Raw genomic sequence first — 57,671 nt, 5'->3', positions numbered from 1 at the left:
AGACGCTGGAACGGATTGCTAAATCCGGCGATGGATATCCGCCATATAATATCGAGCGTCTGCGCGGCGAAACTGGTTCTGAACGCCTGCGTATCACGCTGGCTGTTGCAGGCTTTGCCAGCGACGATCTTGAGGTCATGACGGAGGACAATCAGCTTGTCATCCGTGGACGCCAGACAGACGATACCGAACGTGAGTTTCTGCACCGTGGCATTGCTGCCCGCCAGTTTCAGCGCGTCTTCGTTCTGGCCGATGGCATGCGGGTTGTCGGCTGTGATCTGAAAAATGGCCTTCTCGCCATTGATCTTGATCGACCTGAACCAGAACGGCTAATCAAACGTATAAATATAGCAGTCAAGGACTGATCCCGGTTCAGACTGGGTTCAGGTAAAAGCCGCTATAGGAATTTATTAAGCTCTTAAGCGCCATGATCGCAAATGATATGCCGCGAAAACGGAGGCTACGATGATGAACAGACACATTCTCACTGATCATGAATTCGCTCATCTGGGTGAAGGTGAACTGGCTTATGTGCGCAAGATTCGTTCCGACGACCTGACACGCACCTTCCCGGCCCTCCCCCCGATTGCACCTGGCCTTGAGCTTTGGGCGCTGTTTGGCGCAAGCGGCGAGCCGATTGTGCTTTCCGACGTCCGCGCCACCGCACTGCAAGGCGCAAATGAACATGAACTGCGCACCGTGATGCTGCACTGAATTCTCTATGCACAATGCCGGTCCATCACATGAGCCGGCATTGCTGCGTTGCTGCAAATGGCGTCGGCATTAGTCGTAATGCAATAACACTTTGGACACCATATGGCTTTCCGCTGTCCTTGATCGTTTTACTTTTTACCTAGAGACAATACGCCTGAATACATCGTTCAGGTAGGCTTGGTCTTGAATGCGGAAATTCGTAGTTCCGACTTTTTCAAAGCCGTGCTTAACGTAGAAGGCTATGGCGGGACTATTCTCTGAATTCGTCGTCAGCCAGACCGATGGGCTGCCAGCAGCTCGCGCGTACTTCAGCCCTTGCTCCAACAACAATCTTCCGATCCCTCTGCCGCGGTGGCGGGGCTGAACGTACAGAGTGGAAATCTCCATAGCGGAACAATCTGCAACAGGCGCCGCTTTCCCATCACTGATGCGAATGAATCCATCGATGCCATCTTCATTCTCTGACACGATAATATGTTCATGAGGATCTTCAAGCAGTCTGGCAAACTTGTCCGATGTAAACTCATTCAGTGCATATTCAGCAAAAAACGCGCTCACCCCTCGCCTGATATAGGTCCCCAACCAGACCTCGATTGAGATGGCTGCTAATATTGGAGCGTCGGACGGATGGGCAATACGAAACTTCATGCACAGGTTCCAGTATTCAAGTTGAACACGTTTCTGAGACGTCTAAGGAAGTTGAAAAATTGCATTTGACCTTAAGCTTTGGGCGCTGTTTGGCGCAAGCGGCGAGCCGATTGTGCTTTCCGACGTCCGTGCCACCGCACTGCAAGGCGCAAATGAACATGAACTGCGCACCGTGATGCTGCACTGAATTCTATGCGCAATGCCGGTCCATCAAATGAGCCGGCATTGCTGCCCGTCGTCAAATGATCATTTTGACGGATTCTGGTGCATGCAATTGGCATATTGCTCACGCAGGCACCATTCGTGCCATTTTTTACCCTTTTTCTTGTAATTCCGGCAAAGCGTCTCGGCTACTTTCCTGCATTGATCAGAAGCAGCTGAATTCGCCGCACCTGACATGTTTGGTACTAAGCGGTCCGCTCGTGCCGAACCGGAAATCACGAGCAGTGAAATTGTCGCGACTGCAATTGTTTTATACAAAGTCACAAAATACCTCTCACCAAATTCACAATCATCAATGTCTGAGGCTTAGCGGTATCGGACGGCCTCGAAAATCGTGAGATATAGCGACAGAAATAGTGCACCTTAAAAATGACAAAGCCGCCGTTCTTTCGTGAACGGCGGCTTTGTCAGCTTAATAAGTCAAAATCAGGCAGCGTTAGACGCTGGCTGTGATGTCAGGAATGAATAAAGCGCCTGCGCGTCATGTGTTCCGCGCAGCTTTGCCACTGTGTCGGCATCGCGCAACATGCGCGCAATGCGTGACAGGGCTTTCAAGTGATCCGCGCCAGCGTTTTCCGGTGCCAGAAGCAGAAAGACGAGATCGACGGGCTGATCGTCCAGTGCTTCAAAATCCACTGGAGTTTCAAGGCGCGCAAAAATTCCTGCAATCTTGTCGATGCTTGCCAACTTGCCATGCGGAATGGCAACGCCGTTGCCAACCCCGGTGGAACCGAGGCGTTCACGCTGGAGAATTGTTTCGAAAACTTCACGCTCAGGGAGACCGGTCAGTTCCGCAGCCTTTTCAGACAATATCTGCAAAAGCTGCTTTTTGGAGCTGGCTTTCAGCGCAGGGATAATCGCCCCTGGCTGAATCAGATCACTAAGATCCATTCTCTCCGTTCCTTCTTCAATCAGGCCATCGTTGGCCCGGTTTAGGGAAGCGCACGACAGCGGAAAACTGCGTGCGCTTCAGGTTTGCCGTCAAGCGCGGGGAGCGGCCTGGCGGGTAACCGTCGATGGATCAACCCAGCCAATATTGCCGTCCGCACGACGGTAGACGATATTTACTTCATCATTGCCCGCATTGCGGAAGACCAGGACCGGGTTTTCGATCAGGTCAAGTTCCACAACCGCCGACGCAACCGAAAGGGTGCGAAGGGCGACAGACGATTCCGCAACGATAGTCGGTGCGTAATCAACCGGAAGGTCCTCCTCTTCTTCCGGCAGCGGTGCCATAACACGATATGCCACATCATCATAGATCGCATTTGGTGCAGTCGCTGGACGCGATTTCAAACGGCGCTTATAACGACGCAACCGTGTTTCAATCTTGTCCGCAGCCGCATCGAACGCCAATTGCGGGTCCTGTGCATCCCCGGTGCTCTGCAAGGTAGCACCACTATCGAGATGCAAAGTGCAATCTGCGCTATAGCGCGATCCGGACTTGGTGACCGTTACCTGCCCGGAAAAGCCATGATCAAAATATTTGCCGACAGCTTCATTAACCCGATCGATAATCCGGGCCGTGAAAGCTTCACCGACGTCCATATGCTTTCCAGATACACGCAGAGTCATTTGGTACACCTCATTTGCGTTACACAACAGGACGTAGTCTAACCATAAGGCGAGCGAAGCGCAAAGCGAACCAGCATCAAATATGCTTTTCGTCCTGTGCTTATTTTAGCCCCGCTGCACACATTCAGACTAAGTGTCGAAACACTGTTCAGAATGCGCTCTTTATCGCGACTATTCGAGTAATTTCCCCATCATATGTTTTCACAACACATGCCTGGAATGCTCGCTGCACATCGTTCTTTTATGTAACGCTGGAAACGCAGAAGCGTTTCCCGAAATATTACCTTACCTTTCGTTTAGAACACATCTCAATCCGATTGGATCCAGTCAGCGCTCTAGTTATTCGTTTCTAAGCATCTCTTATCCGAAAATTACTTCACACCTTTCACGATGCGCTCAATAATCAGACACCGGTATTCCGGTCTATGCGGATGCATATCTTAATGCGAGCGGGGCTTCTATTGACTGAAACGTCAATTGTCAATTGCACCTTCTTCCAGCAACAAGGAATGCAATACGCCCAATTTCCTCTATAAGATTGAATTTCACGCGTTCAGGGTAATACTGTTTCAAAAACCGGTATCGATCCGGTCGTTTCCGAATGTGTATATTAGCGCGCACGCAACTTCATGCTGCGGAAACATCATTCAACGGGCCAATAATCTGGCTTTTTTCTCGCGTCTGCGCTGTACTGAAGAAGCAATATTCATCGATTCCCGATATTTTGCGACAGTTCTGCGCGCAATATCCACACCGTCCTTCTTCAAGGCTTCGACGATTGCATCATCTGATAATACATCATCCGGCTTTTCCGCGTCGATCATCTGACGGATACGATGGCGCACACTTTCGGATGAATGGGCATCACCACCTTCGGAAGAGGCAATGGATGCGTTGAAGAAATAGCGCAATTCAAACACGCCACGCGGCGTTGCCATGAATTTGTTGGCTGTTACGCGGCTGATGGTTGATTCATGCATACCAACGGCATCGGCAACGGTGCGCAGATTCAACGGCTTGAGGTGGGTGACGCCGTGTCTGAGGAACCCGTCCTGCTGACGCACGATTTCCTGCGTCACTTTCAGGATCGTACGCGCCCGCTGATCGAGGCTGCGCACCAGCCAGTTGGCCGATTGCATGCAATCAGACAGAAATGTCTTTTCCTCGCCTTTAATCGAAGTGTTCACTTCTGCATAATATTCGTTGTTCACGATAAGACGCGGCTGGGCTGCCGGGTTAAGCTCGATCCCCCAGGTTCCATCGCGCGCTGCGGCAACCAGCACATCGGGAATGATCACATCAGCAACCGAAACCTCGAACTGGGTTCCAGGCTTGGGATCAAGCATTCTGATCTCGGTCAGCATGTCGAGAATGTCGGACTGATCGACACCGCAAAGCTTTTTAAGCGTTGCGAAATCACGGCGCGCAAGCAGATCAAGATTATCGATGAGCGCTTCCATGGCCGGATCAAACCGGTCCTTGAGACGGAGCTGAATTGCCAGGCACTCACGCAGATCGCGCGCGAAAAGCCCCGCCGGATCAAAGCTTTGCATTTCACGCAGAATGCGTTCGACATGTACGGTTTCAACGCCGAGATTCTGCGCAAGCAAAGAGACATCAGCGCGCAGATAACCGCTTTCATCCAGCGCATCTGCCAAGGCCGTTGCGATAAAGCGATCAGCCGGTGTGGAAAACGTCAGCGCTATTTGCTCGGCGACATGTTCGCTCAGCGATACACGGCTTGCCGTTACCTGATCTATGTCGTAGCTGCCGCCCGCACTATATGTCTCGCCAGCGGAGGTGTTCCACTGTGCAGCCAGGTCGACATGTGCATCGTCGCTGCGACCGGGATCATCGGGAAAGATATTTTCAAGCGAACTATCGAATGTCGAAGAGAGATTTTGTGCATCATCGACAGCCCCGGTTTTGAACCAGTCTTCATCCGCAGATGCGTCTGATGTGCCTGCATCGTCGCTCTCGCGCTCACTCTGACTCTGGGGCTCAGCGTCTGCAAAATCATCATTCGCTGCCTCTATTCTGTCCAGCAGCGGATTCTTTTCAATCTCGAGATCAATAAACTGGTCCAGCTCGATATGCGTCATCTGCAGCAGCTTGATCGACTGCATCAGTTGAGGCGTCATCACCAGCGATTGCGACTGGCGAAAATCAAGCTTCGGCGAAAGGGCCATGCGTTATTTTATTCCCCCACTTCCCTGACAGCATATTTTAAGCTGGCAAACCGCTTGTTCCTGAATTGTTTTCAATTAAAGCGTGCAAGACATCAAAACTGGTATGAACCTTGCTTGTCAATTCTGAATGTGCATTTTTTCATGAAAAGGGGAAAATAGTCGCAAGAATGTGGCGACTGTTGAGGCAGTCGTCGCGGCTTATATGGGAAAAAGGAAAGCGGTTTCCGCAAATCTGCGGAAATCCGAAAAATCAGAGCGTAAACTGATCGCCGAGGTAAAGTCTGCGAACGTCTGGGTTGGCGACGATTTCAGCAGGACGACCATGCGTCAGAACCTGACCAGCATGAATAATGTAAGCGCGGTCGATCAGACCGAGCGTTTCACGAACATTATGGTCAGTGATAAGAACGCCAATACCACGGCTGGTCAGATGACGCACAAGTTGCTGGATGTCAGAAACGGCAATCGGGTCAACACCGGCGAAGGGTTCGTCGAGCAGCATGAAATTCGGGCGCGATGCCAGCGCACGCGCGATTTCCAGACGACGACGTTCACCACCCGAAAGGGAGATGGCCGGGGCCTTGCGCAGATGCGCGATATGAAATTCTTCAAGGAGCGCGTCGAGTTCGGTAGCCCGCTTCTTGCGGTCTTTTTCGACGACTTCCAGCACGGCCTTGATGTTATTCTCAACCGAAAGACCGCGAAAAATCGATGCTTCCTGCGGCAGATAGCCAATACCAAGACGTGAGCGGCGGTACATCGGCATCGATGTTACGTCGTAACCATCGATTTCAATGGCACCCGCATCAGCGGGAACAAGGCCTGTCACCATGTAGAAACAGGTTGTCTTACCGGCACCGTTTGGACCAAGAATACCCACAGCTTCGCCAGCGCGCACTCCAAACGACACACCGTTGACGACCTGTCGTCCGCGATAACTTTTGCAAAGGCCACGAGCAACCAGCGTCCCTTTGAGACGGGTCGCTTTGCCGGGCTGCGATGGCATCATACCATCCGCACCCTCAAGAACGGCTGCATTGTCAGACATGCCTTGCTGCTCGTCGGCTTTCTTGTTCCAGAACAATCCCACGCGCGCTCCGGTTAATTCGATTTGGGCGCAGCACCGCCCTGCTTCTGTTGATCCTGCGGCGCCATAATAATGGATACACGGCCCTTGCTCTGACCCTTGCAGCTTTCAAGGAAAGCCTTGCCGGTGCTCATATTGGCCGTGAGCTTGCAGCCGGTCGCAACATTATCACCGTCGGTCAGCACAACCTTCTGGCCCTGCAAGACCATGACCTGGCTCTTGCCATCATAGTTTCCAGTGTCACCGGTTGCGACCTGAGTGCCAGACTTGAGGTAAACCTTGCCGCTGATTTCGAGACGATCAATACCGGACCCACTCAGACCAGCAGTACCACCAGCAGCCTGACCGCCTTCACCCTGCGAATCCTTGTTGTAATAAACGATCATCTTGCCGGACTTCAAAAGCGCGTCGCCCTGCACCACGGAGACATTGCCGGTGAAGATGGCCTTGCCTTCCTTGTCGAGCATTTCGAGCTTGTCAGCGTCGATCTTGATCGGATCCTTGCCACCAGAAAGCTTGAGGCTGCCAAATGGCACCTGCTGGCTGTCCTGGGCCAGAGCGGAGAGCGGCGCAACAACGAGGCCAAGCGCCAAAGCTGCAAATCCCATCCGCAAAGTGCGGGTCTTCATGCTCTTGTTCATCTTGCCCGTCTCGCGTTCCATTACTCTCCAGCTCCCCTACACTTCCTGTTTCAGGAATCAGGTCGAGCACATCAAATCCCTGCCCGACGCATAAATCTGCCCGAAAAGTCTATCAACCTTTCAGACCTACACCTCAAGCCATAATCATTCGACCCCGATCTTAAACTTAACGCAGCCAGATAGAAATATCTGACTGCGCAGAAAAGAAAACGAAGCCCGCAGAACCTGCGTCAGACAATAGCTGTCAAAGCGCATGCGCTTTACAGCTTTAATTCAGGGCGTGTTGTTGCCCGAAACTGCGCCGCCGTCAATCACAACGCGCACCTTGTTTTCAAAGATCACGATCTTGCCGTTCTCCTTGATCTGCATGCTGTCAGCACTGATCTGCGTGCTGCCGTTACGAATATCGACAGGCTTGTCCGTCGTAATCTGACCGCTCTTCAGATTGACATCCGCAGAGCGCATGACGGCATGCAAGCCTTCATTCGTCGTAACAGTAAAATCCTTATCAAGTTGCAAACGGCCGTTCGCATTATCATAAACGCCGGAAGCAGCCTCTACCTTGGCGCTACCATTGTCACCAACCGGCAACTCGGCAGAAATGCCTTCAAGCGCAATTGCGCCACTGTTTTTGGCGTCCTGCACGGCCTTTGCCGCAACCATCGAGTAAGGACGATTGTCTTTGGTATAACCGTTGAGCTGTGGATTGCTCATCACAAGCTTGCCACTCTCGCCGCCGTTATTCACTTCGACCTTCACAGGAGCGGCCGGTGTGGCCAGAAACGTGTACCAGGAAAAGACAGCAGCAAGTGCAATTGCAGCAACAGGCAAAGCAGTTTTAAGAACACGCACGCGGATCGAATGACGCTGTGCAGCTTTAAAAAGCGAAGCTGCCTTTTCAGACGCTCCAAAATGCATGCCACCGCCGTTGGACGCCGCGGAAGCGGAACCCTGCGAAGCATGGATATGTGGTGTGTCAGCGCTCATTTTGTCTTTCGATTACTCAATCTATTGTCGGCTATTGTCGGCTATTATCCGGCAGTTTTTAATGTCGCTTTATTGCTCAACTGTTTACAGAAGCATCAAGCAAGAAACTTTTTCATGCAGTGCTATCTTGGCTCAATGCGGTTTATTTGGGGTGCAATACCCTGACACTCAAGTCTAATACACGTCACAAAACACCGCACCTGCCATGCAAAAATGACATGAACACTGCGGAAACACCAAAAACTGGCTTTTCTTCAGTCCTTTAGCAACAAAGCGCCGATCACTTCATTGTTAACATACAACTGATTTTGATTATAGTCTTGGCAAGTTCCAAGCAAAATCATCGAGGGAGCTTGCAGCCTTCCCCTCTCGCCGGTCATAGATTAAAGAACATCGACTGCACTTCGTTTTGAAGAAATGGATGGATGAGGATGGCTCAGGACGCCGAAGCACTGATCGAAAGACGCAAGCTGCGCAGAAAGCTCACAGTTTGGCGCATCGCTTTTCTGCTTTTGCTGGCGGCCCTGATTGCAGGAGTCGCTTCCTATTCCATGAGAGGCACCAATTATGCAACGCCGCACGTCGCGAAGGTTCGCATCGAAGGCACGATCTTCGAAAATGAAGAATTGTTGAAGCGTCTTAACAAGATCGCCGATGATGATGCAGTCAAGGGCGTGATCCTGATCCTCGATTCACCCGGCGGAACCACGGTCGGGGGCGAATCAATCTACGAAGCAGTACGGAAAATTGCCAAAAAGAAGCCGGTCGTAACTCAGGTCGGGACACTTGCAGCATCGGCTGGCTATATGATTGCCAGCGCATCAGACCACATTGTGGCGCGTCAAACGTCGATTGTCGGCTCGATTGGCGTGTTGTTCCAGTATCCCGATCTTTCCAAACTTCTCGACACCATTGGCGTAAAAGTTGAAACCATCAAATCGTCGCCATTGAAGGCAGAACCGAACTATTTCAGTCCGGCAAGCGACGAAGCCAAAGCCATGATCCGCAACATGATCATGGATTCCTATGACTGGTTCGTCGGAATTGTTCAGGAACGGCGTTCTTTCACGCGTGAAGAAGCCCTGGCTTTGGCCAATGGTGCGGTCTTTACGGGACGTCAGGCGCTGGAAAAGAAGCTGATTGATGGCCTTGGCGGCGAGGAAGAGGCCGTTGCCTGGCTCACAAGCAAGGGCGTTTCCAAGGATTTGCCGAAGCTTGAATGGAAGCCTGTCAGCAGCGACACCGGTTTTTCTCTGCGTGATCTGATTATTCATGCCGGAGCGCGTCTTCTTGGCGTGCCACAAGAGGCTGATGCCATGTTGAAGGAAATCGCCAGGGATCGTATCTTCCTTGACGGACTTCTTTCGGTTTGGCACGTTGACGGAACGCCGGGCATCACCCCGGCAAATAAATGAGTCTTTCACCGGACAGATATAAACACAGGGGTTTAAAGCCGTGATTAAATCGGAACTCGTTCAGGTTATCGCCAGCCGTAATCCGCATCTTTTCCAGCGCGATGTCGAAAACATCGTTGGCGCGGTTTTTGAAGAGATCACCAATGCCCTTGCTGATGGCAATCGCGTGGAATTACGCGGCTTTGGCGCTTTCTCTGTGAAAAACCGTCCAGCACGCAGCGGTCGCAATCCACGGACGGGCGATACGGTAGACGTTGAAGAAAAGTGGGTGCCGTTCTTCAAGACCGGCAAAGAACTCCGCGACCGTCTCAACGGCGCCATCTGATCGATCGTCATGGTGGCAAAGCGCGTTGTAACAATTGTCATTCTGGTGCCATTGGCGGTCATTCTGATCGCTCTTTCGGTCGCCAACCGGGAAACGGTTGGCCTGACAATTGATCCATTCAATCCCGGCAATCCTGCGCTGACCTATCAGGCACCGCTGTTTATCTGGCTGTTTGGCGCGCTTATCCTTGGCGCTTTGATCGGCGCTGCCGTTACATGGCTAACGCAAGGCAAGCATCGCCGCCGGGAACGCCGCTATAAAAAAGAAGCATCTGAGCTTCTGGAACGTGCGGAATCGGCGGAAAAGCGCCATGTGCCGAGCACGGTTTCCAAAGCCTGATAGCAGCACTTTTTCTTTTTCACTTTCGTTCCTGCATTATTTGGCCTACCTACAGGCCAAATAATAAGCGGAGTTTCGGGTGAAGGCGCCAAAAGGAAAAGGCAAAAAGCCGACAGGCAATAAAGAGCAGCGTGGCTTCGGTCGCGCAAAGCATGATGAGCCGCGCTCGGCTGCCAAGCATGGAAGCAAGCCCGACGATAAGGGCTCGTTCTTCAAAAAGCCGCGTCCGCAATTTGCCAAGACTCCTGTAAAACCTGCTGAAGAAAAGCATATTGCGGCGCCTCTGCGTGAGATCAAAGCTTACGAAGGCGAGCGTCCCGGCGAACGCACGCCAGTTATCCTCGAAACCGAGCCGTCGGACGATTATGCATTGCTAGACAGCGGTGACGGTCTCAAGCTCGAACAATACGGCCCTTATCGCATCGTGCGCCCGGAAGGTCAGGCAATCTGGCTTCCGAGCCTACCGAAAAGCGAATGGGACAAGGCCGACGCGGTCTTTACCGGTAATACCGATGAAGAAGGCATGGGACGCTGGGCATTTCCGAAACTGCAACCCGGTCAGACTCTGGGTGAAACATGGCCGATGCAGCATGACGGCATTTCGTTTCACGGCCGTTTCACTTCGTTCCGCCATGTTGGTGTGTTCCCGGAGCAGGCAGCACACTGGTCCTATATGGATGAGCTGATCCGTAATGCAGCCAAATCGGGCCGCACGGTGAAAGTGCTCAATCTGTTCGGCTATACTGGTGTTGCCTCCTTGGTTGCAGCCCGTGCAGGTGCTGAAGTCACCCATGTCGATGCTTCCAAGAAAGCAATCGTCTGGGCGCGTGAAAATCAGGAAATGGCGGGGCTTTCCGAAAAGCCAATCCGCTGGATTTGCGAAGACGCGATGAAGTTTGTGCAGCGCGAAGAGCGCCGCGGAAGCTTCTACGACATTATCCTGCTTGATCCGCCCGCCTATGGTCGCGGCCCGAACGGAGAAGTCTGGCAGTTGTTCGAACATCTGCCAGCCATGGTCGATACCTGTCGCTCAATCCTCACGCCAAACGCCTTAGCAGTCATCCTGACTGCCTATTCGATCCGCGCTTCCTTTTTCGCCATTCACGAACTGGTCCGCGACCGTTTCACCGGCCTTGGCGGTATGGTCGAATCAGGTGAACTTATTCTGCGCGAACGCTCAGCCAAGCGTGCGCTTTCCACATCCATGTTCAGCCGCTGGGTAGCAAAATGAGCCGAAACGACGATTTCTCCAGAAGCGGCAATCATCCAACCGGATCACGTGTAGGTCAGGTGAAGGAAGTCACAAGCCTCACCAATCCGATTGTCAAAGATCTGCGCTCGCTTGCGCTTAAAAAATTCCGCGATCAGCAGGGCGTGTTTCTGGCAGAAGGCCTGAAGCTCGTCATTGATGCCTTTGAACAGGACTGGCGCATCAAGACGCTTGTGTTTGCCAAGTCCGGCAAGGGCAACAAAATGGTCGAGCAGGTTGCAGCGCGGACCTTCGCCAAGGGCGGACTGGTGCTGGAAGTAACCGAAAAGATCATGGCTGCCATCACTCGCCGCGATAATCCGCAGATGGTGGTTGGCGTTTTCGAGCAGCAGTATCAGCAGCTTTCAAGCCTCAAGCCAAAGGGCAACGATGTTTACATCGCGCTCGACCGCGTGCGCGATCCGGGAAACTTGGGCACAGTTATCCGCACGGCTGATGCAGTCGGGGCAAAAGGCGTGATCCTGATCGGCGACACCACCGACCCCTATTCGCTGGAAACCGTTCGCGCCACGATGGGATCGGTCTTCTCGGTGCCGCTTTATAAGGTGACGGAAACCGAGTTTCTCAACTGGCGCAAGGGCTTTTCCGGCCTCATCGTCGGCACGCATCTTAAAGGTGCTGTCGATTATCGCACCATTCCTTATGCCAAGAAGCCAGTCATATTGATGATGGGCAATGAGCAGCAAGGCCTGCCGGATGCTCTGGCAGAGACATGCGACAAGCTCGCACGCATCCCGCAGGCTGGCCGTGCAGACTCGCTCAATCTGGCGATTGCAACCGGCGTCATGCTTTATGAAATTCGCCGCGAGGCACTCACTCTCGATGAAAGAGCCAGCGGATGAAGCGTCATGCGGTTTTGTCCTCGTTTCTCGTAGTCATTATCGCAGTCCTGATCGATCAGGGCGTCAAGTTTCTGGTCGAAACCCGTATGGGCTATGGGCAGCAGATTGATCTGCTGCCATTCCTCGCGCTGTTCCGCACACACAATGAAGGCATCGCCTTCTCAATGCTGGCATGGCTGCATGACTGGGGCCTGGTCGCGATCACCGCAGCCGTCATCCTTTTTGTGCTCTACCTCTGGTGGACAAACCCGTCTGAACGCATCTTTGCGCGCTATGGATTTGCGCTTGTGGTCGGCGGTGCCATTGGCAACCTCATCGATCGTGTCATGCATGGCTATGTGGTCGATTACATTCTGTTCCATCTGCCGACATGGTCATTCGCCGTTTTCAATCTGGCTGATACCTTTATCACCATTGGTGCAGCGCTTATCATTCTGGAAGAGTTTCTCGGTTGGCGACGCGAGCGGGCGGCGCGCTAGAGCTCTTTTTTGCCCCCAATCCGAAACGCTTGATCAGACTCAAGCTTTCCCCTATTTTGACTATGAAATTTAACTGATTTTTGAAGGGGATAAGCTTCACCCACCCCAAATGACACATTGGTGACACGGTTCTGTCATCCTCGCGTAGCACTGAATCTGTATTGCTGCGGTCAGATTGGACGTCATGTCCACGCAACCAGACCGTAAGAGAATCGGAATTGGTTAGCTCCAGCTGAAATATCAGTCGGAAAACCGTTCAGGAATGCGTGAACAACAGGATCAGGAGCGAATCATCATGTCAGTACTGCTTGGAATGGGCCAGCAAATCATTGATGATACGGTCATGTCGGGCATAGAAGCACAACCAACGCTCTTCACATCCGCAAGCGACCCCATTGTTCTGGGGCGTATCGGGTCACTGGAAGTACGACTTGCAAATTCTCGCGATGCGATTGACGCCGCGCAGGAACTGCGGTTCCGCGTCTTCTTTGAAGAAATGGGCGCACGCAAGGAAACCATCGAAGAAGTAGAACTTCGCGATTCTGATCGCTTCGATGCCATCTGCGATCATCTTCTGGTTTATGATACCTCGTTGCCGGTTCCCGAGCATCAGCAAATCGTAGGTACCTATCGCCTGATGCGCAGCGATCAGGCTGAAAAGGCGCTCGGTTTCTACTCGGCCGATGAATATGACGTGCAGCGTCTGGCGCTTTCACGTCCAAACCTCAAGCTTCTTGAACTTGGTCGCTCCTGTGTTAAGGCAGAATACCGCTCCAAGCGCACGGTCGAGCTTTTGTGGCAAGGGGCATGGGCCTATTGCCGCCGTCATTCCATTGACGTGATGTTTGGCTGTGCGTCGTTCCACGGTGCTGTGCCTGCCGCACATGCTCTGGGCCTGTCCTTCTTGCACCAGAACTGCCGTGCAACACCTGACTGGGATGTACGCGCGCTGCCGCATCGCTATCAGCCGATGGACTTGATGCCAAAGGAAGCGATCAACACCAAGGTTGCACTCTTCTCGATGCCGCCACTGGTGAAAGGCTATCTGCGCCTCGGCGCGATGATCGGCGATGGCGCGGTGATCGATGAAGCCTTCGGTACCACGGATGTGTTCATCATCCTGCCGATTGAGCGCATTTCCAGCCGTTACATCACCTATTACGGCGCTGACGCGAATAGGTTCGTATAAAAGAAAAGGCGAAGCACCAGCTTCGCCTTTCTAACTTCATGCCCTGCCTGCCAGCTCTTTCAGCTTATAAATCAGCTCAAGCGCCTCACGCGGCGTTAGCTCATCCGGGCTGATCGCCGCAATGGCCTTCCCCAATTCGCTATCCTTTGCGGCGCCCCGTGGCTTTGGCTTCTCTTGTTGAAGCACAACGGAAAACAGTGGCAGATCGTCGATCAGTTTGTCGGCTTTGCCTGATGTTTCACCAGCTTCAAGCTGATGCAAAACATCGCGCGCGCGATTGACGACAGCTTCAGGCAGACCGGCAAGGCGCGCAACCTGCACACCGTATGACCGATCAGCTGCACCCTTTGCCACTTCATGCAGGAAGACAACGTCATTGTCCCATTCCTTGACCCGCATGGTGACATTGGACAGCCGGTCGAGCTTTTCCGACAGCGCCGTCATTTCATGGAAATGCGTGGCAAAAAGTGCGCGGCAGCGGTTTTTTTCATGCAGATATTCCACGGCCGCCCACGCAATGGAAAGCCCGTCAAAGGTTGCCGTTCCACGACCAATCTCATCGAGAATGACCAGTGAACGTTCGCCTGCCTGATTGAGAATGGCCGCTGTTTCGACCATTTCCACCATGAAGGTCGAACGGCCCCGCGCCAGATCATCCGATGCACCGACGCGGCTGAACAGCCTGTCCACCACACCGATCTGTGCGGAACCCGCAGGCACAAACGATCCCATCTGCGCCATGATCGCGATCAGCGCATTCTGGCGCAGGAATGTCGATTTACCGCCCATATTGGGACCGGTAAGCAGCCAGATCGCACCATTACCCCCGTCTGATTGTGGAGAAAGATCGCAATCATTGGCCACAAAAGGATTGGCCGCCTGACGGCGCAACGCCTGTTCGACCACCGGATGGCGACCGGCGATGATGTTGAATGACAGGCTGTCATCGACCAGCGGGCGGCAATAGCCCTGCTCATCGGCAAGAACAGCAAGAGAAGCGGAAACATCAAACACGCTGAGTGCCGCTGCGGCAGCACGGATGCTATCCGCGTGGCTGACTGCTTCCGCAGTGAGTTCCTCGAAAATTGCCAATTCTATCGACAACGCCCGGTCAGCCGCATTAGCGATCTTGCTTTCAAGTGCCGCCAGTTCCGTGGTGGTGAAGCGCATGGCGTTCGCCATTGTCTGCCGATGGATGAAACGGCCCTTGGCAGCATCTGTGTCGGTCATTGCGCCAGAATTATTCGCCGTCACCTCAATGAAATAACCAAGCACATTATTATGCTTGATTTTCAGCGATTTGATTCCGGTTTCCTCGATATAATCCGCCTGAAGTCCGGCTATCACGCGGCGAGACTGATCGCGCAGCGCACGCATCTCGTCGAGCTCTGTGTTGTAGCCCTGACGCACGAAACCACCGTCGCGCTTCAAAAGCGGCATTTCATCGGCCAGGGTCCGATCGAGATGGGCTGCAAAGCTTGCCGGTATTGTCTCAATCGCGTCACAGGCAGAGCGGAGTTCATCAGGCAGAAGTGCGCCTTCGAGAAGCGAGCCAATGCCACTGGCTGCTTCAAAGCCGCGCTGCAGGGCACCCAGATCGCGCGGACCACCGCGACCGACCGCCAGACGCGAGAGCGCACGCGGCATATCAGGCACGCCTTTAAGTTCAAGCCGCATCGCGTCGGAGAGCGATTGTTCGCGCAGGAACCATGAAACGGAATCATGGCGCAGCGCGATTTCTGCCGGGTTCGTAAGCGGCGCTGTCAGACGTTCGGCAAGAAGACGCGCGCCGCCACCGGTCACGGTTCGATCAATCGCTTTCAGTAGACTGCCTTCGCGATTGCCGGACATGGTACGTGCCAGTTCAAGACTGGCACGGGTGGCGGGATCGATGAAAATCGTGCCGCCTTCCTGCTCGCGTTCAGGTCGCATCAAAGGCGGACGCTCTGAAATCTGCGTCTTTTCGATATAGGCAATCGCACCGGAAATGGCCGAAAGCTCAGAACGGCTGAACTGACCAAAACCATCCAGTGTCGCGACATTGAAATAGCGCTGAATGCGCGCCTCTGCTGCCCCACTGTCAAACAGCGTTGCAGGCTGCGGAGACACAGCTTTGCCGATCAGATCAAAAACAGGACGAAGATCTGCATCATGGAATGCTGTGTCGGCCACGATCAGCTCACGCGGGTCGACACGCATGATATCGGCAAAAAGCCGGTCTTCGGCTGTTTCGGCGACACGGAAAGTGCCTGTTGAAATGTCGATCCAGGCGAGTGCCAGCGCGCCATCACCTTTGGTGCGGCCGAGCGTCATAAGGAAGTTTGCCTCGGACGGGTCAAGCAGCTTTTCTTCGGTGATCGTGCCGGGCGTTACCAGCCGGATCACGTCACGGCGAACGACCGATTTCGAGCCACGCTTCTTCGCTTCGGCCGGATCTTCGACCTGCTCACAGACGGCGACCCGATAGCCCTTGGCAATCAGCTTCTGCAAATAGTCATCGGATGCGTGGAACGGCACACCACACATTGGAATGTCTTCGCCCAGGTGCTTACCACGTTTGGTGAGCGTAATGCCCAGCGCGCGTGACGCTTCCACCGCATCATCGAAGAACAGCTCGTAGAAATCGCCCATGCGATAGAAGAGCAGCGAATCAACATTCGCGGCTTTGATCTCGATATATTGCTCCATCATGGGCGTGAGGCGAACAGCGGTTTCCTGCACAGCGCTTTCATCTGCCTGTGGGTTATTGTCGCCTGCTTTCGATTCCATACTGAAGCCTTCGTTTATTGCTCATTTAAATCGTTTAAAGTCATAAAGTTTCACAACTCATCACTTTTGGATCAACATCTGTTCCAATATGCACTGTTTACACCGTGCATCACTGGCGTTATCGAATTTGTCCCGCAGATGAACCCGGAGGGAACATGCCAGCCTCGACGCCGAAGGGCAACACGCCAGAACGCACACCCACAGCCAGTGAGAAGGAAGCGCTCGACTTTCACGCTCAGGGCCGCCCGGGCAAGCTGGAAATCAACCCCACCAAGCCCATGACGACGCAACGCGACCTGTCGCTTGCCTATTCACCCGGCGTCGCGGTGCCGGTCAAGGCCATCGCGGAAGATCCTGCTCTCGCCTATGATTATACCGCCAAGGGCAACCTCGTCGCGGTTATCTCCAACGGCACGGCGATCCTCGGCCTCGGCAATCTGGGTGCGCTTGCATCCAAACCCGTCATGGAGGGCAAGGCTGTCCTCTTCAAGCGCTTTGCGGATGTGGATTCCATCGATTTGGAAGTCGATACGACCAACATTGATGAATTCATCAATGCGGTGCGCTATCTCGGTCCTTCTTTCGGCGGCATCAATCTCGAAGACATCAAGGCACCGGACTGCTTCATTATCGAACAGCGCCTGCGCGAAGTGATGGATATTCCGGTTTTCCACGATGACCAGCATGGTACGGCAATCATTGCCGCAGCGGGCATGATCAATGCGCTGCATCTGACGGGCCGCGACATCAAGAACACCAAGCTCGTCTGTAATGGCGCAGGTTCTGCTGGCATTGCCTGTATCGAACTCATCAAAGCCATCGGTTTTCCGGCTGAAAACGTCACGCTCTGCGACACCAAGGGCGTCGTCTATCAGGGCCGCGAAGAAGGTATGAACCAGTGGAAGTCGGCCCATGCCATCAAGACTTCCAAGCGCACGCTCGAAGATGCGATGAAAGACGCCGACATCTTCTTCGGCGTTTCGGCCAAGGGCGCACTGACCAAGGAAATGGTGCGCTCGATGGCACCAAATCCGATCATCTTTGCAATGGCCAATCCGGACCCGGAAGTAACCCCGGAAGACGTGGCAGAAGTGCGTGATGACGCAATCGTTGCTACTGGCCGCTCGGACTATCCGAACCAGGTCAATAATGTGCTGGGCTTCCCGTATATTTTCCGTGGCGCACTCGATGTTCGTGCCACCACGATTAACGACGAGATGAAGATTGCAGCTGTCTATGCAATCGCGGAGCTCGCCCGCGAAGACGTGCCGGACGACGTGGTTGCCGCTTATCAGGGCAGCCGTCCGCGCTTCGGTCCGCAATATATCATTCCGGTGCCATTTGATCCGCGCCTGCTGGCGACGGTTTCGGCTGCTGTCGCCAAGGCTGCAATGGAAACCGGTGTTGCCGGTCGCGCGATTGACGATCTTGAAGGCTACAAGCGCGAACTGCTGGCGCGTCGTGATCCGATTGCATCAACATTGCGCGGCATTTATGAGCGCGTGCGCCGCCAGCCAAAACGCATCGTCTTTGCCGAAGGCGAAGAAGAGCAAGTGATGCGTGCCGCTGTTTCCTACGTTAATCAGGGGCTTGGCACAGCCATTCTTGTTGGCCGTGAGGAACGCGTTGCAGAAACCGCAAAAGCGGCTGGTCTTGATCTTGATCGTCCGGGCATCGAGGTTATCAATGCGCGTCTTTCGAGCCGCAATACGGTCTATGCCGATTATCTCTATGAGAAGCTGCAGCGCAAAGGCTATCTGACCCGTGACTGCCACCGCCTGATCAACAATGACCGCAATCATTTTGCGGCCTGCATGGTGGCACTGGGCGATGCCGATGGCATGGTAACGGGGATCACCCGTAACTACGCAACCGGCCTAGAAGATGTGCGCCGCGTGATCGATTCAAAGCCCGGCCACCGTCTGGTGGGTGTTTCCATCGCGCTCTGCCGTGGGCGCACAGTCTTCATCGCAGACACTGCCGTGCACGAACAGCCAACAGCCGAAGAACTTGCCGATATCGCCGTCGAGGCGGCGGGCATGGCACGCCGCATGGGCTATGTGCCGCGCGTGGCACTGACAGCGTTCTCGACCTTCGGTCATATGGTCGGCGAAAGCTCGGCACGCATTCAGGAAGCAGTTCGTATTCTCAACACACGTCATGTTGATTTTGAATTCGACGGCGAAATGAGTGCGGATGTGGCTCTCAACCCGAAGCTGATGGACCGGTATCCTTTCATCCGCCTGTCGGGTCCGGCCAATGTCATCGTCACGCCCGACAATCATTCGGCTTCGATTGCTGCCAATATGCTGCAGGAGCTGGGAGGTGCTACCATCATTGGCCCGCTGCTCGTCGGTCTCGATAAGCCAGCGCAGATTGTCAATATCGGCGCAAAAGATACCGACATCGTCAATATGGCAGCAATCGCGGCCTATAACGCAACCAGCTAAGCAGACGACCAACACATGGAAAAGGCCGGGCAATGCCCGGCCTTTTCGTTTGAAGCGCCCACACACTTTTCCGCGACAAGCGAGAGTATGTTCACCATATCTAAAACCGGCTATAGGATGATGACCGCAAATCCTTCCCTGCAAGCCGGACATCAAAGCCGCATGAGCGCACACGACCTGAAGCTTGAAGAAATCGTGAATCCCGAAACACTTCGCCGCAAGCTGAACGAACTGGCTGACTCCACAGATGAGAGCTACACAAGCCCATCCGTGCGCAAAGTCGTGCTGCAAGCGCTTAAGGATGCTCTGATACGCGGTCGTGCCAATGCGGAAAGCCTGCTGATGAAAGATGGCGGCGGCACGCTTTGTGTGCGACGTCTGTCCTATCTCATGGACACGCTTATCAGCGCGTTGTTCGAGTTTGCTAGCACCAAAGCCTACCCGATGACGAACCCATCAAAAGCTGAAAACATGGCGATTGTCGCTGTTGGTGGCTATGGGCGCGGCGGACTTGCTCCGGGTTCCGATATCGATCTTTTGTTCCTGTTGCCCTATAAGCAGACTCCATGGGGCGAACAGGTCGCCGAATATATGCTCTACATGCTTTGGGATATGGGGCTGAAAGTCGGCCATTCGACACGCAATATCGACGAATGTATTCGTCTTTCGCGCGAAGACATGACCATTCGCACAGCCATTCTGGACGCACGTTTCATTATCGGCAACCGCGATCTGTTCAATTCGCTCGTCACGCGTTTTGACGAAGAGGTGGTCAAGGATACCGGTCCTGAATTCATTCAGGCCAAGCTTGCCGAGCGCGATAATCGCCATAAAAAAGCGGGTGAAACACGCTATCTGGTTGAGCCCAATGTCAAGGAAGGCAAAGGCGGCCAGCGCGATCTGCACACGTTGTTCTGGATCGCCAAATATTTCTATCGCGTCAAAAGCAAGGAAGAGCTGGTCAAGCTCGGTGTTCTTTCGCGAGCCGAATTGCGCCTTTTCAACAAGGCCGAAGACTTCCTTTGGGCTGTGCGTTGCCATATGCATTTTGCAACGCTTAAAGCCGAAGAACGCCTTTCCTTCGATATCCAGCCGGAAATTGCGCAGCGCCTTGGCTACACCGCGCATCCGGGCCAGAACTATGTCGAACGCTTCATGAAGCATTACTTCCTTGTCGCCAAGGATGTTGGCGATCTGACCCGCATTCTCTGTGCGGCGCTCGAAGAAGAACAAGCCAAGCATGTGCCGGGCTTCAACCGCATCTTCCTCACCTTCTCGCGCCGCAAACGTAAGCTTTCAGCAAGCGGAGATTTCATCTCCGAGAATCATCGCATTAATATTGCCGATCCCGACGTCTTCAAACGCGACCCCGTCAATATCATCCGTATCTTCCATCTTGCGGACAAGCATGGACTGGAATTTCATCCCGATGCGATGCAACAGCTTACCCGTTCGCTAAAGCTCATCAACGGAGAACTGCGCGAGAACGCAGAAGCCAATCGCCTGTTTCTGGAAGTGCTGACCTCGCCGCGCAATCCGGAATTGATCCTGCGCCGCATGAATGAATCTGGCGTACTGGGTAAGTTCATCCCGGATTTTGGCAAAATCGTCGCGATGATGCAGTTCAACATGTACCACCACTATACAGTGGATGAACATCTGCTCCGCTGCATTCAGGTCATGTCTGAAATCGAGCACGGGGAGCTCGAAAACGAGCACCCACTGGCCAATCATCTCGTTACCACCATGAAGCGTGACCGTGTTCTGCTTTATGTGGCCATTCTGCTCCATGACATCGCCAAAGGTCGACCAGAGGATCATTCCATCGCCGGTGCCCGCATTGCCCGCAGGCTCTGCCCGCGCTTCGGCCTGTCTGCATCCGAAACCGAAACCGTGGAATGGCTGGTGCGCGAGCATCTGACCATGAGCATGGTTGCGCAGTCTCGCGATCTCAATGATCGCAAAACGATTGTCGACTTTGCCGATACTGTTCAGACGATGGAGCGGCTGAAGCTTTTGCTCATTCTGACCGTCTGTGACATCAAGGGCGTTGGCCCCGGCGTCTGGAATGGTTGGAAAGGTCAGCTTCTGCGTACCCTTTTCTATGAAACAGAACTCGTTCTGACGGGCGGCTTCTCCGAATTGCCACGCGCTGATCGTGACCGGCAGGCGCGCGCAGCATTGGCAGACAAATTATCCGACTGGCCAGCGGCAGAACGTGATGCTTATCTTGGTCTGCATTACACCAACTATTTCCTGACCGTCAGTCTCGACGATCAGGTACGCCACGCCCATTTCATAAGGGAAACCGACCGCAACGGTCGCGCGCTTGCCACGATGGCCAAGCCGCACACCTTTGAAGCAGTCACGGAAATCACTGTGCTCGCCCCCGATCATCCACGCCTGCTGTCGATTATTACCGGCGCTTGCGCGGCGGCTGGCGGCAACATTGTCGATGCGCAGATCTTCACCACAGGCGACGGTCGCGCGCTTGATACAATCCTGATCAGTCGCGAATTCGACACGGACGAAGATGAGCGCAGACGCGCCGAGCGCGTGGGCAAGGTGATCGAAGACGTGCTTTCCGGCAAATCTCATTTGCCCGATGTTCTTGCCAAACGCACCAAGCCCAAGAAAGGCGCCAAAGCCTTCAAGGTGGAGCCTCATGTGGAGATCAACAACACGCTCTCGGACAAGTTCACCGTCATCGAAGTGGAAGGGCTTGATCGCCCCGGCCTTCTTTCAGAACTGACCGGCCTTATTTCTGACCTTTCGCTGGATATTGCTTCGGCTCACATCACCACTTTCGGCGAAAAGGTGATCGACAGTTTCTATGTAACCGATCTCGTCGGGCACAAGATTTCAAACGCAACCCGACAGGGCAATATCAGGCGCAAGCTCCTTGCCGTTCTTGGCGGGGAAAATACTGCTAAGACCAATGGCCGCGCAGCAGCATAATATAGGTATTTTAGTTCAATGAGTTTGGTCAAAAAGTTCGCAACGGTTGCGTCCGGCACGCTGATGAGCCGCATTTTCGGCTTCACGCGCGAAATGTTCATGGCAGCAGCGCTCGGCACCGGCCCTGTGGCGGACGCATTCAATGCGGCCTTCCGCTTCCCGAACACGTTCCGCAGATTATTTGCTGAAGGCGCATTCAACGCGGCCTTCGTGCCGCTGTTTGCCAAGGAGATCGAAAAGAACGGCATGGAGGGCGCGCGCCGCTTTTCCGAAGAAGTGTTTGGCGTTCTGTTCACTGTGCTGCTTTTCATTACGATCGCCATGGAACTCTCCATGCCGTTTATCGTGCGCACGGTCATTGCGCCGGGCTTCACCGATGATCCGGTAAAGTTCGACAATACTGTGCGGCTTGCGATCATCATGTTCCCCTATCTCGCCTGCATGTCGCTTTCGGCCATGATGGGCGGAATGCTCAACTCCCTGCATCGCTATTTTGCAGCAGCCATCGCTCCGGTGTTCCTCAACATCATTCTGATTGCCGTGTTGGCCTTTGCCTGGTGGAATGGCTACGACGCACTTGCCGTCGGCTACGGGCTCTCATGGGGTGTGATGGCGGCCGGTGTGGTGCAGCTCGCTATCGTATGGCTTGCCGTGCGCAATGCGGGCATCAAAATCGGCTTCCGTCGTCCGCGCCTGACTAAAAATGTCAAACGCCTGCTGGTGCTGGCATTACCTGCAGCGATTACCGGCGGTATCACGCAGATCAATCTGCTGATCAACACCAATATTGCTTCCGGCATGGAGGGAGCCGTTTCCTCGCTCGTCTATGCTGATCGCATCTATCAGTTGCCGCTCGGCGTGGTTGGTATTGCCGTTGCGACTGTGCTTTTGCCGGAGCTCTCCCGCGCATTGCGCGGCGGACACATGAAAGAGGCCTCGAACCTGCAAAACCGCTCGGTCGAGTTCACGTTGTTTCTCACACTTCCCGCAGCCGCAGCCCTGCTTGTCATGTCAGAGCCGATTGTGCGGCTTCTGTTTGAACGCGGCCAGTTCAGTGCTGAATCGACAATCGTCGTTTCCAATATTCTCGCGATTTACGGTTTGGGTCTTCCAGCGTTTGTTCTGATCAAAGCCTTCATTCCGGGCTTCTTCGCGCGCGAAGATACCCGCACACCTATGATCTTTGCAGCCATTTCAGTGGTCGTGAACGTCTCACTGGCCATTACGCTGTTTCAACGCATGGGGCCAAGCGGCATAGCGATTGCCGAAATTACTGCCGGTTGGGTCAATGCAGCGCTCTTGTTCGCAACACTGGTCAAGCGTGGCCATTGGGGGAGCGATATACCGTTGCTCACCCGCATTCCCCGCCTGCTGATTGCAGCGGGCGTGATGGCAACAGGTATCTATTTTGCCATCGGGCATTTCGCATATGAACTCTCATCCGCTGCCTCGTTCGCGGTCAGAGCAGGCACCGTTACGACTATGGTTGTTGCAGCAATGGTCGTCTATTTTGCACTGGCCTTTGGTCTCGGCGGTGCCAATACCGCCATGATCCGCCGTGGCATCAAACGTGGAGGCGTAAATAAGGAACCCGGCGCTGACACATAATTGCCCTTGAAAGGCTGCCACAGCTCTGCGAAAACACCGCATCAAATTAGTACCCTTCGCTCTCCACCGGCGGAGGCCAACATCAGGATAAAGTCATGAGCACGTTTAAACCGCTTGTCTTCTCCGGCGTCCAACCGACCGGAAATCTTCACCTCGGCAATTATCTGGGTGCGATCAAGCGGTGGGTAGAGGTTCAGGAGACGCAGGAATGCATCTACTGTGTCGTCGACATGCACGCCCTGACCGTCTCGCCCGATCCGGCTGAACTCATTCAGTCGACCCGCGAAGTCACGGCTGCATTTCTGGCTGCAGGCATTGATCCCAAGCGGAGCATTGTCTTCAATCAGAGCCGCGTCATGCAGCATGCGGAACTTGCATGGGTGTTCAACTGCGTTGCCCGCATCGGCTGGATGAGCCGCATGACGCAGTTCAAGGACAAGGCAGGCAAAGACCGCGAGAACGCCTCGCTCGGCCTCTTCGCCTATCCAAGCCTCATGGCTGCCGATATTCTGCTTTATCGCGCGACCCATGTTCCAGTCGGCGAAGATCAGAAGCAGCATCTCGAACTGACCCGCGACATCGCCCAGAAGTTCAACAATGACTATTCCGATCGCATTGCCTCGCTGGGTATCGGTGTGGATATGCAGGTTGGTGATGAACAGGTTTCGGGCTTCTTCCCGCTGACCGAGCCGATGATTTCGGGCCCAGCCATGCGCATCATGTCGCTGCGCGATGGCACCAAGAAGATGTCAAAATCCGACCCTTCGGACCTCTCGCGCATCAACCTGATCGATGATGAAGAGACCATCAACAAGAAGATCCGTAAGGCCAAGACCGATTCTGACGGTTTGCCAACGGAAATCGATGGCCTCACCGGACGTCCGGAAGCCGATAACCTCGTCGGTATCTATGCGGCCCTGTCGTCGAAGTCGAAGGAAGAAATCCTGGGCGAATTCGGAGGCCGCCAGTTCTCAGAATTCAAAGCAGCACTCGCTGATCTGGCAGTGGCAAAGCTGTCACCTATCACCCATGAAATGCGTCGTCTGGTGGCCGATCCAGCCTATATCGACAGTGTTCTGAAAGATGGCGGCGAACGCGCCAGCGTGATTGCAGAGGCAAACATGCGCCACGTCCGCGATATTATCGGCTGGTTGCAGGACTGATAAATAATCAGGAGCTGCCCGCTTGCGGGCAGCTCTTTGCAATGCCACATTATCGCCATGGTATCCAAACGACTTAGCCGGGAAGCCGGCCACCGACGCAAGTTTCTTGCTGTTATTGACGACACGCCCGAATGCGAGCGTGCAGTTGCCTATGCCGCACGCCGCGCAAAGAATACCAATGGCGCACTCGTCATGCTGTTTGTCATCGACAATTCGGATTTTCAGCAGATTCTGGGTGTTGGCGAAATCATGCGGCAGGAAGCGGAAGAACGCGCACGTTCAACGCTCGAAAAATTTGCAGCCACTGTGCGCAAAGAGCAGGGTATCGAGCCGGAATTGATCATCCGCGAAGGCAACACCAATGATCAGTTACCAAGCCTGATTGAAGAAGATCAGGACATTGCCATTCTGGTTCTGGCTGCTGGCTCCGGCAAGGAAGGCCCCGGCCCTCTGGTCCAATCACTTGCAGGGCGGGCATTATTTCAAATTCCCGTTACCGTAGTCCCCGCAGGACTTTCCAACGATGACATTGATGCGGTGACATAATCACCCTATATTGATCGTAACTTGCATATGCCCGTTCAAGGCAGGGCTTGCCTTCGCGCGTATCCATGCTTACGAACAGTTTCTGATATTGAAAGCGGAGAACGGATATGTTCATCCAGACCGAGACTACGCCGAACCCGGCGACCCTGAAGTTTCTTCCAGGCAAGGTTGTCATGCCTGAAGGGACGGCAGATTTCCGTGACGCGGCAAGCGCGGGCAACACATCGCAGCTCGCTGCAAAGCTTTTTGCGGTGCCTGGCGTAACCGGCGTCTTCTTCGGCTATGATTTCATCACAGTCACCAAGGAAGACGGCGAGTGGCAGCATCTGAAGCCTGCCATCCTTGGTACAATCATGGAGCATTTCATGTCTGGCCTGCCCGCCATGGTGGGTAATGCCAATGCAGATGCAGCCGCCGCTCATGACGATGAAGAATTCTTTGATGAGGCAGACACCGAAATCGTCGAAACCATCAAGGAATTGATCGAGACCCGCGTTCGCCCGGCTGTTGCACAGGACGGCGGCGATATCACATTCCGCGGCTTTGAAAATGGCACGGTGTTTTTGCACATGAAGGGCGCCTGCTCTGGCTGCCCGTCATCGACGGCAACGCTCAAGCATGGCATTCAGAATCTTCTGCGCCACTTTGTGCCGGAAGTGCAGCAGGTCGAACAGATCTGATCTCGCTGAGATTTATAAAGAAAAAGGCCGCTTCTCAGCGGCCTTTTTCTTGTTCCAGAGGTATCTTTACTGCCTCACAATAACCTTGGCACCCTGCTCCGCGCGCGCATGGAGATCGATGATATCCTGGTTCATCATGCGCACGCAGCCGGACGACATGGCCTTACCAATCGACCACCATTCCGGCGTGCCGTGGATACGATAGCCAGTGTCTCCGCCCTTGTTATAAAGATAGAGAGCGCGCGCGCCGAGTGGGTTTTTCAGGCCCGGCTCCATGCCATTGCGATATTTCGCCAGCTCCGGCTGACGCTTGATCATAGGAGCAGGCGGCGTCCAGGTCGGCCATTCACGCTTCATGGCAACGCGTGCTGTTCCTGACCAGCCAAAACCTTCGCGGCCAACACCGATGCCATAACGCATCGCCTTGCCATCGGGCATGACGTAATAGAGGAACTTCTCACGCGTCTCAACGATGATCGTTCCAGGCGCTTCATCAGTCTGATATTTTACGATCTGACGGCGATACTGCTGTGGAATCTTCTCACTTGGAATGGCTGGAATAGTATAGCCAGCATCACTGATCGAAGAATACGACGCGGTATAGAAAGTGCCGCCCACCGTAGAGCAACCCGCAAGAGCACCACCAAGAAGAAGTGCTGCGGTCAGCTTCAAAACGCGAGACTTCATGAATTTCCCCCAGATTGAGATTTTCCATCATCAGGAGCGAATCGCTCATTCACGTGCAAAGTTGCGTCAGTATTGTTAACCAGGCGTTAACCGTAAATTGAAAAATCCCGGTTTGGTCACTTTCTTGCCATTTTTGCCGCAGTTGTGTGGCATCAGCGTCTCAATAAAAGCCATTTTGCTGTTGTTTCAAGCAGCGGTCAGGCGCAAAATCTTGCCATGCCGATTGTGATTCCCAACAAATCCCATCCTCTTTCAGATGGGCGTCAGTCCGAAAACGCGCTTCTTGTGCGACGTGGTGTGCAACGTCTTTTTCTGGAAATGGGGTTGGCAACGCTGCCCGAACTGCCACTGGCGTCAGGAAGACGCGCTGATCTGATTGCGGTCAGCCGCAAAAGCGAGATCTGGATTATTGAGATTAAGTCCTCGATCGAAGACTGGAAAGCGGACCGCAAATGGCCTGAATATCGCGCCTATTGCGACCGGCTTTTCTTTGCGACGCATCCGTCGGTGCCACGCGAAATCTTCCCTGAAGATTGCGGCTTCATATTATCGGACGGTTATGGCGCTGAAATTCTTCGTGACGCGCCGGAGCATAAGCTTCCCGGCGCAACCCGCAAAGCGCTGATGTTGCGCTTTGCTCGAGCAGGGGCTGCACGGCTAACGATTGCAGAACTTGCCGGGCTCGACGTGCCCGAAACCGATATTGATTAAAAGTGCATCCCTGACAGGGGAGACAGTCTTCGGATCAGCTGCGGTTTTGATTAACGTGGCGCACGTTTAGCCAGAATCCGCTGCAAAGTACGACGATGCATATTGAGGCGGCGTGCGGTCTCGGAAACATTGCGCTCGCACATTTCGTAAACACGCTGAATATGCTCCCAACGCACACGATCAGCAGACATTGGGTTTTCCGGTGGCGCAACCTTTTCACCCGGACGACGGGTCAGAGCAGCAAACACCTCATCCGCGTCGGCAGGCTTGGAGAGATAATCAATCGCACCGAGCTTCACGGCATTCACCGCAGTCGCGATATTACCGTAACCGGTCAACACGATGGCGCGCGTATCCGTGCGACGTGAACGGATGGCCTCAATGACGTCAAGCCCGTTACCGTCTCCCAGTCGCATGTCCACGACCGCATAAGCGGGTGCAGCGGCCTTTGCAGCGGCGATGCCTTCTTCAACCGATTCTGCAGTCGTTACCTGAAAACCCCGGCCTTCCATGGCCCGGGCAAGACGCTGCAAAAAAGGCTTATCATCATCAACCAGAAGGAGGGTGGGATCGTTGCCAATGGCTTCGGTGTCTTCCTGCTTCAAGTCTTCCATGGGGTGCTTCCTGCCTGTATTTTTATTTCCTTATTGATATCCCTGCGTCAAAAAGTCAAATAGCCATTGAATTATTGAAGCAATCTCAGCAAAATTAAAATTGCGGCGACGCTTAAAGCATTGTGATTAAATGTGATTTCTGATCACAAGCACGAAAAATTGATAAAATCGAAACATGGCGCAAAATGCGCATACACTTCAAACCAAGATTAATTCCGCAATATATTCATCAGCTTACAGTGAAGGCAGAGCGTGGCCATATCACTCTTACTTCAGCACCCTGCCCCGGATTCTTGCGATTTTTAAAACTAATCTGCGCGCCAGAGCGTTCCAGCAGAGTTTTTGCGATGAAAAGCCCCAATCCAAGACCACCGCCGCCATTATGGGAACTGTCGCGGCTGGTCATATAGGGCTCACCGATTCGGTCGAGAATTTCCGGTTTAAACCCTTCACCGTCGTCCTGAATCGTGACGGTAACGTTCGTGTCGGTCCAACCCCACGTGACACTGACTTCATCGCGCGCAAAATCGACCGCATTTTCCACCAGATTGCCAAGCCCATAAAGCAGCCCCGGATTGCGGCGAACAACAGGCTCCGGTTTCGGACCTTCCTGTTTGGTCACTTGAAGCAGAATTCCAAAATCCCGATGCGGCTCAATCACTTCCTCGATCAGTGATGAGAAAGGCAGACGCGACATGTGCTCCTCGTTTTCCGAGGACAGACTGGTCAACCGTTGAAGAATTTCGCGACAACGCGCAGCCTGTGATTGCAAAAGCGCAATATCTTCTGCAAGCGCGGGATCAATGTCAGGCTTCTTTGCATAACTGCGCTGCATTTCCTTGACCACCAAGGTGATGGTGGCAAGCGGCGTGCCTAGCTCGTGTGCAGCTGCGGCAGCAAGTCCATCAAGGGCCGTGAGATGTTGCTCGCGCTGCAAGATCAGTTCTGTTGCAGCCAAAGCATCGCCGAGCTGGCGCGTTTCTTCAGCAATACGATAAGCATAGACGCCGGTAAAACCCAGTGCCGCGATAATTGCGCACCAGATGCCCGCCACAAAAAGAAATGGCAGATCAAGAGTTTCGCCCGGATACCAGGGCAGCGGCTCGTAGCGCATAGTCAACACTGATGTGCTCAACACAACGAGAAGCGCGAGAACCAGCGTATGGCGCACCGAAAGCGATGTGGCGGATATGATGACCGGCGCAATCATCAGGATGACAAAGGGATTTTGCACTCCACCTGTCAGATAGAGCAGACCCGCCAGTTGCAGAATATCAAATGCCAGAACAATGCTGGCGGCAGTCGGACTGAGACGATGGTTGGTCGGAAAGCGAAACGCGAGATAGAGATTGAGCCACGCCGAGCATGCGATGAGCGCAAAACAGACGCCGACCGCGAAGTTGAACTGCAGATAGAGCGCCACGAACATGACTGTCGCAGTCTGCCCTGCGATAGCCAGCCAGCGCAGACGCACCAATGTGGTCAGACGCGGTTTTCGCGAAAGATTTGAAGCCCGATTGTCGAATTCTGCGTGCATGATCACCCCTATCAGCCCCTTATGCGGCAAGGCGCATATTCACGCAAGCAGAACTGTGTCATCCAGTCGCAGGCTTTGGCGTGCATGACACGCAACGCCCTATTATGTGGGGAATTATCAAGTTTTCCCTCATGGGCAAAACCTGCCAATCAGCAATTGTGTCAATTTTGTGAAGGAATTATAACAGGACTGTCTGCAAAGTGATGGAGGGCGCCGCGTGATTATCTTCAGGGGGAAGATATCATCCGGGCTTGGAAAACATTCCGAGCTCATTATTCCTGGAAAACAACATCTGGATAATTCACCAAATGACTGGCCGGATCACTTTGCATCCGGCTCGCTGAATGTGCAGATCATGGAATATCCATCCATTCTGCAAAGCCGTCGCAAGCAGCTAAAGGCGCTGGATCGCGGCATTGTCCCACCAAGCATCACTATCCCGCAGCACGAAATTCTGAACAACAGTCTGCGCCGCAAGTTTTTCAAGCCACGCCGCGGCATTGGCCAGGCATGGCGGGCGACGCTTTATGCGCATTCCCGTTCCATGAATGTTTGGATTTTCCGGCGTATCGGATCGCATATGCACGACTGCATTGAGCTGATCTCGGACAAGCGCATCCGTGAAAATCTCAACATCCGCGATCAGGATGAGGTCCACGTCGTTCTGCATTCCTGATCGGCATCAGGTGCCGCGTGGTTTTGCCCTGCGCGTAGCTTCGGCATTGGCCGGATCTTCCGGCCAGACATGGCGCGGATAGCGGCCACGCATATCGGAGCGCACATCCGCCCATGAGCCCTGCCAGAAGCCCGGCAGATCACGCGTGATCTGGATCGGGCGATGGGCGGGGGAAAGCAATTCCAGCAAAAGCGGTACTTTGCCATTGGCAATGGCCGGATGAATGCCAAGGCCGAAAAGTTCCTGCACACGAACGGCCAGAACCGGCTCCTCCGTGTCATAGCGGATCGGGATATTCGAGCCGGTCGGTACTTCAAAATGCGTGGGTGCCAGCTGATCGACGAGGCGTTGCAGATCGAACGGCACAAGGCTCATAAGGCCGTTTTTCAGCACATGCGCCGGGATACGATCTAGCTGCGCTTCGCCTGTGAGGAAAGGCAAAAGCCAATCATCAAGACGCTCAATAAGATTGTCATCATCCATAGACGGCCACGGATCGCCAAGACCGCGATAAAGCCAGCCCAGACGACGACGCAGAATTTCAGCCTCTTTGCCCCACGGCAGGATTTGCAGTCCATGCTCACGCACGGCAGCGATCACGCCTTCATCGGCGCTCACGCCGGAAGGAGCGGCAAGCGGCTTTTCCGACAGGGCAATGGCACCAATCCGAACGGCTTCACGCGCACGCAAAGCGTTCTTTTCTGCGTCATAGACGACTTGTCGGCCACTCTCGATCCTGCTGCCAAGGGCATTACGGATTTCACTTTCCGAAACTTCCGCAGCAGAAAGCACGCGTGCACGGCCTGCTTTGCCCGACATATCCGCCACGACAAGCCACGATGCGCGACTGAGGCTGATGGCAGGATCGACTTCGCCGCCGCGTCCATTGGCCAGCAGAAATTGCCCCGTTGCCCCTCGCGCCTTGGCGATGCGGTCCGGGTAGGCATCGATCAGTATCCGGCCAACATTAGAATTTGGGCTTGAACCCGCAGCTTCGCCTTTGTTGGGCACATTTGCAGCCAGACGTTTCGCCAGTCCTTTGGCACGCAGGGCGCGATCAGAACGGTCATTGCGGAACCGCGACATGCGCGTGTCGAGGTCGGTTTCATTGCCGCCAAGCCCACGCTCGGTCAGAAGAACTGCAAGCTCTGCTGCTCGCAAAGCCTCGCCGCGTTTGCCCGCTTCCGCCACCATATGTGCAAGGCGTGCGGGGAGTGCCAACGAGCGCATAGCCTCACCGTCAGTTGTCAGGCGTCCAGCCTCATCAAGTGCACCAAGCCGGCTAAGCAATGCTTTGGCTTCTTTGAGCGCGGGTAGTGGCGGCTTATCAAGCAGCGACAAGGTTGCTGGATCGGTCACACCCCATGCAGCCGCATCGAGCACGAGGCCGGAAAGATCGGCTTCCAGAATTTCAGGCGGCGAGAACGCAGGGAGCGAAGCCGTTTGCCCCTGATGCCAGAGGCGGATGGCTATGCCCGGCTCGGTACGACCCGCACGACCAGCGCGTTGATCAGCACTCGCACGCGAAGTACGCACAGTTTCCAATCGTGTGAGGCCGGTTGCGGGTTCATATTTTGGCAGGCGAGCAAGGCCGCTATCGATGACCACCCGGACCCCATCGATGGTTATGGAAGTTTCGGCAATCGACGTGGCCAGCACTACCTTGCGATGACCTGCGGGAGCTGGCTTGATTGCCGCATCCTGATCACGGCCTTCCATCGCGCCATAAAGCGGGGCCAGAATGATATTGGCAGGCAGAAATTTTTCCAGAATGCCAGCCGTGCGTTCAATCTCACCCTGACCGGGAAGAAAGGCAAGGATGCTGCCGGTTTCATCGGCCAGCGCCTCACGAATGGCTTTCACCATCACATCTTCAATGCGTTCGTCAGGCTTACGGTCACGGTGGCGAATATCGACGGGGAAAGCGCGGCCTTCGCTCTCAATAATGGGCGCATCGCCCAAAAGTGAGGCCACACGCGCACCATCAAGTGTTGCCGACATGACAAGAATTTTGAGATCGTCGCGCAGAGCGGCCTGCACATCGAGCGCCAGCGCCAAACCGAAATCGGCATCAAGGCTACGCTCATGAAACTCATCGAACAGAACCGCCGCTATGCCTTTTAGGTCCGGATCATCGAGGATCATGCGTGCAAAAACACCCTCGGTAACGACAAGGATTTTGGTCTTCGCCGAGACCTTGCTTTCAAGGCGCATACGATAGCCGACCGTATCGCCCGGCTCTTCGCCCAGCAACTGCGCCATACGGCGGGCCGCTGCACGCGCTGCAAGACGACGCGGTTCGAGCAGCACAATCATGCCGTTGCCGCACCAGCTTGCATTCAGGAAATGCAACGGCACCAGCGTCGTCTTGCCCGCGCCAGGAGGGGCAACGAGAACCGCGCTTGCATGGGCAGCTAAGGCGGCGTCGAGTTGCGGCAGAATGCGGGTAACGGGAAGATCGGGCAGACTCGTCAAATGAAATTCCGTATTATAAAGGCGTTGCTTTGGTGCTTATCACACAAGGAACGATGATGATCCATATCCGAAAATCTAAACCGGCGGATGCCCCCGCCCTCACCGCTATCTGGCGCGCAAGCGTGCTGGCAACGCACGACTTTCTAAGCCACGAAGATTTCGCTGAAATCGAAAAACTGGTCGGTGAGCAATATCTGCCGAATGTGGAAGTCGATGTCATTGAGGATGACGGCAAGCCGGTCGGCTTCATGGGCATGACCGATAACAATATCGACAGCCTGTTTATTTCCCCCGACCAGCGCGGCAAGGGTATTGGCAAGCATATGATTGCGCACGCGAAAAAGCGGGGCACTCTGACCGTCGATGTGAATGAGCAGAACACGCAAGGCGTGGGCTTTTATCGCCATGTGGGCTTTGTCGAGACAGGTCGCTCGGAAACGGATGATCAGGGACGCCCTTATCCACTGCTGCACCTCAAGCTTGAGGCTTAAAATCCGGCCCATACCAATTGCTGAGAAAACCATTCTCGCAAAAGGCGTTTCCGGAGCAATTGACATACTCCCCTATAGTATATAGGCTTCATGAAAATCGGGAGTTTCCATGCCGCATTCACCGGAAGACAAGAAGCGCGCTTTAACGCGTCTGCGCCGTATCAAAGGCCAGGCCGAAGGCTTGGAGCGCGCGGTGGAAGCAGGCACGGAATGTGCTGCCTTGTTGCAGCAGATTGCGGCTTTGCGTGGGGCGACCAATGGGTTGATGGCGGAAGTGCTGGAAAGCCATTTTCGCGAGACATTCGGCCAAAATCGCGGGCTGGCTCGTGAGGCGATAGCGCGCGATGCTGTGGCAGATCCCGATGCAGAGATCGACGAAATCATGCGGATTTTGCGCACCTATCTGAAATAGGCGCATAAACGAACACTGAAATTGAAGGGAATATCGTCATGAAGTCACGCGCAGCCGTTGCCTGGGAGGCAAAAAAGCCGCTCACCATCGAGACCGTTGAAATTGGCGGTCCACGCGCTGGCGAAGTGCTGGTCGAAATCATGGCGACCGGCGTTTGCCACACCGATGCCTACACGCTTTCCGGCCTTGATTCAGAAGGCAAGTTCCCAGCCATTCTCGGCCATGAAGGCGCAGGCATCGTGCGCGAAGTGGGCGCTGGAGTTACTTCTGTGAAGCCGGGCGATCATGTGATCCCGCTTTACACGCCGGAATGCCGCCAGTGCAAAACCTGCCTGTCGCAGCGTTCAAACCTCTGCACCTCGATCCGCTCAACGCAGGGTCAGGGCCTGATGCCTGACAAAACCTCGCGCTTTTCGTGCGATGGCGGCGAAGTGTTCCATTATATGGGCTGCTCGACCTTCTCGAACTTCACCGTTCTGCCAGAAATCGCAGTCGCCAAGGTCCGCGAAGACGCACCTTTCGACAAGATCTGCTATATCGGCTGCGGCGTAACTACCGGCATTGGCGCAGTTATTTACACGGCTAAGGTTCGTCCGGGCTCCAATGTTGTTGTGTTTGGTCTTGGCGGCATTGGCCTCAATGTCATTCAGGGCGCACGCATGGTTGGTGCGGATAAGATCATCGGCGTCGACATCAATCCATCCAAGGTGGAAATGGCAAAGAAGTTCGGCATGACCGACTTCGTCAACCCGCGCGAAATCGGCAATGACAAGGTTGTGCAGGCCATTCAGGATCTAACTGATGGCGGCGCAGACTACTCGTTCGACGCGACCGGCAACACTGATGTCATGCGTCAGGCGCTCGAATGCACCCATCGCGGCTGGGGTGAATCGATCATCATCGGCGTGGCGGAAGCCGGCAAGGAAATTGCCACACGTCCATTCCAGCTTGTCACCGGACGTGTCTGGAAGGGTACTGCATTCGGTGGCGCGCGCGGTCGTACCGATGTGCCGAAGATCGTTGACTGGTACATGGAAGGCAAGATCGACATCGACAGCCTCATCACCCACACCATGCCGCTTGATGAAATCAACACAGCTTTCGATCTGATGCATGAAGGCAAGTCGATCCGCTCGGTGATTGTCTACTGATGAGTGAGAAGCTTTTTACCTCCCATTGGGATGAAATCGACAACCTGACCCCGCGCGCGCTTTATGCGATGCTGAAGCTGCGCGTGGACGTTTTCGTGGTGGAGCAGAATTGCCCTTACCCCGAAATCGACGGTAAGGATTATGACGCATTTCACCTACGCATTCTCGATGGTGAAGAACTCGCAGCAAGTCTGCGGGTTCTGCCACCAGAGAAGGATAGTAAGCCAGTGAAGATCGGCCGCGTTGTCGTGGCAGCCGATTATCGTGGCTACAAGCTTGGTCAGCGTCTCATGAAAGAGGCTGTCGCCTTTGCTCAGACACGTTTTCCGGGCATTGCCATTGAGCTTGGCGGACAGAGCCATTTGCAGAAATTCTATGGCTCGTTCGGCTTTGTCGCGATTTCGGAAGAATATCTCGAAGATGGCATTCCGCATGTCGATATGCGGCTGGCACCACAGGAAAGTGTGGCCTGATGTTTCTGCTGCGCCGCCATATGTCCTTTTATCTGGCAGCCATTGGTGGCGCTGCAACCTTCATTATCGCATGGCTTCTTAAAAGCCCGCTTGCCCCGGTCATCGGGGCAAACTGCTTCTTTGTGCTCTATCTCGTTCTGGCGCTTGCGGCTTTACCCAAGCTCACCGCGCCCTATCTCAGAAAACATGCGGCAACGGCGGATGAGCCGATCTGGATCATCTTTCTGGTGACATTTGCCACCGTTGTTGTGGCTGTGGTGTCGCTGTTCATCCTGATAAACCAGCAACCCAAAGCCGACCTGTTTTCGCTCGTCATGACGCTTGCGGCTGTGCCTCTCGGCTGGTTTACGATCCACATGATGACGGCGATCCATTACGCACACATGTATTGGCAGCCACGCGAACCCGCAGGCGACGATTCAGCCCATGCCAGCAGATATAGGGGCGGCTTCAATTTTCCAGAAACGCCACAGCCCTCCGGCTGGGATTTCGCCTATTACGCCTTCATCATCGGCATGACGGCACAGACGTCCGATACCAATGTCACGACCACCGCGATGCGAAAAGTGACGCTTCTGCACAGCGTCGTGTCATTCTTTTTCAATACGGTCCTTGTTGCGGCGACAGTGAATGTCGTGGTCGCACTCGGAAGCGGATAAAAATCAGGAACTCTCATGGAAACGATTTCGACTGCAAAATGCTTTGGTGGAACGCAGGGCGTCTATCGCCATAAGAGCGAGACCAACCAGTGCGATATGACCTTTGCCGTTTTCCTGCCACCACAGGTAAAAGATGGCCCTGTGCCGGTACTCTGGTATCTTTCCGGCCTCACCTGCACCCATCAGAATGTGATGGATAAAGGCGAATATCGGCAAATGGCATCAGAATTAGGAATTGCCGTTATTTGCCCGGATACAAGTCCACGCGGTGATGACGTGCCGGATGAACCGGATAACTGGAAATTCGGCAAAGGTGCTGGCTTCTATGTCGATGCCACACAGGAACCATTTGCCAAAAACTATCAGATGTATAGCTACATCACTAAGGAACTGACTGATCTGGTGGCAGCTGAGTTTCCGCTTGATATGTCGCGTCACGGCATCACCGGCCATTCGATGGGCGGCCATGGCGCACTGACCATTGCGCTCAAAAACCCTGACCGCTTCAAATCGGCATCGGCTTTTGCACCGATTGTCCAGCCTTCAACGGCTGGCTGGTCGAAGCCTGCGCTGGAAAAATATCTGGGCGCTGAAGAACGCGCATGGCGTGCCTATGATGCCACGCTGCTGATTGAAGATGGCTATCGTTTCCCGGAATTTCTGGTCGATCAGGGCACAGCCGACGGCTTTCTGGATGAAGGTCTGCGTCCGTGGCTTCTGGAAGAGGCATGCAAGAAGGCTGGTATTCCGCTCACGCTCAATATGCGTGAAGGCTATGATCATTCCTATTTCTTCATCTCGACGTTTATGGGCGATCATCTCAAGTGGCATGCAGAGCGGCTGAAGTGAGGCGCTGATTAGCGCTTGACCACCTTCATCGGCAGGCCGCCCTGTGGCTGGGTAGTGAGTTTCTGTACCGGCCACGGCTTCGTCGTTTCGAGCACGTCGAAGCGGTGTTCGCGTAGCAATATAGCAAGGGCAATGACCGCTTCCTGAAGCGCAAAACTTGCACCGATGCAGACGCGCGGACCTGCGCCGAACGGCAGATACTGGAAACGGTCGATCTGGTCACGATTTTCAGGCCAGAAGCGTGACGGCTTGAAAGCGTCCGGCTCCTGCCAGTAAAGCCTGTGACGATGGATCACCCATGGCATCACCAGAACGGCAGTCCCCTTGGCAATTTTCAGATCGCCATAGGTATCATCGACTGCTGCCTCGCGATTGATTGAAGGCGCAGGCGGATAGAGCCGCATCGCTTCCTCGAAAGCTGCACGTGTGAAAGGCAGTTTCGCCAACCATTCCTGCGACGGCAGATGATCGCCACCATCCGCGAAGAAAGCATCGATTTCGGTTTCCACCCGATCACGTTCCTGCGGCGCTTTGGCGAGCAGATAGAGCGTCCAGCCGAGCGCGCGGGCAGTCGTCTCGTGGCCTGCGCCAATGAAGGTGATGATGTTATCTTCGATCTCTGAACGGGTCAGTCCGTCCGGTCCTTCAGCGCGCAGAAGCAGCGTCAGGAAGTCGTTTGGAACAAACTCACCCTTGTCCATGCGCGCTTTGCGCATAGCAATGGTACCTGAAACAAGCTCGCGGAAAAAGCCAAGCGATTGCTGGCCACGTAAACGCGTGAAGCGGGGCAGCCAGTCCGGCAGGCCCAGCAGATCAAAGGGATCGACGCGCCCCATGGTTTCAAACAGCTTGTCGATCTGTTGGGCGAAATCATTGGGGTCGCCAGCAATTTCACCGGAAAACAGCGTTTCGGCCAGAATATCGTAGGTGAGAAGCGTCATGTCATGGGCGACATCGGTGATGATGCCGCTCGTCTTGTATCGCTCCGCGAAATGACGTGAGCGCTCCCGCATGGTCTCAGCGAAACCGCCAATATGGCGCGGGGTAAAGACCGGTGCCATGGCTTTGCGCGAACGCTTCCAGACTTGTCCCTCAGCAGTCAGAAGACCATCGCGCAGAATGGGGCGCAGCACGCGCTGGCGGATAGCGGACATAGGGTAATTTGCGGCATTATCGACCAGCACGTGGCGGATCAGACCCGGATCATTGGCTATGACGGTTTTCATGCCGAACCAGCTGACGGAAATCCACGGCTCGTTATAGGAAGGCTCGCCCCACAATTCGAGCGGATTCTTATAAACCACCCGCATCATCTCGAACCGCCCAACCGGCTTTTCACGCGGGCGTGGGGCGGGCGGAACGAAGGGATTTGCGGTTTCGGTCATCTTGGCTGCAACTTCCATCAAGCGTTCCTTTTTTATAAAAATCAGGGTTTATAAAATCAGGTCAAGAACGCCCCCGTTTTGAGAATATAAGCGTCAATTGTGGCGGTTCCAGAGAACCCACGCCAGCCCAATTCTGTATAGGTTACCAAATGAGCGGAATCCCCGGCAAATTTGGCCCCAAAATTTGGAAAAATTGCCTTTAACGCCTATATTAAAGCCATGTTTGTCGTGTGATTCGACATGGTTTTTGATGCTGCAATCGCAGCAGGCTTTAGGGCCGCGTTCGCGGCGCATTTTCGAAAGATTTTCATGAGCGAGACTCCAGAGATGAATTCCGAAGCCCCCGCCGAATACGGCGCGGATTCCATTCGTGTGCTGAAAGGTCTGGACGCAGTTCGCAAGCGCCCTGGCATGTATATCGGTGACACGGATGACGGCTCCGGCCTGCATCACATGGTCTACGAAGTCGTGGACAATGCAATCGATGAGGCGCTTGCAGGCCACGCTACGCTTGTAACCGTGACGCTTAACGCCGACGGCTCCTGCACCGTGACCGATAACGGTCGTGGCATCCCGACCGATATCCATAAGGAAGAAGGTGTTTCGGCTGCCGAAGTCATCATGACTCAGCTTCATGCCGGCGGTAAGTTCGACCAGAACTCCTATAAGGTTTCCGGCGGTCTGCATGGCGTGGGCGTTTCGGTTGTGAACGCGCTGTCGATCTGGCTCAAGCTGAAAATCCGCCGCGCTGGCAAAATCCACGAAATGGCCTTCACCCATGGCGTGGCCGATGCTCCGCTTATCGTGACAGGCGATGCAGGCAGCGACACCGGCACCGAAGTCAGCTTCCTGCCGTCGCCCGATACGTTCACCATGATCGAGTTCGATTACGATACGCTGGAACGACGTCTGCGCGAACTGGCGTTTCTGAATTCAGGCGTCCGTATCAAGCTTGCTGATCGTCGTCATGCCGATATTCGCGAACAGGAACTCCACTATGACGGTGGCGTCATCGAGTTCGTAAAATATATCGACAAGGGTAAGAAGGCGCTTCTGGAAACACCGATCTATATCAAGAGCGAAAAAGACGGCATGACCGTTGAAGTCGCCATGTGGTGGAATGATTCCTACCATGAAAAGGTGCTTTGCTTCACCAATAACATTCCGCAGCGCGATGGCGGCACCCATCTGGCCGGTTTCCGTGGTGCGCTGACCCGTCAGGTGACGGGCTATGCGGATGCTTCCGGCATGACCAAGAAAGAAAAGGTGCAGCTTACCGGCGATGATTGCCGCGAAGGCCTGACCGCTGTGCTTTCCGTCAAGGTTCCGGACCCTAAATTCTCGTCGCAGACCAAGGACAAGCTCGTTTCCTCGGAAGTGCGCCCGGTCGTGGAAAGCCTCGTCAACGAAGCGCTTTCGACATGGCTGGAAGAGCATCCGGCAGGTGGCAAGACCATTGTTGAAAAGGTCATTCAGGCAGCCGCCGCTCGTGAGGCAGCCCGCAAGGCCCGTGATATCACCCGCAAGAGCAATCTGAGTGTGACATCGCTTCCCGGCAAACTCGCCGATTGTCAGGAACGCGATCCTGCGAAATCAGAAATCTTCATCGTCGAGGGTGACTCTGCAGGTGGCTCCGCCAAGAGCGGTCGTTCACGCCAGAACCAGGCTATTCTGCCGCTGCGCGGTAAGATCCTCAACGTGGAACGCGTCCGCTTTGACCGCATGATCTCTTCCGATCAGGTCGGCACGCTGATCACTGCCCTCGGCACTTCGATCGGCAAAGACGAATCTCACGGTTTCAATCCTGACAAGCTGCGCTACCATAAGATCATCATCATGACGGATGCTGACGTCGACGGTGCGCATATTCGTACGCTGCTGTTGACCTTCTTCTTCCGTCAGATGCCGGAACTGATCGAGCGTGGCCATATCTATATCGCGCAGCCGCCGCTCTATAAGGTGTCTCGCGGCAAGTCCTCGCAATATATCAAGAATGAAGCGGCCTTTGAGGACTTCCTCATTGAGACCGGCCTTGAAGAAGCAACTCTTGAAATGGCGAGCGGTGAAGTGCGCGCCGGACCGGATCTTCGTTCCGTCGTCGACGATGCGCGCACGCTGCGTCAGCTTCTTTCGGGCCTTCATACACGCTATGATCGTCGCGTGGTTGAGCAGGCGGCGATTGCAGGCCTTCTCAATCCGAATGCAACCGCCAATGACGCTACTTCGCAGGCTTCTGCGGATATCGTTGCCAAACGTCTCGACATGATCTCGGAAGAAACCGAACGTGGCTGGACCTCCCATGTGACGGAAGACGGTGGCTATCGCTTCGAACGCATGGTGCGTGGCGTCAAGGACGTCGCCATTCTCGATATGGCACTGCTCGGCTCTGCCGATGCTCGCCAGATCGACCGCGTAGCCGGACGCCTGTCGGAAGTTTTTGCAGAACCGCCTTTGCTTCGTCGCAAGGACAAGATCGAGACACTTTCCGGCCCGATGGCACTGCTTGATGCGATCTTTGCAACAGGTCGCAAGGGCTTGACGCTGCAGCGCTACAAAGGACTGGGCGAAATGAACGCCGAACAGCTTTGGGAAACCACGCTTGATCCAAATGTGCGTTCGCTGTTGCAGGTCAAGATCAATGACGCGACCGACGCAGATTCGCTGTTCTCACGCCTGATGGGTGATGAAGTTGAACCACGCCGCGAATTCATTCAGGAAAACGCGCTGAGCGTCGCCAATCTCGACGTCTGATAAACCAGCCCCGGAAAGACATGAAAACTTTCGGGGGACTTCCAGTTTTACAGCAGTTCCAGTTAAGACTGAATCGTTGGAACCGCTGTAACTATTTGTTTTTACGCATTGTCCAATGCAAAACCGGTTTCCACTTTTGCTGGAAATGCTTCAAGACAAGAAAAAGCCCGCCAATTGGCGGGCTTTTCTATGACCGGAAATTACTCTCCGCGTGGCTTTTTGGAATAGCCATCGTTAGATTTTTTGCCATCCTTCTTGAAACCGTCTTTCTTGAAGTCGCCCTTAGGCTTCGACCAGCCGCCTTTTGCCCCATCACGATTATTGTCGCGCGGACCATCACGGAAATCGCTCTTGAACTTGTCGCCGCGTGGCTTGAAGTTGCCTTTGCCTTCACGCGGGGCTGCATCGCCACCAGCGCCTGCAACGGCGGTGCGGATCACGAGACCCTTTTCGCCAGTACCGCGTTCTTCAACCGAACGACGGAATTCGTCGGCCTTGGCTGCGGTAATTTCAAAGCGGGTTTCATTATCGAAAATCTTGATCGAACCAACATCGCGCTTGGAAACGTCGCCTGCCTTGCAGATCAATGGCAGCAGCCACTTCGGATCGGCGCGGTGTTTGCGACCGGCGGAAACCGAGAACCATACGCCATCGAAACGTGCGTTGCGGTCGAAACGTTCGCCCGGTTCGCCACGATCAAAACGCTCGCCACGTTCTGGACGATCACCACGCTCTGAACGTTCGCGAGGCTTCTTGCTGGCAATCGGATGAACCGGTGCATCAGAAATATCTTCAGCTGCAGGCAATGCTGCGAGCTCGCGATTGAGGAATGCGCTTGCTATCTGTTCCGGCGTATAACGCTCGGTCAGTGCCTTCAACAGGTCCTGATGCTCTTCATCAACCGGCTGGCTGAAAGCTTCGCCATTGAGAATGCGTTCGTTGTTCTTGGCCTGAACGGCTGCAATACCTGGTGCCGGAACAGTCTGCGCATCAAGCTTTGCCATATGCAGAAGACGCTCTGCAATGCGGCGACGCGAGAACGGAACCACCAGAACACAGGTGCCCTTGCGGCCCGCACGGCCAGTACGGCCAGAACGGTGAAGCATGGTTTCAGCATTGTTTGGCAGATCGGCATGGATAACCAGATCAAGGTTTGGCAGATCGATACCACGTGCAGCAACGTCGGTTGCCACGCAAACGCGGGCACGACCATCGCGCATTGCCTGAAGCGCATTGTTACGCTCGGCCTGGCTCAGTTCACCCGACAGCGCCACAACCGCAAACCCGCGATTGGAAAGGCGGCTCGCCATGTGCTTTACCGCTTCGCGGGTCGAGCAGAAGATGATTGAGTTCTGTGAATCGTAATAAAGCAGCGTATTGATGATCGCATGGTCACGCTCTTGCGGCGGAACCGGCATGGCGAAATAATCAATATCGGCGTGCTGACCGGCTTCACCAGCAGCAGAAATGCGCAGCGCATCTTTCTGGAAGCGCTTGGCAAGCTGCGCAATCGGCTTTGGTACGGTTGCCGAGAACATCAGTGTGCGACGGTCTGCCGGTGCTTCACCAAGAATAAATTCGAGGTCTTCGCGGAAGCCCATATCGAGCATTTCGTCGGCTTCATCGAGCACGACGACGCGAAGCTGCGACATATCAAGGGCATTGCGCGTAATATGATCGCGCAGACGGCCTGGTGTGCCGACAACGATATGCGATCCACGTTCAAGCACACGGCGCTCGGAACGAATATCCATACCACCAACGCAGGATGCAATGGTGGCACCCGTATCGGCATACAGCCATTCCAGCTCGCGACGAACCTGCAATGCCAGTTCACGCGTCGGCGCAATAATCATGGCAAATGGTGCTTCCGGGCGGCCAAAACGCAGCTCATCGCCAAGGATGGTCGATGCCATGGCAAGGCCAAAAGCAACCGTCTTGCCGGAGCCTGTCTGTGCGGAAACGAGCAGATCGGCATCCAGTGTTTCAGGAGCCAGAACAGCATTCTGAACAGCGGTGAGTGTATTGTAACCACGAGCGGCTAATGCTCCGGAAAGTGCCGGAGCGATTGTTTCAGGTAGGGACATGAATGACTTTCAAAAAAGCTTCACAAGCCGCAAACCCATTGGTCACAAACCCACTGGCGACTACCGAAGCAACAGAATTGCCGCCTACCTATAGCGTCAAACCGCTCAGGTCAACCGGTTGAGACCCTAATGGGCCTCATCCCAGTTATGCGCTGCACGCGCATCGACATGCAAAGGCACCGAAAGTGACACTGCTGGCATGGCTGCATTTTCCATAATATCGCGCACCAGCGAAATCGTCTTTTCCACTTCATTTTCAGGCACTTCGAAGATCAACTCGTCGTGCACCTGCAACAACATACGGGCCGCAAGCTTTTCATTGGCCAGTGCAGTTTCCATGCGGATCATGGCACGACGGATAATATCTGCAGCAGCTCCCTGAATAGGGGCATTGATGGCCGCCCGTTCATTGAATGCCCGCACCTGTGGATTGGATGCTTTGATGTCGGGATAATGCGCGCGACGGCCAAAGATGGTTTCGACATAGCCATGCTCGCGGGCAAAGGCCTTGGTTGCTTCCATGTAATCCTTGATACCGGGGAAGCGCTCGAAATAAGTGCGGATATATTGCCCTGCTTCTTCACGCGGGATTGAAAGCTGGTTGGCAAGGCCAAAGGCCGAAATACCGTAAATGATGCCGAAGTTGATCGCCTTCGCACGGCGGCGCACTTCTGACGGCATACCTTCGACAGGCACACCAAACATTTCTGAAGCCGTCATCGCATGAATGTCGATGCCGTTCGCAAATGCCTGTTTAAGCTGCGGAATATCGGCAACATGGGCCAGCACCCGCAATTCAATCTGGCTGTAATCGGCAGAAACCAGCTTGTTGCCGGGTTCGGCAATGAAGGCAGTTCGGATCTTGCGGCCTTCAGCAGTACGCACTGGAATGTTCTGCAAGTTCGGATCAGATGAGGACAGACGGCCTGTCGAGGTGGACGCCATCGCATAAGATGTGTGCACGCGCTTGGTCTGCGGGTGGATATAGCCCGGCAAAGCATCGGTATAGGTGGATTTGAGCTTGGTCAGCTGACGCCAGTCGACAATCTTGCGCGGCAGCGGCAGGCCTTCGGCGGCGAGATCTTCAAGCACCTGCGCAGAAGTGGACCATTGGCCGGTCTTGGTCTTGGAAGCGCCGGGAAGTCCCATTTTTCCGAACAAGATATCGCCAAGCTGCTTGGGCGAACCGATATTGAATTTCTCTCCGGCCAGTTCGTAGATTTCTTCTTCATAACGCGCGGCAGACTGGGCAAGATCACCCGACAGACGCGAGAGAACCTGACGATCGACGGAAATGCCGCGTTCTTCCATGCGGGCGAGCACATCAACCAATGGGCGTTCAAGACGCTCATAAACTGACATGAGGCCCTCTGCGGCCAAACGCGGCTTCAACACTTGCCACAAGCGCAGCGTTACATCGGCATCTTCTGCGGCATAGGCTGTCGCGCGATCAATATCGACCATATCGAAGGTTACAGCGCTTTTACCGGTGCCCGCCACATCCTTATAGGCGATTGGTGTATGGCCCAGCCAGCGCTCGGAAAGCGGGTCCATGCCATGGCTCCCGGTGCCTGCATCCAGCACATATGAAATCAGCATCGTATCATCAAAAGACACGGTGTTGATGCCGTGGCGGCGCATGACCAGCCAGTCATACTTCATGTTCTGCGCGATCTTGAGAACGGATTTGTCCTCTAGAACGCGCTTCAAAGCAGCCAACGCTTTATCCAGCGGTATCTGCCCTTCGACCATGCCGCCACCGAGCAGATCGCCTGCGCCGGATTTGTGCTGGAGCGGGATATAGGCAGCTTTGCCCGGAGCGAGAGCCAGCGAGAAGCCGATCAGTTCAGCCTGCATCGGATCAAGCGAATTGGTTTCGGTATCAAACGCGACAAGGCCCGTCTCTATGGCTTCGGCCAACCACTTGTTCAGCGTTTCGATGTCGCGAATGCATGTATAAGCGCTCGTATCGATCTTTTGAGCCAAAGCATCGGATGCACGCTTTTCTGCAAGTGCCTTCGGCGTATAGCCATCTGCGGGCTGCACTGCTTCTACAGAAGAACTTTCGGGCGTAGTCGTATCGTCCGACTTCACTGGTACATCAACATCAGGACCATGGGCATCCGCGCCCCATTCTGTCTCGATATGACAAGGCTCAACGGCCGAGGCATCTGTGTCTGTTGCTTCCGCCACGCGACGCGTGAGCGACGTGAATTCCATGGCTTTGAGGAATCCAATCAGTTTCGGTCCGTTCTCCGGCTCCAGAATAAGACCTTCGAGATCGACATCCAGAGGCACGTCGGTCTTGAGCGTTACCAGTTCACGAGCGATCTTGGTCTGGTCAGCATAAGCGATGATGTTTTCGCGGCGCTTGTTCTGCTTGATCTCAGAAGCGCGCGCGAGCAGCGTATCGAGATCACCAAACTCTTCCAGCAATTGCGCAGCCGTTTTTGGCCCTATGCCGGGAATACCCGGAACATTATCGGTGCTGTCGCCAGTCAGCGATTGCAGATCGATCATCTTTTCCGGCGGCACACCCCATTTTTCGATCACTTCCGGGATCGAAATCTGCTTGTCTTTCATGCCGTCATACATCGACACCTGCGGTGTGACGAGCTGCATGAGATCCTTGTCGGACGAAACGATGGTAACATCGCCACCTGCCGCTTCAGCCAGACGGGCATAAGTCGCGATCAGATCGTCGGCCTCAAATCCCTCTTTCTCGATGCAAGGCAGATTGAACGCGCGCGTTGCCTGACGGATAAGGCCGAATTGCGGAATGAGGTCTTCCGGCGGCGCGGTGCGGTTCGCCTTATATTCGGGATAAATCTCTTTGCGGAAAGTCTGCGACGAATAATCAAAAATGACCGCGAAATGCGTTGGCACGACGCCGACATCGGTATTTCGCGCATCCTTCAGCAGCTTCCACAGCATGTTGCAGAAGCCGGACACGGCCCCTACCGGCAAGCCATCCGTCTTGCGGGTCAGCGGTGGCAGGGCATGATAGGCACGGAAAATATAACCCGAGCCGTCAACGAGAAAGAGATGATCGCCTTTTTTCATGTCATAGAATTAGAGGAAACCACGCACAAAGAAAACCGGCCTTGTGTCAAGAGAAACATGTGTCCACCGTTGGATCACGCGTGGATCACACAAGCGCGCATTTCAGTGACAGAAGCTACTCCAGATCTTCCTGTATGAACTCGCCGGAGACATGAATATCGATCATCTCCAGAAGACCCGGACCGACATTAACGTATTTGTGTGGAATATTGGCTGCACCAAATACGATGCTGCCTTCTTCGGCTTCGAATTGCTCTTCGCCAACCGTGAAAAGGGCTCGGCCTTTGCGCACAATAAAGATCTCGTCATAGGGGTGACGATGCAATCTGGGGCCACGCCCAGCCTCTTCGGTTGCATAGAACATGACGGACGCACCCGTTCCGAACACATTTCCTTCAAACTCGCCGTGCCACTTGCCTGGCGTCTTTTCCCAGTCCTTCTTACCCAGCATTGTCATCTTATCCATAAGCGCCTCTTCTCTCACGCATTTTCACGCTATCACCGATAACGGATTCCACCCGCCAAGGTAACGTTTATGTTACGAATTTGTAATCTTAAATGCCCTTGAATAGCCACAGTTGGAGGGCCAGATTACACCCATCGACAGTACGTCGGTCGCCGGTTTTCTGACCCGTCCCCCGTTGGATACCGGTTGTTCGCGACAGCCTCATTCCCCTCTCCGGGCTGTCGTTTTTGAGTGTAGTGATATGGCCGTTGTGGTAACCCCCTCACCGCAACGGCCAATTCATTTTCTGGTCCCAGTTTTGCGTTCATATTGGGTTTCTTCTTCGAGTTGGTGGTTGTAGTGTGCCATCAGTTTTACGACTCGTCAGGAAGCATCCATGTCCGCGCAATCACTCGATAAAGTCCTCAATTATCTCGACACAAATCTCGATAAGAGCATCGACCACCTGTTCGATCTTTTGCGGATCAAGTCGATTTCGACCGATCCGGCTTACAAAGCCGATTGCCGCAAGGCTGCCGAATGGCTGGTCGAAGACCTGAAGTCGATTGGCTTTAATGCAAGTGTGCGCGACACACCGGGGCATCCAATGGTCGTCGCCCATCACGATGGCGCTACAACTGATGCACCGCATGTGCTGTTTTATGGCCATTATGACGTGCAGCCGGTTGATCCGCTCAATCTTTGGGAAAACGATCCGTTTGATCCTGCAATCAAAGACGTCGGCAATGGCCGCAAAATTCTGACTGGTCGCGGAACATCCGACGACAAGGGCCAGCTCATGACCTTTGTGGAAGCCTGTCGCGCTTACAAAGCCATTAACGGCAATCTGCCCGTGAAGGTGACATTGCTGTTTGAAGGCGAGGAAGAATCCGGCTCACCATCGCTGAAGCCGTTCCTCGATGCAAACAAGGAAGAGCTGAAGGCCGATGTAGCACTTGTTTGCGACACCGCCATGTGGGATGCCGAAACGCCCGCGATCAGCGTTGGTCTGCGCGGACTTGTCGGCGAACAAATTGTCATCAAAGCTGCGGATCGCGATCTGCATTCGGGTTTCTTCGGTGGTGCCGCTGCCAACCCGATTCATATTCTCAGCAAAATCCTTGCAGATCTTCATGACGAAACCGGCCGTGTTACGGTTCCGGGTTTCTATGAAGGCGTGGAAGAAACGCCGTCGCAGATTTTGCAGTCCTGGGAAAGCCTTGGCCGAACGGCTGAAAACTTCCTCGGCCCGATTGGTCTTTCAATCCCATCGGGTGAAAAAGGCCGCAGCGTTCTGGAACTGACCTGGGCGCGCCCAACGGCTGAAGTCAACGGCATTATCGGCGGCTATACCGGCGAAGGTTTCAAAACCGTGATTGCTGCGGAAGCATCCGCCAAGGTTTCGTTCCGTCTCGTCCACAAGCAGGATCCAGTCAAAATCCGCGCAGCTTTCCGCGCTTTCGTCGAAGAGCGTCTGCCAGCCGATTGCTCGGTCGAGTTTCATCCTCATGGCGGATCACCGGCGATCCAGCTGCCATATGATTCCCCGCTCGTTTCCAAAGCCAAGGATGCGCTTTCAGACGAATGGCCGAAGCCAGCCGTATTGATCGCCATGGGCGGATCGATTCCGATTGTCGGCGACTTCGACAAATTCCTCGGTATGGAATCTTTGCTCGTCGGTTTCGGTCTTGAAGATGACCGCATTCATTCGCCCAACGAAAAATATGAGCTGAACTCCTTCCATAAGGGTCAGCGCTCTTGGGCGCGTATTATGGCCGCTATCGCGGCCAACTAAGGCTCGCATTATGGCCGCTACGGCGGCCAACTAAGGAAAACTATATGACGATCCGTTTTCACAAACACGATTTGCCCAATCTGGATAATTATCAGGTTGATGCAGTCGCTATCGACACCGAAACGCTGGGTCTGAACCCGCATCGCGACAGGCTTTGCGTCGTTCAGATCTCGCCTGGCGACGGCACGGCAGATGTGATCCAGATCGAAGCCGGACAGAAAAAAGCCCCCAATCTGGTCAAGCTGTTGAAAGATCGTTCGATCACCAAGATCTTTCATTATGGACGGTTCGACCTTGCGGTGCTGGCACATGCTTTTGGCACCATGGCGCAGCCGGTTTTCTGCACGAAGATCGCATCGAAGCTCACCCGCACCTATACGGATCGTCATGGTTTGAAGGAAATCTGCAACGAGCTTCTCGATGTTTCGATTTCCAAACAGCAGCAATCATCTGATTGGGCAGCGGAAGTGCTTTCGCAGGCCCAGCTCGATTATGCCGCCTCAGACGTGCTTTATCTGCATCGCCTGAAAGCAGTATTCGAGAAACGCCTGGAGCGTGATGGCCGCGCGAAACAGGCTGAAGCCTGCTTCAAATTCCTGCCAACCCGCTCGGAACTTGATCTGATGGGTTGGCCGGAGACGGATATTTTCGCTCACTCATAAAGCATCAGACGGTGGCATGAGAGATAGCTCTCTCATGCCATTTTCTTTAACGCGCGTCCTGCCCGAAAGCCGTTTCACACTTTTCGGGATGCGCTTGAGCCGCCGTTTTCTTTTGCGGAGCGCGATCAATATAAGCCCACGCCGGACGACGGAACAGGAACTGTCCAAAACCAGTCCATTGAATAAGCCCGTAGAGAACGACCGGACCGATAACACCGCTTGCGGTCGTCAGCAGTGAAACCGTTCCGACATCCAGAAAGCCAACTTTCAAAAGAATTGTCCGGGCAATCGCCATCGGCAGGAAGAATGCCAGATAGACGACGATTGAATGCGCGCCGAGCCAGCTTAGCCCGCGATGCAACCAGTTTTTATCCGAAAGCAAGCTCAGCAGCGATGATATCGAAATAATCGCCAATGCTCCAATCAGTCCAAGCAAAAGCGACATGATCGGAAGATCGCTCACTGCCCCTCGCCCGTTCAAAAGATCACCAGCAGGAGCGATGAGAGAGGCGAGGCTTTCTGGTATTGGCGTGAAGACCAGCTTATATTCGATGAGCCCCCAGATAAGCAGCCCAACTATTCCCGCAACCGGACGCTGACGCAGCCAATCCGCGATGCGGAAAATCAGGGGCGCGAAGGCATAGCCTGCGAAAAAATAAACAAAACGCGAGCAGAACTCGTCAATCATCGTCCAGCCGGTATGGATGGGCAGAATTTCCAGAATAGCCAACAAGGCAAAGGTCAGACCGACAGGCACACGCTTCAACAAGCGTGTCGCAATGAAAAAGACCGGTAGAATGTAGATGAACCAGAGTGTTCCGAAAGGCTCAATGAAGGCCATGAGGTAGGCTTCGACAACACCGGCAATACCTGCCTCACTTCCAATTGCTGGTGCTTTGAATGCAAACTGGATCGTCAGCCATAAGATATAGAAATACAAAAAGTGTACGACCTTACGATCGAGATAGCGCCGCCATGGCCTGTCAATGACGAGGCTGAGAAACAAGCCGGAGATCAGGAAGAAGTCGGGCATGCGGAAAGGCTTGGCGAAGGCCACGACATGATGCATCCAGCCTTCAGAGCCTGCCGCCTTCTCCACGCCCAGCGTGGAATGCATCATGACGACGAAGATAATGCAAATACCCTTGGCAATATCGACCCAGTCGACCCGCTGTACAGCCCCGGTTGCCCCACCCATTTCATTTTCTCCGCACCCTATATCTCAATATCGATTGCAAAAACATCCTCGCAGAATGCAACCGTGGATTTTAAGCATTTGGTAACCAATAACATCAGCTATTCAAGCTAATCACGATTCTGTGCGCAACTTTTGCGGCAATTACGCGACTGTGACCTTCTTGCTACAGACTCTTTTCGTCAATCGCTTATATTGGGTGCAACAGATTTCGAACTCCCCGTTCTCCAAAGGAGATTTATTATGAAGCTCAAGTCTCTTCTTCTCGCATCCACTGTTGCTCTTCTTGCTGCAACTGGCGCAAAGGCAGCTGACGCTGTAGTTTACGAAGAACCAGCTCCAGTCATCGTCGCTCCTTCCTTTACATGGAATGGCGCTTACCTCGGTGGCCAGATCGGTTACGGTTGGGGCAAGTCGCGTTTTGACACTGATGGCTTCGACCTCGGTAACGTCAAGCCAGATGGCTTTCTCGGTGGCCTCTATGCAGGTTACAACTTCGACCTCGGCAACAGCGTTGTTCTGGGTATCGACGGTGACGTGACCTACAACAACCTCAAGGATAGCGCATCGATCTTTGACGATGCTGGTGTGGATACCGGCGTTGAGCTTGAAAGCAAGCTGCGTTGGTCGGGTGCGGTTCGTGCCCGTGCAGGTTATGCAGTTGACCGCTTCCTGCCTTACATTGCTGGTGGTGTTGCATTCGGCAGCGTCAAGAACACACTCGATAATGGTGTAGACAGCGTTTCACAGAGCAAGACCCTTACCGGCTGGACCGCTGGCGCAGGTATTGACTACGCAGCAACTGACAACGTCATCGTTCGCCTTGAATACCGTTACACCGATTACGGTCATAAGGATTTCGATTTCGGTGGACCAGTCAGCATTCGCGACAAGTTCAAGACCAACGAAGTTCGTCTCGGCGTTGCATACAAGTTCTAATCTGACCTGATCAGATGAATTTTTTGAAAGGCCCTGCTCTGCAGGGCCTTTTCTTTTGCGCTCCAACACCGTTATTTTTTGTGAATGCGGAGTTTACCCCCCTTTAAACTGCCGCATTTACCCTTCAGGCGATAAACGCCCTCGATATATGCGGGTTGATGAATTAAGCGGTTACAAAACCAGTAACCGATAAGCAGGTGGGCGGATCTAGAACGACATGGCATCGCGAGACGGCAGAAACGGACGTATCGAACCTTCCTTTGGCAAGTCGCAGGAGCAGGAAGAGGACGTGTTTCGCGTCGATGAGGAGGAGCGCATGGCCCGTCCCCAACGTAAAAGCAAACCGACGAAAGATCGCGAACCGCGCAGTTCACGTCGCGCGCCCAAAAAACGCGGCGGCTTTTTTGGATTTGTTCGCCGGGTGTTTTACTGGTGTCTCGTGCTCGGCCTTTGGGGCGGTATCGCTTTCGCGGGCATGCTCGTGTATTTCGCGGCCAAAATGCCGCCAACAACTGACTGGACCATTCCGGATCGCCCTCCGAATGTGCGTGTCGTTGATGTGCAGGGCAGTCTCATTGCCAATCGTGGCACAACGGGCGGTGAAGCTGTCGGTCTGCACGAGATGTCGCCATTCATTCCGCAAGCTGTCATGGCAATCGAAGACCGCCGTTTCATGTCGCACTTCGGTATTGATCCGATAGGTCTCGCCCGTGCAATTGTTACCAATGTAACCTCTGGCCGCGCCGTACAGGGTGGTTCGACACTCACACAGCAGCTTGCCAAGAACCTCTTCCTTTCGCCTGATCGCACGCTTGAGCGCAAGGTGCAAGAAGTGATGCTCGCTCTGTGGCTTGAGCATAAATATACCAAAGAGCAGATATTGGAGATGTATCTGAACCGTGTCTATCTCGGTTCCGGTGCCTATGGTGTCGATGCGGCTTCGCGACGCTACTTCGGAAAGTCTGCCAAGGACGTGAACCTCATGGAAGCGGCAACGCTTGCCGGTCTTCTGAAAGCCCCTTCGCGTCTTTCGCCTGCGCGCGATCCAGAGGCCGCAAGTGCCCGCGCCAAGCTGGTGCTGGGCGCTATGCGCGAAGAAGGCATGATCGATGACCGTCAGGTCGCCATCGCAGAAAGCGAGCCGCCAACACGCGCCGCGGCTTATTGGCAGGGTTCTGAAAACTATTTTGCCGACCGGGTGGTTGCCGAGATTCCTGCGCTTATTGGCGAAACGAAAACTGACATTACGGTTGAAACCACTGTCGATCTCAATCTGCAGCGTGCTGGCGAAGAAGCAATCAAGGATCAGATTTCGGCAAATGGTAAAAAGATGAATGTGAGCCAGGGTGCGCTCGTATCCATCGACGGCACGGGTGCCGTGCGCGCATTGGTGGGCGGTTATGATTATGCTGCCAGCCAGTTCGACCGCGTCACCGACGCCCGCCGTCAGCCCGCCTCGTCCTTCAAGCCTTTCGTCTATCTGACAGCACTCGAACAAGGCCGCACACCCGATTCTGTTCGCAACGATGCGCCTGTGCGGATCGGTAAATGGACGCCGAGCAATGACAACGGCAAATATATGGGCGAAGTGACTCTGGCGACCGCCTTGTCTCACTCGCTTAATTCCGTTTCAGCGCAGCTGGTCATGGAAGTTGGTCCACAGACCGTGATTGACACCGCGCACCGCCTTGGCGTTCAGTCGAAGTTGGAACCCAACGCCTCGCTGGCACTCGGCACATCCGAAGTCTCATTGCTGGAATTGGCTGACGCCTATGTGCCTTTTGCCAACGGTGGTTATCGTGCGCCGGTGTATTTCATTACCAGGATCACGGATTCTGAAGGCAAGGTTCTGTACCAGAGAGAAGATGGCGTCGGCCCACGCGTGATAGATGAACGCAATGTCGGCATGATGAATGCGATGCTTCGTCGTACGGTGGAAGATGGCACCGCCAAACGTGCCGCTTTCGGTTGGCCAGCAGCGGGGAAAACCGGAACCAGTCAGAACTTCCGCGATGCGTGGTTCGTCGGCTATACCGCAAATCTCACAACCGGCGTCTGGTTCGGCAATGATGATGGCAAGGGCATGAAACGTGTCTTCGGCTCCACACTTCCAGTTGCCGCCTGGAAAACGTTCATGAAGGAAGCCCATAAGGGCGTGCCAGTCGCAGAACTTCCGGGCCATTACGATATTCAGAATGTTGTACCCGGCGGCAGCGACGGTATCGATCCAAACAATCCATATGAACCCGGCATGATTCCACAAGGCGGCTATGGCGATCAGCCAATGGCAGGCAATGGTGATGACGGCTATTGGCCACCGGCACCTGATTCTGCCGCCCGCAATACGGTTCAACAGGGGCAGCAATCCGGCGTGCCAGCCAACTATCCGGTGAATGATAATGGCGCGCCAGTGCCACCCGGCAATGTTGGCGGTCCACCACCGCAGCAACGCGACTCAACGACATTGCTCGATATCATCATGGGCAATACGCAATAAAGCGCTTCCAGTTAAGACTGAATCATAGGAACCGCTTTAACTATTTGTTTTTATGCATTATCCGACGCAAAACCGCTTCGCACTTTTGCTGGAAATGCTTTAAGAGAGCGCATTCCGAAAAATGCGAAGCGGTTTTCGGAAAAGACGCGCGCCAGATCAAACCTCTCGGAAAGTCGGGCCGATCGCTGATCGACCCGACCTCGCGATCAAGTGAAGCACCACGCATTGCCTGCTGCTAATTCCCCTCGAAATCCTGAGCGGCTTAGTCTATTCAAGGATTGAGAGTGAGGTTTTCATGTCTACAGTTTCCCACACTGATACGTCCCGGTCTGATGCTCCCAAGGCAGATGCGGAACGTAAGACCCTGGTGCTGACAGGGGCAAGTCGCGGCATTGGCCATGCCACGGTCAAGCGCTTCTCGCGCGCGGGTTGGCGCGTCATTACCTGCTCGCGTCAGGATTTTGCCGAAAATTGCCCTTGGCCAGCGGGTCCGGAAGATCACATAAAGGTCGATCTGGCCGATCAGGAAGATATCGGCAAAGCGATTGCTGAAATCCGCCGCAGACTGGAAGCCAATGGCAGCAAGCTGCATGCACTGGTTAATAATGCTGGCATCTCACCCAAAGCAGAAGGCGGTCGTCGCCTGAATTCAATTGAAACGCCCATGGCTGTATGGCGTGATGTGTTTCAGGTGAACTTCATGGCGCCGATCATGCTGGCGCGCGGACTGTTCAAGGAACTGGAAACAGCGCAGGGTTCAGTGGTCAACGTGACATCCATTGCAGGCAGCCGCGTTCACCCCTTTGCAGGCACCGCTTATGCGACGTCAAAGGCTGCACTGGCAGCTCTTACACGCGAAATGGCTTCCGATTTTGGCCCTCATGGCATTCGAGTGAATGCCATCGCCCCGGGCGAAATCGACACAGCAATCCTGTCGCCCGGTACAGACAAGCTGGTGGAACAATTGCCCATGCGGCGCCTCGGAAAGACCTCCGAAGTGGCCGAGACCATCTATTATCTCTGTTCCGAAGCTTCATCCTATGTGACCGGCTCGGAAATCCACATCAATGGTGGCCAGCACGTTTAACCAATTTGCAAAAGTGCTGTGTTGAACAACACCGCGCTTTTGTGTTTATGTTTGTTATTTTCTAACCTTCAATCGATTTAGATCGGTTCCACTTAAGGCAAAATAACCGGAACTGCTCTAACAGTTTATTTTTACGCATTGTCCTGCGCAAAGCCGCTTCGCACTTTTGCTGGACATGCTCTAACAGCCGAGTTGACCCTATGATCCTATGCTGCGGTGAAGCCCTGATTGATATGTTGCCACGCGAAACGACAGAAGGCGGAACAGCCTTTGTGCCTTTTGCTGGTGGCTCGGTGTTCAACACGGCCATCGCACTTGGCAGGTTGAGTGTTCCGACCGGATTTTTCTCAGGCCTGTCATCGGATTTCTTCGGTGAAGTGCTGCGCGACGCCTTGGCGCGCTCGAATGTTGATTATTCCTATTCGGCAATCTCCGATCGACCAACAACGCTGGCATTTGTGCGGCTTGTCGACGGACAGGCCCGCTACGCTTTCTACGATGAAAACACGGCATTGCGGATGCTTTCGGAAAGCGACATACCGCTGATAGACGACGCAATAGATGCACTGCTTTTTGGCTGTATCAGCTTGATTTCAGAACCATGCGGTAGCGTCTACGAAGCACTGATGACGCGTGAAGCTTCAAAGCGGGTCATGTTCCTTGACCCGAACATTCGTGCCGGTTTCATCACCGACCGCGAAAAACATCTCGCCCGCATGAAGCGTATGATCGCGCTCGCGGATGTCGTTAAGCTTTCAGACGAAGATCTCGACTGGTTCGGCGAAAAAGGCAGCCACGACGAAATTGCAGCCGAATGGCTCAAGCTTGGCCCCAAGCTGATCGTCATCACCAAAGGCGCGCACGGTGCCGATGCTTATACTGCGAAGGCAACTGTTCGCGTGCCCGGCGTGAAGGTGGACGTGGTGGATACCGTGGGGGCTGGTGATACTGTCAATGCGGGTATTCTCGCGAGCCTGCATGGTCAAGGATTACTGACCAAGGATGCAGTCGCCAATCTCGACGAAGACCAGATTCATGCAGCCGTGGCATTGGGCGTTCGCGCTGCAGCCATCACTGTTTCCCGCGCGGGTGCCAATCCGCCCTGGGCGCATGAGATGAAGGATTGACGCACGGCAAAGCCGTGACATGATGCGCGCATAAGCATTTCCAGCAAAAGTGTGAAACGGTTTTGCGTTCGGAAATGCGCAGGCAAAAAGCATTTCCGGCAAAAGTGCGCAGCGGTTTTGCCGGAAATGCGCAAACGAAAGTTAGCGCATTATGAGCATCGAATTTCTGCTGACATCCTTCATCATTGTCGCGTCCCCCGGCACAGGGGTGCTGGTGACGCTTGCCGCAGGACTGTCCCGTGGTGCAAGGGCTTCAGTCATTGCCGCGCTCGGCTGCACGCTCGGCATCGTGCCGCATATGCTGGCAGCCGTAACGGGGCTTGCGGCTCTGCTCCATGCCAGCGCACTTGCTTTCGAGGTCATCAAATACGCAGGCGTCGCCTATCTGCTCTATATGGCGTGGATGACGCTCAAGGAGCATGGCACGCTGAAGATAGAGACCGATGATGCTCCGCGTTCGGACCGCGAGGTCATCTGGTCTGCGATCCTCGTCAATCTTTTGAACCCCAAACTATCGATATTCTTCTTTGCCTTCCTGCCGCAATTCGTGAATACGCAGCAGGGCGGAACGGTTACCCGCATGGTGGAACTGTCCCTCGTCTTCATGGCCATGACATTCGTGGTGTTTGCGATCTACGGAGTTTTCGCCGCCGCTGTCCGTAACCAGATCATCTCGCGCCCCGCAGTCCTTGCATGGATGCGCCGTAGCTTTGCTGCCGCTTTCGTCGCGCTCGGGGCAAAACTTGCACTGACTGAACGATAGACCATGGCCCAGAATATTTATGATCGTGACGATTTCTTCACCGCCTATAGCCAGCTGCCGCGCTCAGTGTATGGGTTGGATGGTGCGCCTGAGTGGCCTTATATCCGCTCGCTGCTGCCTGATTTATCCGGCGAAGACATCGCTGATCTCGGCTGCGGATTTGGATGGTTTTCCCGCTTTGCCCGCGAGCAGGGCGCGGCTTCCGTCGTCGGATACGACCTGTCGGAAAACATGCTGGAACGCGCGCGGCACGACACTAAGGACAATGCAATCCAGTATGTACAAGCCGATCTGGAAACATTGGAACTGCCAGAAGCACGTTTCAATCTGGTCTATAGCTCACTCGCCTTTCACTACATCCGCGACTTTACGCGTCTGCTCAACACGATCCATCGTGCGCTTCGTCCCGGTTCCCACTTCATCTTCATGATCGAACATCCGATTTTCATGGCACCGCTAAAGCCCAGTTGGATCGTGGATGAAAACCAAAACAAGCACTGGCCGGTCGATCATTATTCCGTCGAAGGCGAAAGGCGCACCGACTGGCTTGCGGACGGTGTCATTAAATACCACCGTCGCCTGAGCACGACCGTCAATGCTTTGCTTGAAGCAGGCTTCGCCATCAACAATCTTGAAGAATGGCGTCCGACATCCGCACAAATCGAAGCTATGCCCGCATTGCGAGATGAAGTGGAGCGTCCAATGCTTCTGATCGTATCGGCAAGCCGATAGACGGGCACAAAGCAACATCGATCCGCATTGTCCCTGTATTGCCCTTGACCCGACGCATTTCGCGCTTTCTATAGAAGAAGGGCGGGAGAGAATCGAAATTTGGCGAAGGACAAATCATTGGACGTCTTGCGCATAGCAGCCTTCTCGCAAGGCAATCAGGGCGGCAATCCCGCCGGTGTACTGATTTCGGAAAAACACCCCTCAGCTGAGGAAATGCAGAAAATCGCTCACGATGTTGGCTTTTCGGAGACGGCTTTTGCCATGCCGGAAGGAGACAGCTGGCGCGTGCGTTATTTCGCGCCCGAAATGGAA

General features: G+C 54.3%; 50 protein-coding genes and 1 pseudogene (2 of these 51 running past the window's edge). 34 read left to right on the top strand and 17 right to left on the bottom strand.

Going from position 1 to position 57,671, the window contains the following annotated elements; genetic code table 11:
• Window positions 1–365: the 3' portion of an Hsp20 family protein gene (locus ACSME1_RS08130; protein ID WP_024898160.1), read on the top strand. Its footprint begins 58 nt before the window's first position; 365 of the gene's 423 nt are visible here — the last part of the coding sequence; the start codon falls outside the window, past its left edge; its stop codon occupies window positions 363–365.
• A 103-nt stretch (window positions 366–468) separates the two neighbouring features.
• On the top strand, window positions 469–714 hold the full coding sequence (locus ACSME1_RS08125; RefSeq protein ID WP_024898161.1) for a DUF1150 family protein: 246 nt from the start codon (window positions 469–471) through the stop codon (window positions 712–714).
• A 135-nt stretch (window positions 715–849) separates the two neighbouring features.
• Here ACSME1_RS08125 and ACSME1_RS08120 read toward each other — a convergent pair whose 3' ends face one another.
• Window positions 850–1,362, bottom strand: coding sequence for a GNAT family N-acetyltransferase (locus ACSME1_RS08120; RefSeq protein WP_105705471.1), 513 nt, complete (start codon window positions 1,360–1,362; stop codon window positions 850–852).
• Between the two features lie 58 nt (window positions 1,363–1,420).
• Between ACSME1_RS08120 and ACSME1_RS08115 the strand changes: the two are divergent.
• A pseudogene (locus tag ACSME1_RS08115) lies at window positions 1,421–1,549 on the top strand (DUF1150 family protein); the annotation flags it as partial.
• 461 nt (window positions 1,550–2,010) lie between these two features.
• On the opposite strand, the gene ptsN reads toward ACSME1_RS08115, so the two are convergent.
• The 6 genes from ptsN to lptC all read right to left on the bottom strand — a co-directional run bounded on the left by ptsN (window position 2,011) and on the right by lptC (window position 8,063).
• Window positions 2,011–2,475, bottom strand: coding sequence for a PTS IIA-like nitrogen regulatory protein PtsN (gene ptsN / locus ACSME1_RS08110; RefSeq protein WP_024898162.1), 465 nt, complete (start codon window positions 2,473–2,475; stop codon window positions 2,011–2,013).
• A 90-nt stretch (window positions 2,476–2,565) separates the two neighbouring features.
• Entirely contained in the window at window positions 2,566–3,159 is a 594-nt protein-coding gene (gene hpf / locus ACSME1_RS08105; protein WP_024898163.1) for a ribosome hibernation-promoting factor, HPF/YfiA family, read from the bottom strand.
• A gap of 647 nt (window positions 3,160–3,806) precedes the next feature.
• Window positions 3,807–5,348, bottom strand: coding sequence for an RNA polymerase factor sigma-54 (gene rpoN / locus ACSME1_RS08100; protein WP_105705473.1), 1,542 nt, complete (start codon window positions 5,346–5,348; stop codon window positions 3,807–3,809).
• A gap of 250 nt (window positions 5,349–5,598) precedes the next feature.
• A complete protein-coding gene (lptB, locus tag ACSME1_RS08095; RefSeq protein ID WP_024898165.1) occupies window positions 5,599–6,438 on the bottom strand; it encodes an LPS export ABC transporter ATP-binding protein in 840 nt (279 codons plus the stop codon).
• A gap of 11 nt (window positions 6,439–6,449) precedes the next feature.
• Window positions 6,450–7,097 carry an LptA/OstA family protein gene (locus ACSME1_RS08090; RefSeq protein ID WP_024898166.1) on the bottom strand — a complete coding sequence of 216 codons (648 nt, stop codon included), beginning with the start codon at window positions 7,095–7,097 and terminating at the stop codon, window positions 6,450–6,452.
• 252 nt (window positions 7,098–7,349) lie between these two features.
• The gene (gene lptC, locus ACSME1_RS08085; RefSeq protein WP_024898167.1) at window positions 7,350–8,063 is read right to left on the bottom strand and encodes an LPS export ABC transporter periplasmic protein LptC; all 714 of its coding nucleotides are present in this window, start codon (window positions 8,061–8,063) and stop codon (window positions 7,350–7,352) included.
• A 431-nt stretch (window positions 8,064–8,494) separates the two neighbouring features.
• On the opposite strand from lptC, the gene sppA reads away from it, so the two are divergent.
• The 7 genes from sppA to ACSME1_RS08050 all read left to right on the top strand — a co-directional run bounded on the left by sppA (window position 8,495) and on the right by ACSME1_RS08050 (window position 13,922).
• Window positions 8,495–9,478, top strand: a complete 984-nt coding sequence (sppA, locus tag ACSME1_RS08080; RefSeq protein WP_024898168.1) for a signal peptide peptidase SppA — start codon at window positions 8,495–8,497, stop codon at window positions 9,476–9,478.
• A 40-nt stretch (window positions 9,479–9,518) separates the two neighbouring features.
• A complete protein-coding gene (locus ACSME1_RS08075; protein ID WP_007873253.1) occupies window positions 9,519–9,803 on the top strand; it encodes an integration host factor subunit beta in 285 nt (94 codons plus the stop codon).
• 9 nt (window positions 9,804–9,812) lie between these two features.
• A complete protein-coding gene (locus ACSME1_RS08070) occupies window positions 9,813–10,142 on the top strand; it encodes a lipopolysaccharide assembly protein LapA domain-containing protein (RefSeq protein WP_024898169.1) in 330 nt (109 codons plus the stop codon).
• A 79-nt stretch (window positions 10,143–10,221) separates the two neighbouring features.
• Window positions 10,222–11,373, top strand: coding sequence for a class I SAM-dependent methyltransferase (locus ACSME1_RS08065; protein WP_024898170.1), 1,152 nt, complete (start codon window positions 10,222–10,224; stop codon window positions 11,371–11,373).
• Entirely contained in the window at window positions 11,370–12,254 is an 885-nt protein-coding gene (locus tag ACSME1_RS08060) for a TrmH family RNA methyltransferase (protein ID WP_024898171.1), read from the top strand. The genes ACSME1_RS08065 and ACSME1_RS08060 overlap by 4 nt, the downstream gene beginning before the upstream one ends.
• The gene (gene lspA / locus ACSME1_RS08055) at window positions 12,251–12,733 is read left to right on the top strand and encodes a signal peptidase II (protein WP_024898172.1); all 483 of its coding nucleotides are present in this window, start codon (window positions 12,251–12,253) and stop codon (window positions 12,731–12,733) included. Before ACSME1_RS08060 ends, lspA begins: the two co-directional genes overlap by 4 nt.
• Before the next feature lie 295 nt (window positions 12,734–13,028).
• Window positions 13,029–13,922 (top strand): GNAT family N-acetyltransferase, encoded by an 894-nt coding sequence (locus ACSME1_RS08050; RefSeq protein ID WP_024898173.1) that lies wholly within the window; start codon window positions 13,029–13,031, stop codon window positions 13,920–13,922.
• 36 nt (window positions 13,923–13,958) lie between these two features.
• Here the strand turns inward: ACSME1_RS08050 and mutS are convergent, their stop codons facing one another.
• Entirely contained in the window at window positions 13,959–16,691 is a 2,733-nt protein-coding gene (gene mutS, locus ACSME1_RS08045) for a DNA mismatch repair protein MutS (RefSeq protein ID WP_024898174.1), read from the bottom strand.
• Between the two features lie 155 nt (window positions 16,692–16,846).
• Here mutS and ACSME1_RS08040 point away from each other — a divergent pair, with 155 nt between their 5' ends.
• The 6 genes from ACSME1_RS08040 to ACSME1_RS08015 all read left to right on the top strand — a co-directional run bounded on the left by ACSME1_RS08040 (window position 16,847) and on the right by ACSME1_RS08015 (window position 26,096).
• Window positions 16,847–19,141, top strand: a complete 2,295-nt coding sequence (locus tag ACSME1_RS08040) for an NADP-dependent malic enzyme (RefSeq protein WP_100559998.1) — start codon at window positions 16,847–16,849, stop codon at window positions 19,139–19,141.
• Window positions 19,142–19,303: 162 nt separating this feature from the next.
• Window positions 19,304–22,099, top strand: coding sequence for a [protein-PII] uridylyltransferase (locus tag ACSME1_RS08035; protein WP_100560259.1), 2,796 nt, complete (start codon window positions 19,304–19,306; stop codon window positions 22,097–22,099).
• Between the two features lie 18 nt (window positions 22,100–22,117).
• Window positions 22,118–23,707: a murein biosynthesis integral membrane protein MurJ gene (gene murJ, locus ACSME1_RS08030; RefSeq protein WP_024898177.1), complete on the top strand. Its 1,590-nt coding sequence runs from the start codon at window positions 22,118–22,120 to the stop codon at window positions 23,705–23,707.
• A 95-nt stretch (window positions 23,708–23,802) separates the two neighbouring features.
• On the top strand, window positions 23,803–24,870 hold the full coding sequence (trpS, locus tag ACSME1_RS08025; protein ID WP_024898178.1) for a tryptophan--tRNA ligase: 1,068 nt from the start codon (window positions 23,803–23,805) through the stop codon (window positions 24,868–24,870).
• A 6-nt stretch (window positions 24,871–24,876) separates the two neighbouring features.
• Window positions 24,877–25,416 carry a universal stress protein gene (locus tag ACSME1_RS08020; protein WP_024898179.1) on the top strand — a complete coding sequence of 180 codons (540 nt, stop codon included), beginning with the start codon at window positions 24,877–24,879 and terminating at the stop codon, window positions 25,414–25,416.
• A gap of 107 nt (window positions 25,417–25,523) precedes the next feature.
• Entirely contained in the window at window positions 25,524–26,096 is a 573-nt protein-coding gene (locus ACSME1_RS08015) for a NifU family protein (protein ID WP_024898180.1), read from the top strand.
• 66 nt (window positions 26,097–26,162) lie between these two features.
• On the opposite strand, the gene ACSME1_RS08010 is transcribed toward ACSME1_RS08015, so the two are convergent.
• Complete coding sequence (locus tag ACSME1_RS08010; protein WP_024898181.1) at window positions 26,163–26,783, bottom strand: L,D-transpeptidase; 621 nt, start codon at window positions 26,781–26,783, stop codon at window positions 26,163–26,165.
• A 216-nt stretch (window positions 26,784–26,999) separates the two neighbouring features.
• Between ACSME1_RS08010 and ACSME1_RS08005 the strand changes: the two genes are divergently transcribed.
• Window positions 27,000–27,494 (top strand): MmcB family DNA repair protein, encoded by a 495-nt coding sequence (locus ACSME1_RS08005; RefSeq protein WP_024898182.1) that lies wholly within the window; start codon window positions 27,000–27,002, stop codon window positions 27,492–27,494.
• A 50-nt stretch (window positions 27,495–27,544) separates the two neighbouring features.
• Here the strand turns inward: ACSME1_RS08005 and regA are convergent, their stop codons facing one another.
• Window positions 27,545–28,108, bottom strand: a complete 564-nt coding sequence (gene regA / locus ACSME1_RS08000) for a global response regulator transcription factor RegA (RefSeq protein WP_024898183.1) — start codon at window positions 28,106–28,108, stop codon at window positions 27,545–27,547.
• Between the two features lie 229 nt (window positions 28,109–28,337).
• Window positions 28,338–29,645: an ActS/PrrB/RegB family redox-sensitive histidine kinase gene (locus tag ACSME1_RS07995; protein ID WP_024898184.1), complete on the bottom strand. Its 1,308-nt coding sequence runs from the start codon at window positions 29,643–29,645 to the stop codon at window positions 28,338–28,340.
• A gap of 217 nt (window positions 29,646–29,862) precedes the next feature.
• Between ACSME1_RS07995 and ACSME1_RS07990 the strand changes: the two genes are divergently transcribed.
• On the top strand, window positions 29,863–30,321 hold the full coding sequence (locus ACSME1_RS07990) for a DUF120 domain-containing protein (protein WP_024898185.1): 459 nt from the start codon (window positions 29,863–29,865) through the stop codon (window positions 30,319–30,321).
• 6 nt (window positions 30,322–30,327) lie between these two features.
• Here the strand turns inward: ACSME1_RS07990 and hrpB are convergent, their stop codons facing one another.
• The gene (gene hrpB, locus ACSME1_RS07985; protein WP_024898186.1) at window positions 30,328–32,796 is read right to left on the bottom strand and encodes an ATP-dependent helicase HrpB; all 2,469 of its coding nucleotides are present in this window, start codon (window positions 32,794–32,796) and stop codon (window positions 30,328–30,330) included.
• Between the two features lie 32 nt (window positions 32,797–32,828).
• Here hrpB and ACSME1_RS07980 point away from each other — a divergent pair, with 32 nt between their 5' ends.
• The 6 genes from ACSME1_RS07980 to fghA all read left to right on the top strand — a co-directional run bounded on the left by ACSME1_RS07980 (window position 32,829) and on the right by fghA (window position 36,831).
• Window positions 32,829–33,287 carry an acetyltransferase gene (locus tag ACSME1_RS07980; RefSeq protein ID WP_235822325.1) on the top strand — a complete coding sequence of 153 codons (459 nt, stop codon included), beginning with the start codon at window positions 32,829–32,831 and terminating at the stop codon, window positions 33,285–33,287.
• Window positions 33,288–33,396: 109 nt separating this feature from the next.
• Window positions 33,397–33,699, top strand: coding sequence for a metal/formaldehyde-sensitive transcriptional repressor (locus ACSME1_RS07975; protein ID WP_100560008.1), 303 nt, complete (start codon window positions 33,397–33,399; stop codon window positions 33,697–33,699).
• Between the two features lie 38 nt (window positions 33,700–33,737).
• Window positions 33,738–34,850 (top strand): S-(hydroxymethyl)glutathione dehydrogenase/class III alcohol dehydrogenase, encoded by a 1,113-nt coding sequence (locus tag ACSME1_RS07970; protein ID WP_024898188.1) that lies wholly within the window; start codon window positions 33,738–33,740, stop codon window positions 34,848–34,850.
• Window positions 34,850–35,323, top strand: a complete 474-nt coding sequence (locus ACSME1_RS07965) for a GNAT family N-acetyltransferase (RefSeq protein ID WP_024898189.1) — start codon at window positions 34,850–34,852, stop codon at window positions 35,321–35,323. The genes ACSME1_RS07970 and ACSME1_RS07965 overlap by 1 nt, the downstream gene beginning before the upstream one ends.
• Window positions 35,323–35,982, top strand: coding sequence for a DUF1345 domain-containing protein (locus tag ACSME1_RS07960; RefSeq protein ID WP_007873200.1), 660 nt, complete (start codon window positions 35,323–35,325; stop codon window positions 35,980–35,982). Before ACSME1_RS07965 ends, ACSME1_RS07960 begins: the two co-directional genes overlap by 1 nt.
• 15 nt (window positions 35,983–35,997) lie before the next feature.
• Window positions 35,998–36,831 (top strand): S-formylglutathione hydrolase, encoded by an 834-nt coding sequence (gene fghA / locus ACSME1_RS07955; RefSeq protein ID WP_024898190.1) that lies wholly within the window; start codon window positions 35,998–36,000, stop codon window positions 36,829–36,831.
• Window positions 36,832–36,839: 8 nt separating this feature from the next.
• Here the strand turns inward: fghA and ACSME1_RS07950 are convergent, their stop codons facing one another.
• Window positions 36,840–38,234, bottom strand: a complete 1,395-nt coding sequence (locus tag ACSME1_RS07950; RefSeq protein ID WP_100560015.1) for a cytochrome P450 — start codon at window positions 38,232–38,234, stop codon at window positions 36,840–36,842.
• Between the two features lie 291 nt (window positions 38,235–38,525).
• Here ACSME1_RS07950 and gyrB point away from each other — a divergent pair, with 291 nt between their 5' ends.
• Window positions 38,526–40,967, top strand: coding sequence for a DNA topoisomerase (ATP-hydrolyzing) subunit B (gene gyrB, locus ACSME1_RS07945; RefSeq protein ID WP_105705659.1), 2,442 nt, complete (start codon window positions 38,526–38,528; stop codon window positions 40,965–40,967).
• Between the two features lie 200 nt (window positions 40,968–41,167).
• Here the strand turns inward: gyrB and ACSME1_RS07940 are convergent, their stop codons facing one another.
• The 3 genes from ACSME1_RS07940 to ACSME1_RS07930 form a co-directional block, all read right to left on the bottom strand.
• Window positions 41,168–43,054 (bottom strand): DEAD/DEAH box helicase, encoded by a 1,887-nt coding sequence (locus tag ACSME1_RS07940; protein WP_024898193.1) that lies wholly within the window; start codon window positions 43,052–43,054, stop codon window positions 41,168–41,170.
• A gap of 126 nt (window positions 43,055–43,180) precedes the next feature.
• Window positions 43,181–46,117 (bottom strand): DNA polymerase I, encoded by a 2,937-nt coding sequence (gene polA, locus ACSME1_RS07935; RefSeq protein ID WP_105705475.1) that lies wholly within the window; start codon window positions 46,115–46,117, stop codon window positions 43,181–43,183.
• Window positions 46,118–46,232: 115 nt separating this feature from the next.
• Window positions 46,233–46,583, bottom strand: coding sequence for a cupin domain-containing protein (locus ACSME1_RS07930; protein WP_024898195.1), 351 nt, complete (start codon window positions 46,581–46,583; stop codon window positions 46,233–46,235).
• A 376-nt stretch (window positions 46,584–46,959) separates the two neighbouring features.
• On the opposite strand from ACSME1_RS07930, the gene ACSME1_RS07925 reads away from it, so the two are divergent.
• Together ACSME1_RS07925 and ACSME1_RS07920 are read left to right on the top strand one after the other, a co-directional pair.
• The gene (locus ACSME1_RS07925; RefSeq protein ID WP_024898196.1) at window positions 46,960–48,357 is read left to right on the top strand and encodes a dipeptidase; all 1,398 of its coding nucleotides are present in this window, start codon (window positions 46,960–46,962) and stop codon (window positions 48,355–48,357) included.
• A 44-nt stretch (window positions 48,358–48,401) separates the two neighbouring features.
• Window positions 48,402–49,019 (top strand): ribonuclease D, encoded by a 618-nt coding sequence (locus tag ACSME1_RS07920; RefSeq protein WP_024898197.1) that lies wholly within the window; start codon window positions 48,402–48,404, stop codon window positions 49,017–49,019.
• A 46-nt stretch (window positions 49,020–49,065) separates the two neighbouring features.
• Here ACSME1_RS07920 and ACSME1_RS07915 read toward each other — a convergent pair whose 3' ends face one another.
• The gene (locus ACSME1_RS07915; RefSeq protein WP_105705476.1) at window positions 49,066–50,217 is read right to left on the bottom strand and encodes an acyltransferase family protein; all 1,152 of its coding nucleotides are present in this window, start codon (window positions 50,215–50,217) and stop codon (window positions 49,066–49,068) included.
• Window positions 50,218–50,457: 240 nt separating this feature from the next.
• Between ACSME1_RS07915 and ACSME1_RS07910 the strand changes: the two genes are divergently transcribed.
• The 7 genes from ACSME1_RS07910 to ACSME1_RS07880 all read left to right on the top strand — a co-directional run.
• A complete protein-coding gene (locus ACSME1_RS07910) occupies window positions 50,458–51,153 on the top strand; it encodes an outer membrane protein (protein WP_105705478.1) in 696 nt (231 codons plus the stop codon).
• 217 nt (window positions 51,154–51,370) lie between these two features.
• Window positions 51,371–53,650, top strand: coding sequence for a transglycosylase domain-containing protein (locus tag ACSME1_RS07905; RefSeq protein ID WP_024898200.1), 2,280 nt, complete (start codon window positions 51,371–51,373; stop codon window positions 53,648–53,650).
• Window positions 53,651–53,945: 295 nt separating this feature from the next.
• Window positions 53,946–54,737: an SDR family NAD(P)-dependent oxidoreductase gene (locus ACSME1_RS07900; protein ID WP_024898202.1), complete on the top strand. Its 792-nt coding sequence runs from the start codon at window positions 53,946–53,948 to the stop codon at window positions 54,735–54,737.
• A gap of 200 nt (window positions 54,738–54,937) precedes the next feature.
• On the top strand, window positions 54,938–55,864 hold the full coding sequence (locus ACSME1_RS07895) for a carbohydrate kinase family protein (RefSeq protein ID WP_105705480.1): 927 nt from the start codon (window positions 54,938–54,940) through the stop codon (window positions 55,862–55,864).
• Between the two features lie 151 nt (window positions 55,865–56,015).
• Window positions 56,016–56,627 carry a LysE family translocator gene (locus ACSME1_RS07890; RefSeq protein WP_105705482.1) on the top strand — a complete coding sequence of 204 codons (612 nt, stop codon included), beginning with the start codon at window positions 56,016–56,018 and terminating at the stop codon, window positions 56,625–56,627.
• A gap of 3 nt (window positions 56,628–56,630) precedes the next feature.
• Window positions 56,631–57,359: a class I SAM-dependent methyltransferase gene (locus ACSME1_RS07885; RefSeq protein ID WP_105705483.1), complete on the top strand. Its 729-nt coding sequence runs from the start codon at window positions 56,631–56,633 to the stop codon at window positions 57,357–57,359.
• A 117-nt stretch (window positions 57,360–57,476) separates the two neighbouring features.
• Window positions 57,477–57,671: the 5' end (the start) of a PhzF family phenazine biosynthesis protein gene (locus tag ACSME1_RS07880; protein ID WP_024898206.1), read on the top strand. Its footprint extends 636 nt past the window's final position; 195 of the gene's 831 nt are visible here — the first part of the coding sequence; it begins with the start codon at window positions 57,477–57,479; the stop codon falls past the right edge of the window.

This window comes from Brucella pituitosa (assembly GCF_965577835.1).
In the GTDB taxonomy this organism is placed as follows: Bacteria; Pseudomonadota; Alphaproteobacteria; order Rhizobiales; family Rhizobiaceae; genus Brucella; species Brucella pituitosa.
Note: the sequence above shows the minus strand (reverse complement) of the source record. Positions and strands in the feature narration are given on the sequence as shown.

Coding starts and splice junctions, on each gene's coding strand:
- ACSME1_RS08125 (WP_024898161.1), top strand. CDS start 469: ATGAACAGACACATTCTCACTGATCATGAATTCGCTCATCTGGGTGAA.
- ACSME1_RS08120 (WP_105705471.1), bottom strand. CDS start 1,362: ATGAAGTTTCGTATTGCCCATCCGTCCGACGCTCCAATATTAGCAGCC.
- ptsN (WP_024898162.1), bottom strand. CDS start 2,475: ATGGATCTTAGTGATCTGATTCAGCCAGGGGCGATTATCCCTGCGCTG.
- hpf (WP_024898163.1), bottom strand. CDS start 3,159: ATGACTCTGCGTGTATCTGGAAAGCATATGGACGTCGGTGAAGCTTTC.
- rpoN (WP_105705473.1), bottom strand. CDS start 5,348: ATGGCCCTTTCGCCGAAGCTTGATTTTCGCCAGTCGCAATCGCTGGTG.
- ACSME1_RS08090 (WP_024898166.1), bottom strand. CDS start 7,097: ATGGAACGCGAGACGGGCAAGATGAACAAGAGCATGAAGACCCGCACT.
- lptC (WP_024898167.1), bottom strand. CDS start 8,063: ATGAGCGCTGACACACCACATATCCATGCTTCGCAGGGTTCCGCTTCC.
- sppA (WP_024898168.1), top strand. CDS start 8,495: ATGGCTCAGGACGCCGAAGCACTGATCGAAAGACGCAAGCTGCGCAGA.
- ACSME1_RS08070 (WP_024898169.1), top strand. CDS start 9,813: ATGGTGGCAAAGCGCGTTGTAACAATTGTCATTCTGGTGCCATTGGCG.
- ACSME1_RS08060 (WP_024898171.1), top strand. CDS start 11,370: ATGAGCCGAAACGACGATTTCTCCAGAAGCGGCAATCATCCAACCGGA.
- lspA (WP_024898172.1), top strand. CDS start 12,251: ATGAAGCGTCATGCGGTTTTGTCCTCGTTTCTCGTAGTCATTATCGCA.
- ACSME1_RS08050 (WP_024898173.1), top strand. CDS start 13,029: ATGTCAGTACTGCTTGGAATGGGCCAGCAAATCATTGATGATACGGTC.
- mutS (WP_024898174.1), bottom strand. CDS start 16,691: ATGGAATCGAAAGCAGGCGACAATAACCCACAGGCAGATGAAAGCGCT.
- ACSME1_RS08040 (WP_100559998.1), top strand. CDS start 16,847: ATGCCAGCCTCGACGCCGAAGGGCAACACGCCAGAACGCACACCCACA.
- ACSME1_RS08035 (WP_100560259.1), top strand. CDS start 19,304: ATGAGCGCACACGACCTGAAGCTTGAAGAAATCGTGAATCCCGAAACA.
- murJ (WP_024898177.1), top strand. CDS start 22,118: ATGAGTTTGGTCAAAAAGTTCGCAACGGTTGCGTCCGGCACGCTGATG.
- trpS (WP_024898178.1), top strand. CDS start 23,803: ATGAGCACGTTTAAACCGCTTGTCTTCTCCGGCGTCCAACCGACCGGA.
- ACSME1_RS08015 (WP_024898180.1), top strand. CDS start 25,524: ATGTTCATCCAGACCGAGACTACGCCGAACCCGGCGACCCTGAAGTTT.
- ACSME1_RS08010 (WP_024898181.1), bottom strand. CDS start 26,783: ATGAAGTCTCGCGTTTTGAAGCTGACCGCAGCACTTCTTCTTGGTGGT.
- ACSME1_RS08005 (WP_024898182.1), top strand. CDS start 27,000: ATGCCGATTGTGATTCCCAACAAATCCCATCCTCTTTCAGATGGGCGT.
- regA (WP_024898183.1), bottom strand. CDS start 28,108: ATGGAAGACTTGAAGCAGGAAGACACCGAAGCCATTGGCAACGATCCC.
- ACSME1_RS07995 (WP_024898184.1), bottom strand. CDS start 29,645: ATGCACGCAGAATTCGACAATCGGGCTTCAAATCTTTCGCGAAAACCG.
- ACSME1_RS07975 (WP_100560008.1), top strand. CDS start 33,397: ATGCCGCATTCACCGGAAGACAAGAAGCGCGCTTTAACGCGTCTGCGC.
- ACSME1_RS07970 (WP_024898188.1), top strand. CDS start 33,738: ATGAAGTCACGCGCAGCCGTTGCCTGGGAGGCAAAAAAGCCGCTCACC.
- ACSME1_RS07965 (WP_024898189.1), top strand. CDS start 34,850: ATGAGTGAGAAGCTTTTTACCTCCCATTGGGATGAAATCGACAACCTG.
- ACSME1_RS07960 (WP_007873200.1), top strand. CDS start 35,323: ATGTTTCTGCTGCGCCGCCATATGTCCTTTTATCTGGCAGCCATTGGT.
- fghA (WP_024898190.1), top strand. CDS start 35,998: ATGGAAACGATTTCGACTGCAAAATGCTTTGGTGGAACGCAGGGCGTC.
- ACSME1_RS07950 (WP_100560015.1), bottom strand. CDS start 38,234: ATGGAAGTTGCAGCCAAGATGACCGAAACCGCAAATCCCTTCGTTCCG.
- gyrB (WP_105705659.1), top strand. CDS start 38,526: ATGAGCGAGACTCCAGAGATGAATTCCGAAGCCCCCGCCGAATACGGC.
- ACSME1_RS07940 (WP_024898193.1), bottom strand. CDS start 43,054: ATGTCCCTACCTGAAACAATCGCTCCGGCACTTTCCGGAGCATTAGCC.
- polA (WP_105705475.1), bottom strand. CDS start 46,117: ATGAAAAAAGGCGATCATCTCTTTCTCGTTGACGGCTCGGGTTATATT.
- ACSME1_RS07930 (WP_024898195.1), bottom strand. CDS start 46,583: ATGGATAAGATGACAATGCTGGGTAAGAAGGACTGGGAAAAGACGCCA.
- ACSME1_RS07925 (WP_024898196.1), top strand. CDS start 46,960: ATGTCCGCGCAATCACTCGATAAAGTCCTCAATTATCTCGACACAAAT.
- ACSME1_RS07920 (WP_024898197.1), top strand. CDS start 48,402: ATGACGATCCGTTTTCACAAACACGATTTGCCCAATCTGGATAATTAT.
- ACSME1_RS07915 (WP_105705476.1), bottom strand. CDS start 50,217: ATGGGTGGGGCAACCGGGGCTGTACAGCGGGTCGACTGGGTCGATATT.
- ACSME1_RS07910 (WP_105705478.1), top strand. CDS start 50,458: ATGAAGCTCAAGTCTCTTCTTCTCGCATCCACTGTTGCTCTTCTTGCT.
- ACSME1_RS07905 (WP_024898200.1), top strand. CDS start 51,371: ATGGCATCGCGAGACGGCAGAAACGGACGTATCGAACCTTCCTTTGGC.
- ACSME1_RS07900 (WP_024898202.1), top strand. CDS start 53,946: ATGTCTACAGTTTCCCACACTGATACGTCCCGGTCTGATGCTCCCAAG.
- ACSME1_RS07895 (WP_105705480.1), top strand. CDS start 54,938: ATGATCCTATGCTGCGGTGAAGCCCTGATTGATATGTTGCCACGCGAA.
- ACSME1_RS07890 (WP_105705482.1), top strand. CDS start 56,016: ATGAGCATCGAATTTCTGCTGACATCCTTCATCATTGTCGCGTCCCCC.
- ACSME1_RS07885 (WP_105705483.1), top strand. CDS start 56,631: ATGGCCCAGAATATTTATGATCGTGACGATTTCTTCACCGCCTATAGC.